This is a genomic window from Shewanella metallivivens (assembly GCF_028750675.1).
GTDB classification, from domain to species: Bacteria; Pseudomonadota; Gammaproteobacteria; order Enterobacterales; family Shewanellaceae; genus Shewanella; species Shewanella metallivivens.
The window spans coordinates 634,387-677,747 of record NZ_JAQQPZ010000001.1; the positions used below are offsets into that span (position 1 = coordinate 634,387).

The following is a 43,361-nucleotide window of genomic DNA, read 5'->3' on the forward strand; positions in this document are numbered from 1 at the left end:
CACATCGCAATTAATCAACTTACGCAAACGCTTTCCTATGTTATGCCATCAGGCGTTTATTCATAAACCTGAAGCGCTCTTTGACAACGGCTTAGCTTGGTTTAATCGCCAAGGTGAAGTGATGACTAAATCTCACTGGTGCGAACATCATACTCGCACACTCAGTGTCATTATTACTGGTAATTTAGGCCATGCTGATATCGGCGCAGGGCCTGAAAGCACTGAAGCATTATTGTTACTCATCAATGTAGATTATCAATCCCATACATTCACCTTACCGCAACTCGCTCACCTTAAGCATTGGCACTGTTTAATACACACCCAATCCTCTGAGCCAGCCGTTGATAACAATCAACAAGTGAAGCTAATCGATCGCAGTTTAATGTTATTTCATACCGAATTTACCAAGGAGTGATGGATGACCACAGCTAAAGAAAGTGCCAATGAAAAGAAAGCCTCTACGCCACACAAAAAACCAGTTAAAAAGACCAAGGTAAAAGCCGATCCTATTGTGGAGCCTGTGGTCCCAGCAGACACTTGTGAACCCTGTGATACCTTAGGTGCATCACTTGCGCGGCATATTCGTTACGGTTTATGCCGTGATGATCATGAACCTGAAGAACTATTCACCGCCGTGGGTGAAAGTGTAAAAGAACAAATGTTAGATGACTGGCGGCAAACGCGGATTAAAGACAACCAATACCAGCAAAAGCAAGTGGCTTACTTATCGCTTGAGTTTTTAATGGGCCGAGCGTTAGGCAATGCCTTATTGAGTTTAAATTTAACCGACGAAGCTAAAGCAGTATTAACCGATTACGCAACAAACCTAGAAGATATTGAGCAAGTCGAACATGATGCAGGTCTAGGTAATGGTGGCTTAGGGCGTTTGGCCGCTTGCTTTTTAGACAGTTGTGCCAGCCTGGATTTATCGGTAACAGGTTATGGTATTCGCTATCAATATGGCATGTTTATGCAAAAAATTGTCGACGGTTATCAAATTGAACAACCCGATCGTTGGTTACGTCATGGTAATCCATGGGAAGTCAGGATTGCTCATAAAATTGTCACTGTGCCTTTTTTTGGTCATACCGAAAACTATGTGGATAAACACGGACGCCGGCACCATGTATGGACAGACACCCAAAATGTATTAGCCGTACCTTATGACGTGCCCATTCCTGGCTTTAATAATGGCAGGATCAATACGTTACGGTTATGGAAAGCAGAAGCAAACGATGAGTTTGACTTAGCTGAATTTAATGACGGCGATTACGCTGAAGCGGTTGCCACCAAAAATTTAGCCGAACAGATCACCATGGTGCTGTATCCAAACGATGCAAGCGTAAATGGTAAAGAGCTAAGATTAAGACAGCAGTATTTTTTATCATCGGCCAGTTTACAAGATTTGTTAGCCCGTTATGTTGCCAAGTTTGGCAAAGATTTCAGCCAATTTAGCCAACATAATGTATTACAGCTCAATGATACACACCCCAGCATTGCGGTACCTGAACTCATGCGACTATTGCTTGATCAATATGAACTCACATGGGATGAAGCTTGGGCGGTGACCAGTCAGTCTATGGCTTATACTAACCACACATTGTTACCTGAAGCGTTAGAGCGTTGGTCGGTACCAATGATGAAATACATGTTGCCACGTATTGTTGAAATCATTTTCGAAATCAACTCACGCTATCTTGAAGTTGTAGCACATCATTGGCCAGGAAACATTGAAAAATTGACTAATATGTCAATTATTGAAGAAGGCCCAGAACAGCATATCAGAATGGCATACCTTGCCATCGTAGCGAGCTTCTCGGTTAATGGCGTTGCTGGTTTGCATACTCAATTATTAAAAGACGGGCTCTTTAGTGATTTTTATCAATTATGGCCAGAAAAATTTAATAATAAAACCAATGGTGTTACGCCTCGACGTTGGCTTGCTTATTGTAATCCAAAGCTAGCAAGCTTAATTACTCGCCGTTTAGGTAAAGAGTGGATCACCGACTTATCACGCCTTGCTGCATTAAATGCTTTCACCAGTGATAAAGCGTTTGTGAAGGAATGGGCTGAAGTTAAGCTCGCCAATAAACAAGTGTTAAGTGAGTTTGTTGAACAAGAATGCGGGGTTAATTTCGACCCAAGCATGATGTTTGATGTGCAGGTAAAACGCATACACGAATACAAGCGCCAACTGCTGAATATTTTGCATGTGATTTATTTGTACCGTCGTATTTTAAATGGTGACACCGAAGGCATGGTACCACGCTGTGTATTAATCGGTGGTAAAGCGGCCCCTGGTTATGCCATGGCAAAACAAATCATCAAATTAGCCAATAATGTTGCCCATATGGTCAACTCAGATCCATTAGTCACCCCCTATCTTCGCATGGCATTTTTACCAAACTATAATGTCAGTGCAATGGAGAAAATTTGCCCTGGTACTGATTTGTCTGAGCAAATCTCTACAGCAGGTAAAGAAGCCTCGGGCACAGGTAATATGAAATTTATGATGAATGGTGCATTGACCATTGGTACGTTAGATGGTGCAAATATTGAGATGCTAGAAGAGGTTGGCAATGAAAACTTCTTCCTGTTTGGTTTAAATGCTGATCAGGTTGCACAAACCAAGGTTAATTATCAACCACAACAAATAATAGCCCAATCAGAAGCACTAAGCGGGGTATTGAGCATGCTTAAAAGTGGTCACTTTAATTTGGTTGAGCCGGGTATCTTTGATCATATTATTGCCTCAATTACCGACCCGTATGATCAATGGATGACGGCAGCAGATTTTGAGAGTTATCGCATTGCACAAGAAAAAGTCGCGCAAACTTATTTAGACCAGGACACCTGGCAAAAAATCAGTATCAGAAACAGTGCCGCCAGTGGCCGTTTCTCTAGTGATAACACCATAGCGGGCTACCGCGACGATATCTGGATGAAAAAGTAACTGCAAACCTGCGGTGTTCGCACCGCAAAATATGCACAGTAAACGTGGATATATGCTTAATAATCGTGGCTTTGATTAAAGCCGAATGGAGTCTGTTTATGAGTAATGTTCGTTATATTAGTAATTTAACCCGTGATACCTATGCAATTATTCTTGCTGGTGGCCGTGGTTCGCGTTTGTATGAGTTAACCGATTGGCGTGCAAAACCTGCATTGTACTTTGGGGGTAAATTTCGAATTATCGATTTCCCGCTTTCAAACTGTATCAATTCAGGTATTCGACGTGTGGGTGTGGTCACACAATACAAATCTCACTCACTAATACGGCATATCACTCGTGGTTGGGGCCACTTTAAAAAAGAACTGGGTGAATCAGTAGAGATATTACCGGCTTCACAACAAACATCAGGTAATTGGTATCAAGGAACAGCCGATGCCGTGTTTCAGAATATTGATATTATTCGTCATGAAATACCTAAGTATGTGATGATTTTATCAGGGGATCACGTTTATCGAATGGACTACGCTGGTTTACTGGCTGCACATGCTGAGTCAGGTGCTGACATGACTGTTTGCTGTTTAGAAACGCCCATTTCTGAAGCTGCTGGGGCTTTTGGGGTGATGGAAGTAGACGAAAATATGCGGGTGATTGGTTTTCAAGAAAAACCTGAACACCCCAAACCAACGCCTAATGATCCTGAAAAGTGCTTAGCATCGATGGGGAATTATGTCTTCAATACTAAGTTTCTGTTTGATCAATTAAAAAAAGATGCCGACAACGTCGCCTCCGATCGCGATTTTGGTAAAGACATTATTCCGTCCATTATTGAGCAGTTTAATGTATTTGCTTTTCCCTTTACCAGTGCCGTACCAGACCAACCTGCATACTGGCGAGATGTGGGTACCCTTGACTCATTTTTCCAGGCGAATATGGAGTTATTGTCACCTACGCCACAGCTGAACTTATATGATGCTAAATGGCCTATTTGGACTTATCAGGAACAATTGCCACCGGCAAAATTTGTATTTGATGATGACGATCGCCGTGGTATGGCTGTTGACTCAATTGTGTCAGGCGGTTGTATTATTTCTGGTGCAAAAGTGAAACGCAGCGTATTGTTTGACGAAGTGCGAGTATGTTCTTACTCATCCGTTAAAGATTCAGTACTGCTTCCTGACGTTGTGGTATTAAAGAATTGCAACATTCAAAATGCGATTATTGACCGAGGCTGTATCATTCCTGAGGGCACCTTCATTGGGCATAGTAGAGAGCACGATATCGCTCGGGGATTTAGAGTGTCAGAGAAAGGTATCACCTTGGTCACTCGTAAAATGTTAGGTTTACCTGAAGGTTACTAATAAGGACCCCTGAATGACCCAAGAAAATGTCAACCGCGTTTTGCTGGTGGCAGCAGAAAACGACGCATTGTATGGGGCGAAAGTTGGCGGTATGGCGGATGTTATCCGCGATCTACCGCCTGCATTAGCACAATGCGGTGTCACTGCTGATGTCGCAATGCCAAATTATGGTTTTTTAGCTGCTCACTATCATGCAAAACATTTTGCTAATATTTCATTAGACTTTGCTGGTTCAAAACACATCGTTAAAGTGTTTTGCATGCCAAGACCCACACATAAATCAGATATTTCTGCCATTTACAGTATGACAGATGCCGATTTACAGCCACAGCAGCTGCAAACTAATCCGCCGATGGTGTATTTATTTGACCATCCATACTTTAACCATAATGGCCAAGTCTACTGTAATGGAAGTCATGATCGTCCATTTGCCGAAGATGCAACCAAATTTGCCTTGTTTTCGCTCAGTGTTGCTACGTGTCTAGTCGACAATATTTTACCGCGTTACGCAGTGCTTCATTTACATGATTGGCATGCAGCTATGGTGGCTATGTTAAGGAAATGTGTCGATTATTTTGACAGCCTTAATCGCATGGTGTGTATTTACACCATTCATAATCTAGCCTTACAAGGTGTTCGGCCTTTTAGTGGCGATCATTCATCGTTTCAAGCTTGGTTTCCGCAATATGCTCATCAGCTTAAACCGGTTGCTAACCAAAGTATCTACGATCCGCGTTATTCTAATTGCATTAACCCGATGCGAATGGGGATTGTGCTTAGTGATAAGGTGCATTTGGTGTCACCGACATATGCCCAAGAAGTGTTATCTGCGTCCGATCATCAAAAGGGCTTTTTTGGCGGAGAAGGTTTAGAGGCTGATTTGGCGGTTAAAGCTGAGCATCAGCAATTAATCGGTATTATTAATGGCTGTGTGTATGATGACAATCAACATGGGGTGACGGAAGAGCTTGATAATAGCGTGATGGGTTTACTGACGCTGGCTGAAAATGCCGTATTATCATGGCAAGCAAAAGTCGACCATATGACGGCGTTAGATAGCATTGCACTAGCACGCATTGCACAATTAAAAATGGTCAATAGTCTGACCATAAAGGATACACTAGCACCTTTTTTAATCACGTCAGTCGGGCGATTAACAGAGCAAAAAGTGTTGTTATTACTCCAGCCTTATGACAGTCCAAATGGCCAATCTGATATCACCGTACTTGAAGCATTGCTGCAAGCGTTAAAACAACAACATCCTAATGGTGTATTATTGTTGTTAGGCAGTGGTGATGAACAGATTGCTAAGGATTTGCAAACGGTCGCAGCCCGATTTGATAATCTAGTATTTATGCACGGTTACGACGAATTATTGTCTGATCGTTTATATCAACAAGGGGACTTGTTTTTAATGCCAAGTTCATTTGAGCCTTGTGGTATTAGCCAAATGCTAGCGATGAGAGAAGGGCAGCCATGTTTAGTGCACGCGGTCGGTGGGCTTAAAGACACGATTGAAGATAACATCAGTGGTTGGGCATTCACTGGTGCATCATTGCCAGAACAAAGTGAAGCATTGGTTGAGCGCTTCAAGCAAGTAATAGCATTGCACGGCAGCCCAGCATGGCGCAAAGTGGCAAACAACGCGGCAAAACAGCGTTTCACTTGGGACAGTGTGGCTAAAGACTATATTGAAAAACTCTATCAGTTCTAACGCTTGTTGTTATCACTAAGATGGCGAGTGAGAGAACTGAAACTTAACCCACTCATCCGTTAAATAAAAGCACCGACTTATCGGTGCTTTTTTGTTTGCTTACTAAATCCGTAATGCGGGTTTAGTAAGTATAACGAAGATCTAAGTAGTAATATCCGCCATTAAAACCAAAAGGTGTATTAGTTAACGGATAAATGAAAATACCATTGAAGTTATTATCCTCAGGGCGTTTTTCTGGATAAACATCAAACAGGTTTTGTACGCCTAGGGTAACAGCCAATGAATCAGTCGCTTGGTAACGCGTGCTAATGTCAGTGACCCACTTGTCATCGTACTCAACTTCACTTGATGAATAACCCACGGTGTATTTACCGAAATAGCTGAAGCGCAAGTTAGTGGTAAAGTCATCATATCGATGAGTAAAACCAATATTACCTGTGTTTTTAGGTGTCGCTTCAGTCATACGGATAACTTCAATACGATCAAATAATTCATCTTCTAATCCATTAAGGATAGACGGGAGGTTTATTGATTCTATTTTGGTTTTTTTGTATGAATAAGCAAGGTTTGCGCTTACATCACCAAACTGACCTAGGTCAAACTCTTGGGTCATGACTAAATCAACGCCTTGAGTTTCAGTGTCTACCGCATTCATAAAGAAACGCGCTGAGTCTGCATTGGTACCGGCTAAGGCTTCAGCAATAACCGGTGAACTTTCTTGGTCTACCGAACCCGATAAAATGATACGGTCATCAACATTAATTTGATAGGCATCTAGGGTCGCAGTAAAGCCATTTTCTCCGTTATACACTAAACCTGCACTGAAGGAATTTGAGATCTCTGCTTTAAGATCTGGGATATTTAATGCATCCTTGATGGGGGATAACTGGTTAAATGTACCCGATTCACGAGGTACAAACTCACCCGTGACTGGATCAGGATCAAAGAAGGTTGATACGTTTGTAAAATAGAGTTGCTGTACGCTCGGTGCACGGAAACCCGTGTCGGTTGTTAAACGTAAAGCGACATTGTCAGTAATATTGTAACGACCCGACAGCTTCCAACTGGTGTTACTCCCGAAATCTGAATAATCTTCGTATCTTACTGCGGCAGCCCAATAAAACTCATTGGTTAGTTGGTTTTCAAGTTCGATGTAGATACCGGTATTAGTTCGGTCTTCATCGACTTCAGATTCTTTCGTAAAACCACCAAAGCCCTGGCTACCACCGGCTTTATCTTCATAATCACCTTGAATGTATGATTCTTCTTGGCCTGCTTCAATTTGATAGCCACTTTCGCGGAAAGTAAAACCGGTTGCGACCATGATTTCTGAGTCATTGTAAAAATCATAATAGGTAGAGGCATCAAGGTTGAGGTTCAATTCACTATTAGACAGCGTGCCGGCATAAAAATCTGTTGGGCTAGTCGGTCCTAAAGAAGCATTAATGGTATTTTCAACATGGTATTCAAAGCTATTGCTACCATAACCGGCAGAGGCATCTATGTTCCATTTACCAATTTCAGCGTCATAACCAACCACGAATGAATAATCGAGGATTTCAGGGCTAATTTGCGGTAAATAACCGTCAGGGTACACTTCAATAATGTTACGAGAGTCTAATGCTCGACGGTAAAAAGCTCCTGAGGTAGATTCACGTTGGCTTACACCACCAAAAGCATAGACTTTACTGGTGTCGTTAATGGCTTGTTCAGCATTAACAAATAAACCATAGTTTTCATAGTCGCTATCGCCAACGTGGTGGTTTTGGCGATCAAAGGTTTCTTCGCGTGGATCTAAACTACCATCTGCTAACGTTGGGTATTGTTGACGGCTATCAAGACCTGCACGGTTAGTTGCATTCTTTTGATGCGCTTCTAAAGAAAGATTCACAAAGCCATCGTCACTGAAGCTAAAACCTTGGTTTACACCGACACGCACTTGTTCGCCGTCGCCTTCATAAGTTTGGCCAATTTGGGTTGAAATACTGCCGCCTTCGTCGCTGTCTTTGAGTACAACGTTAATGACACCGGCAATAGCGTCTGAGCCATATAATGCAGAAGCACCGTCGCGTAAAATTTCAATACGTTTAATCGCAGTCATTGGAATGGCATTTAAGTCAACGTTTGACGAGCCTTTACCCACAGTACCTGATAAATGCACCAGTGCTGAACCATGGCGGCGCTTACCGTTCACTAACACTAGAGTATGGTCAGGTGACATACCACGAAGACTGGCAGGACGTACTGCATCGCTTCCATCAGTGATTGATGAAAACGGTACGCTGTAACTTGGCGCGGCAAACTGAAGGGCTTTTGCGGTTTCAGTAATGCCTGTCGCTTCAAGTTGCTCAGAGGTAATAATGTCCACTGGTGTAGGGCTGTCAGTTGCTGTGCGCAACGCAATACGTGAACCGATCACTTGAATACGCTCTACATTTTCACCTTCTTCAGCAGCATAAGCTGTCGGTGTGCTGATACTGGCTACAACGGCCAAACTGACGAGACTTTTATACATTTAGTCATCCTGCTTTAACGTTATGGTAATTTTTATAACATTATAGAGCATTTTTATCGCTCAATAGATCAGTTTAATCTATTGTCAATTAGTTTAAAGAGGCATAACTAATGACACACTGATATAGTGAAATTTACTCATACAAACAACATGTTAATAGATTGTTTAAAACAAATAGAAAACGCCCGTTTTATTAACGGGCGTTTAACATTGGCGCTTTGGCGATGGATTAAATGTGTTGAGGTTAGTTTGGCAAACTTGCTTGATGAGCGCTAATAAATAGAGTCATTGCTTGTTCTGCACGTTGTTGCGCACTTTCCCAGGTATCAGTCACATTCATCGTTTCTACTACTTCGTAATAGCACTTAATTTTAGGTTCTGTTCCCGAGGGTCTAACAATGACGCGAGCGCCATTTTCTAAGCAATAAATTAAAACATCGCTTTTAGGTAAATCGATAACTGCAGTCGCGCCATTAGCAAAGGTGCGTAGCGACTGGCTTAAATCATCACATGACAGCACAGCATAATCGGCAATGGTTGTTGGTGGGTATTGGCGTAAGTGTTCGCCTATATTAGGTGTATCTGGTTTTAGGGCTATACTCACTTGAGCATTAAGGTGAAAGCCATGTTGACGATATATTTGTTCTAATTTATCCCATACGGTTTGACCTTTTTCGGTTAATTCTGCGCAAAGTTGGGCAAATGCCACTAACGCTGACAAGCCGTCTTTGTCCCACACCATACTTCCTACGGTATAACCAAGCGCCTCTTCATAAGCGAACAAGAATTGATTGTCAGCTTCGCATTTGTTAATCCCAATATTCATTAACCATTTAAAGCCGGTAAGGGTGGTGTAACAGCTTGCATGTAACGACTGAGCCACTTTAGACAATAAGCTAGAAGACACAATCGTGGTACCCACCAACCGTTGATGTGCTGGCGCATGAGTTAATAAATATTCACCAAGTAATACTCCGACTTGATCGCCCGTGAGCATTTTATAGTTATTACCTGCCGTTCTAACCGCTACTGCAAAGCGATCAGCATCTGGATCATTGGCACAAGCTAGCATTGTTTGATGCTTTTTAGCTTCAGCAATGACTAAATCCATCGCACCTTTTTCTTCTGGGTTCGGGAAATTGACTGTAGGGAAGTCACCGTCGGGTTCGCGCTGCGCAGCAACAGAATACACCTGTTTAAAGCCTGCATCGTGTAATACTGCTTCAGCCATATTAGCCCCAACGCCATGCATGGCGGTATAGGCTAGACTGACGCCTTTGGGATCTGCATGTTGTTGTAACTCACTGGCACTTTGAACGCCTTGACGATAGGTTTGATAAAAATCATCTTTAAGCCATATGAGTTTGTCTTGTGCTTTGGCGGCACTGAGCTCCATAAATGGAATAGCTTGGGTTGCTGCCTGTGTAATTCTGGCTGCAATACCTGAGTCGTGCGGTGGAATAATCTGTGCGCCATTTTCCCAATACACTTTATAACCATTGTATTGTGGTGGGTTATGGCTTGCAGTAATCACTATACCTGCAGCAGCATTAAAGTGTTTTACACCAAATGCCACTAATGGGGTTGCTGCTACTTGTGTAGTTAAGCGGACGGTAATTCCCATTGCGGTGAGTACGCTGGCAGCATCATGAGCAAAAACGTAAGAATCATGACGGCCGTCATAGCCAATGATGACACCTCGGGTGGCAGCATAACTAATTTGAGATATCAAATATGCACCTAACCCGGCAGTGGTTTGCCTTACAACCAAGCGATTCATGGCCATTGGCCCCGGGCCAACGATACCACGTAGTCCAGCGGTACCAAACGACAAGCGGCCAGAAAACATGGTCGTTAACGCTGTTTCGTCTTGGTTGTCGAGTAATGTTTGTAATTGAGCTTGAGTGCTAGGATCTGGGTCTTGTTGTAACCATTGGTTAACTTGATGTTGTAAGTGAATATTCATGATCAACCTCATTGATAATCATATGCAAACGCTATATTAACAGTAGAAAAATTACCGCATAAGAACAAGTTAAATTGTGTAATACCTGCAGTAAATAGCCCTAATCTGACAAATTGCTCCCCAAGCGTTGAGTGCTGTGGTTTTGGTTATACATTGGCCAAATAAAAACGCGCAGTGCAGGGCATTACGCGTTTTTAATGATTTGAGTGAGTTAAACTCAATATAGGTTTAGTTAATCTTTTGGAAAATTCTGCGGGAAGAAAGCCCGTTTAGCTTCATCATCAAACTCACCTTTAAAGGCGATATCTTTACCAATATTGCGTGCCACTTCGACAGCCGGGCGGGCGCTTATACGATTAAACCAACCTTGTAGATGAGGGTACGGTGCTAAACCTTCTTCGCCTAATACTACCGCTGCTTTATCAATCCAGCCCCATGCCGATACGTCTGCAATGGTATATTCGTCACCTACTAGGTATTCACGCCCAGCTAAGTGATTGTTTAGCAGCTCATAATGGCGTTGTGCTTCACGTAAATAACGGTTGGTTGCATAGGCGATTTTTTCAGGTGCATGATGTCTAAAATGAACAGATTGACCAGAAAAAGGACCTAATCCTGTGGCGATAAACATTAACCAAGACAATAACTCACCACGGTCCTGCACTTTGCCTTGTAACTTACCCGATTTTTCTGCCAAGTATAATAAAATGGCATTCGAGTCGAACACTCTAACACCATTATCATCAATGGCAGGCGTCTTTGCATTCGGGTTAATCGCTTTAAACTCAGCAGTATGTTGCTCACCTTTAAGGGTATCTACAGGCACGAGTTCAAATGGTAAATCGGTTTCAGCGAGGAACAACGCGACTTTCATTGGATTAGGGCCAGGGTGAAAATAAAACTTAAGCATGGATAACTCCTTTTTTGTTTAGGGGCTATTAAAACAGGTTTTGAGCGATCACTCAATATGTATCTAAACAAATGGTCATTTTGTGATTAAGGTGTCGTTTTCCTGTTATTCGTTATAACATTGTTTGTTTATAAGTGATGACTCAGCAAGCGTTTAACTGGGCTTAAACAAGGCGGATAACTGAATGAAGAGTGGCTCACTTTGACGTTATGCTTGCCTGCTCCAACCGTTTTCACTAAATAGATTCACCAAGAGGATGTAAATGGTTCAAGCGTTCGAAACTCAATTCATTGCGTTCATTAAAGCTGAAATGCATCAAGATTTAGCCCATGATCTTAATCATGTGCTTAGAGTGGTTAACACCGCTAAATCGTTATGTTTGAGTGAAGGAGCTGTGATAGAAGTGGTATTGCCAGCTGCTTATTTACACGATTGCTTCTCATTTGCTAAACATCATCCAGACAGGCCGAAAAGCTCACAGATTGCAGCAGATAAAGCAATTGAGTTTTTGCGCAGTATTCACTATCCCACTGAGTTTTTATCGGCTATTCACCATGCGATAGTTGCCCACAGTTATAGTGCCAATATTGATGCTAAAAGTGTCGAAGCCCAAATAGTGCAAGATGCCGACAGGCTTGATTCATTAGGCGCTATCGGTATTGCAAGATGTCTTCAAGTCAGCACCAGCCTTGGGGTGAGTTTATATAGCCTAGATGACCCATTTTGTATAAATAGACAAGCTAATGATCGCAGATACGCCATTGATCACTTCTACACTAAGCTATTAACACTCGAAGAGACGATGCATACCCCATCAGCAAAGATTGAAGCTAAAAAAAGAACCGAGTTCATGAGAACCTTTTTAGCCCAGTTAAACACTGAGCTATAGGTTTTTATTGATCAATGACGCTATTTAACTTGTTAATATCAAGAGGATCAATGATTTATTGCTTGTTTAGGCTAGCCAGCAAGGGCAGGATTTTACTGACTTTATCAAAGCTTTCTTGATATTCTGCTTTTGCATCAGAATCAGCCACAATACCACCGCCGGCCCAACAATAAATGCGGTTTTGCTCGGTCACTAAGGTGCGAATGGTAATGCTGGTGTCCATATTGCCGTCCTGGCTAATGTAACCAATACTGCCACAATAAAGATTACGTCTTGAAGGTTCTAACTCTTCAATAATTTGCATGGCGCGTATTTTTGGTGCACCAGTAATTGAACCACCCGGAAAGGCGGCTTGCAGTAAATCAAAGGCATTATGATCGGCCGCCAGTGTGGCCGTTATCGTGCTCACTAAATGGTGCACCGCAGGAAAACTCTCAATGGCAAATAACGTCGGTACTTTAACACTGCCGGGGGCGGCAACTTTACCGATGTCATTACGCAATAAATCCACAATCATGACATTTTCAGCGCGATCTTTTTCCGATGTGCTTAATGTTTTGGCTGCAAGTTTATCCAGTATGGGATCTGCACTTCGCGGTATAGTGCCTTTAATGGGTTTGGTTTCGATGTCATGATGTTGTAACCGTATAAAACGCTCTGGCGATATCGATAACACACAATGCTCAGGTAAACGCATAAATGCTGAAAAGGGCGCTTGGTTAGCATGCGACAATGCACAATAAGCTTGCCATTCGTCGCCTTGATATTGTGCTTCAAAACGCTGCGTTAAGTTGATTTGATAGCAATCTCCGCTAAGTAAATACTGCTGTACCTGAGCAAACTTTTGCTGGTATAGCTGCTCAGTGAGTTGGTTTTGCCATGCAGAGGTTAAGCTAAAGTCCTGGATGGCAATTTGAGACAATTTATTGATGTTAGACTGAGATTCGATTTTTGATTGAATTAAATTCACTTCATATTCGAGTGCGACCTTCCCGTTATAATGATAAGCATACCAAGACTTGTCTGCATAATTGTAAAGTAAGCAGAAATCATAAAACCCGATAACCATTTCTTGTAGATGAATATCTTTGTTGGCTGCTTTTGGCAATTTTTCTATGCTTCGACCTAAATCATAACCCCATGCACCGATGGCACCTACACTAAAAGGGGGCTCACACACTTGCTTAATTGGATAAAGCAAAGTGTGAATGCGGGCTAAATTTTCAAGGGGCGACAGCGAAGTCGACGGCGTGATATTGAGTGGCACAATATCTTGATGAATCGGTTTAAATTGGCACAAACCCTCATCGCTCGTTAATGTCGCAATAGGGTTAAAGGCAATAATATCGAATTTTGCATCTGGATGAATGGCATTGGCTGAGTCGAGTAATATGGCCCAGGGTTTATCACTAAATAGTGCAAACAGTTGTTTAGTATCAATTTCCCAGTCTAATTTTTGCCCGTAGAGTGCGTTTTTTGCCCGCGCAAACATCGATAACCCTTATCTAAAAATGTGATGTAGCCCAAAAAGGATGGAAAGAGTATCATATTGGTCTAAATAGTTAACCTCGTTTGGTTGTCGTTTAATGACGCGTGATTGAGTCAGTTAATAATAACGAGATGATGACCCAAACGTTTCTGTTGATAAAGATAATAATGTTAGGCCGCAATGGCTGCTGGAGCGCCCCATATGTCGAGCAATACCCCTACAACTATTTCCAATACTCCTGTTGTAATTAAACAGGCCGACTTTATTGAAAGTATCGCTGATTCACTGCAATACATTTCTTACTATCATCCTAAAGATTTTGTTGATGCGATGTACAATGCCTATAAGCGTGAACAAAGTGCAGCGGCTAAAGATGCAATAGCGCAAATCTTAATTAACTCGCGCATGTCAGCAGAAGGGAAGCGTCCACTGTGTCAAGATACGGGTATTGTGACCACATTTGTTAAAATTGGTATGTCGGTTCAATGGGACAAAACCGATATGACAGTTCAAGAAATGGTCGATGAAGGTGTTCGTCGCGCTTACACTAATCCAGATAACCCGCTTCGTGCGTCAATTGTGGCGGACCCTGCTGGCACGCGTAAAAATACCAAAGACAACACCCCATCGGTTGTACACATTGACATGGTTGCGGGTAATCAAGTTGAAGTGATGATCGCAGCTAAAGGCGGCGGATCAGAAAACAAATCTAAAATGGCAATGTTAAACCCATCAGATGATATTGCAGCATGGGTAGAAAAAACCTTACCAACAATGGGCGCGGGCTGGTGTCCACCGGGTATGCTTGGTATAGGCATTGGCGGCACGGCGGAAAAAGCCGCGGTAATGGCCAAAGAGTCGTTAATGGACCCGGTTGATATTCACGAATTAATGGCCCGCGGAGCAGAAACAACTGAAGAGAAGTTACGTGTAGATATTTTTGAGCGCGCTAACAACCTCGGTATCGGTGCGCAAGGTTTAGGTGGTTTAACAACCGTATTAGACATTAAAATCAAATCAGCGCCAACTCATGCAGCCTCTAAGCCTGTCGTGATGATCCCAAATTGCGCGGCAACTCGCCATGTGCATTTTCATTTAGACGGTACAGGCCCAGTTGATTTAGCGCCACCATCATTATCTGATTGGCCTGAAATCACGCGCGAAGCAGGCGAGAACACTCACCGTGTAAATCTAGATAACATCACTCAAGCTGAAATCGAAACTTGGAAGAGCGGTGATACCTTATTACTTAACGGTAAAATGTTAACCGGTCGTGATGCGGCGCATAAACGTATTCAATCGCTATTAGATTCTGGTGAAGGTTTGCCTGAAGGCGTCGACTTTACCGGTAAGTTCATTTACTACGTCGGCCCTGTTGATCCGGTTCGCGATGAAGTGGTTGGCCCTGCAGGCCCAACAACAGCAACCCGTATGGATAAATTCACCGACATGATGTTAGACAAAACCGGTCTAATGGGCATGATTGGTAAATCTGAGCGTGGTCCTGAAACCGTAGCCTCAATCAAAAAGCACAAAGCTGTTTATTTGATGGCAGTGGGCGGCGCGGCTTATTTAGTGTCTAAAGCCATTAAAAAAGCCCGTGTAGTGGCATTTGAAGACTTGGGAATGGAAGCCATTTACGAGTTTGAAGTTCAAGATATGCCGGTTACCGTTGCTGTAGATTCTAATGGCGTTAACGCTCACGAGACTGGCCCTGCAATATGGAAAGTCAATATTGCTAATAGTAAAGCCAAGTAATACCTAATATTTGACTGTTAAAACATCGACAAACTTGTTAAACAGCAAGATGTCAATGTGATAAGACGCTCAGGTTTACAGCTTTTTACAAAAGGCCTGTTGCCTGAGCGTTTTGCTTTCGCTAGTCTGCAATACATCTTTATCGTAAGCCATGCACAACACGGCTCACAATCACTACTAAAACAACTGAGACTCTATAACAATGAAAAAGTCCTCTGTATTATTTGCACTGGTTGCCGCCGGAATGGCAACGTCAGTGATAGCGGCTGAGCCCACACCTTTTAATGTGCAGCAATTAGTTAATTTGAATAAAGTGCATTCAGCCGCCGTGTCAAACGATGGCAAAAGCCTTGTTTATGGCGTCAAAGTGATTGATGACCAAGGTGAAGCCAGTTCTGATCTGTATTTACTCGATTTAACTAATAAAAATGCTCAGCCTAAGCAGTTAACCGCTGTGGCAGGAACTGAGCATGATGTGAGTTTTTCTGCCGACAATAAATCGATTTATTTCCTTGCAAGCCGCACAGGTAGCAGTCAGTTATATCAGTTAGCCCTCAATGGTGGCGAAGCCATCGCGGTCACTGATTTACCATTAGACATAAATGGCTATAAATTGTCGCAAGATGGCAAACAAGTTGTCATGACCATGCGCGTGTTCCCTGAATGCAAGGACTTAGCCTGTTCTAAAGACAAGTTCACTGCCATTGATGAAAGCAAAACCTCAGGTCGTGAATACAAGCAGTTAATGGTTCGTCACTGGGATACCTGGGAAGACCATGCCCGTAACCATTTATTTGTTGCACAATTAAACGGTAAAAAAATCACTGAGCCTACTAACGTTACCGCTAATCGTGATACTGAAACGCCACCAAAGCCATTTTCGGGTATGGAAGAAGTCACTTTTACGCCGGACGGTAAATACGTAGTGTATAGCGCTAAAGCACCAAGTCGCGATCAAGCTTGGACCACTAACTACGATTTATGGCAAGTGCCTGTTACCGGTGGCGAAACGCTTAACTTAACTGAAGCGAACACTGCATGGGATTCACAACCAACGTTTTCTGCTGATGGTCGCTATTTAGCGTATTTAGCCATGACCAAGCCAGGTTATGAAGCAGACCGTTACCGTATCATGTTACGAGACAATGTAACCGGCCAAGAAAAAGAAGTCGCGCCGCTGTGGGATCGCAGCCCTAATTCACTGACATTCAGTGCCGATGGCCGTACTCTGTACGTTACCGCACAAGATGTTGGGCAAGTGTCAATTTTTGAAGTTAACACCCAATTTGGTGATGTGCGTCCTATATATAATCAAGGCAGCAACAGTTTAATTGCTGTGACAAACAACCAATTAATTTTCAAAAAATCATCGTTAGTCGAGCCTGGTGACTTATTTAGCGTAACTTCAGAGGGCGAGCAACTTACACAGTTAACTGACGTCAACAAAGACAAACTGGCTAACATTAAATTTGGTGAGTATGAGCAGTTCAACTTTAAAGGGTGGAATGACGAAACCGTCCATGGCTACTGGATAAAACCAGCTAATTATGAAGAAGGGAAACAATACCCGATAGCCTATTTAGTGCATGGCGGCCCACAGGGGTCATTTGGTAATGGATTCAGTGGACGTTGGAATGCCCAGCTTTGGGCTGGTGCTGGCTATGGTGTAGTGATGGTCGACTTCCACGGTTCCACTGGGTATGGCCAAGCGTTTACTGATTCCATTGGTAAAGACTGGGGCGGAAAACCACTAGAAGATCTTAAAAAGGGCATGGCGGCAGTCACAGCGCAACAACCTTGGTTAGATGCTAATAATGCATGTGCATTAGGTGGTTCATACGGCGGTTACATGATGAACTGGTTCCAAGGCCAATGGAACGATGGTTTCAAGTGTCTTGTTAACCATGCGGGTCTTTTTGACATGCGCTCAATGTACTATGTAACAGAAGAGCTGTGGTTCCCTGAATATGAATTTGGCGGCTCATATGACAAAAACAAAGCATTATTTGAGAAGTTCAACCCAGTAAACTATGTTGAAAACTGGCAAACGCCAATGTTAGTCATCCACGGTGAAAAAGATTACCGCGTACCCTATGGTCAAGGCTTAGCGGCATACACTTATATGCAGCGTAATGGTATACCATCTGAATTGTTAGTGTTCCCTGATGAAAACCACTGGATTTTAAATCAAGATAACCTACAACAATGGTACAAAAATGTACTTGGTTGGATGGATCGCTGGACAGCAAAATAGCGAATACCATGAGGTAAATGGTTAACGTTAATACCACTAAAAATGGTATGACTCATTTAATAAGAGATGTCACTTTAGGTGGCATCTTTTTTTATGTCTAAGTTTACCTTAACGTTAGTATTTTTCATCATGGTTGTTTTGTGTTCAACATTGTGCTGTATGGCAAAGGTACAGATTTAAAATGAGATTTAATTCAACCATGCTGATTTGATTAATTAATCAACACTCCTTGCGCTTTAAAGCCATAAAAACACAGCAGACAGGCTAATTATGTAATAAAATTACGCACCACATCATCATGTCGATCCTGTGCGAATTGTCATTAAGATATTTCGGAGTAAATCGCATTAGCTTTTCTAAGGGAAAGTGGCATTGAAACAACAAAAAATCTCATTATGTAAATCGATATGTTTCAGCTACATTATCGCGCTCAGAATCGAGCGTTACAACAGGTAATATCAAGAGGGTTCAGTTAGTGGATTTTATGCTTTATATCAAGTTCTTCTTAGGACTGTTAGCGATTATCAATCCGGTAGGGTTATTACCTGTATTTGTCAGCTTGACGAGCCATCAAACTGAAGTAGAACGTCAGCATACCAATCGGGTGGCCAACTTTGCTGTGGTGGTCATTCTATTAGTGACCATGATTGCTGGCCAGCATATTTTAAGTATGTTCAGTATTTCACTGTCTGCATTTCGAATTGCCGGTGGCAGCTTGATTTGTATTATTGCGATGTCGATGTTGCAAGGTAAAATCAGTGAAGTTAAACGAAACCAAGAAGAAGACCGTGAGTCTTCTGGTATGGAATCAGTCGCGGTTGTACCTTTAGCGCTGCCTTTAATGGCAGGCCCGGGGGCCATTAGTTCGGTTATCGTATTTGCGGCAGAGCATAACCAAATGGTTAACTTCATCGGGATGTTTTTAACCATTGCCACTTTAGGTGTCGTGAGTTGGGGATTATTCCGCATGGCGCCTGTGTTATTTAAATTCTTAGGTAAAACGGGCATTAACGTGATTACTCGTCTGATGGGATTATTAATGCTGTCGTTAGGTATTGAAGTGATTTCAGCAGGTGTGAAAGGATTGTTTCCAACCTTGATTGGCTAGATTTTGCCTAAGTTGTCGAGCATTTGTGCAAACGTTTGATCGTCGGGTGATTTAGCTTGACCCGCTATCGGCATTTGCGTAAAGTACGCGACGATTAACATCACCGTTGTCTGTATCGTTATTCATACAAACGGTAATGATGGTTTACTGAATATTGTGCAAACGTGATTTTTTAACGGGTATTCAAGACGGTAAACTAAACAATATTTGGAATTAGGTACCTGTCGTATTTAACTCCGCAAAATTGGTGAGCTGGCTGAGTGGCTGAAGGCGCACGCCTGGAAAGTGTGTTTAGGTTAATCCCTAACGAGAGTTCGAATCTCTCGCTCACCGCCAAATATGAAAAAAGACGTCTTCGGACGTCTTTTTTCATTTCCGAACGGTTATTTATAAGCGTTTTTCACTTGAGCCTTGAGTGAATGCTATACTGATGCCACGCGATTATTTGTTCTATTATTGAGTACTCATTTCATGCCATTTTCGACACTTGGATTACGCGACACTATTGTCAAAGCCTTAGCTGAAGTGGGTTACAGTAACCCAACGCCAATTCAACAACAAACCATTCCGGTGATTTTACAAGGTAAAAACTTGCTTGCCGCCGCGCAAACCGGTACCGGTAAAACCGCCAGTTTTGTGCTGCCAATTTTAGAGCGTTTAGCCGACACTCAAACTGAGCGCAAAAAACGTATTCGCGCCCTAATTTTAACGCCTACTCGTGAGCTTGCCGTGCAGGTGCAAAGTAATATTGTGGCGTATGCTAAACATGTGGGTGTGTCATCATTTGTGATTTACGGTGGTGTAGATGACAAACCACAAAAACAGGCGTTAATAGATGGTGTTGACATTTTAGTCGCCACGCCAGGACGTTTACTTGATTTATACACCCAGCGTGCAGTGCACTTTGACGAGCTTGAAGTATTAGTGCTTGATGAAGCTGACCGCATGTTAGACATGGGCTTTATTGAAGACATCAATAAAATCATCGATAAGCTCCCATCCGAGCGTCAAAGCTTGTTGTTTTCAGCAACGTTATCTAATCAAGTCCGTGCTTTGGCTAAAACCGCCATTCACCGCCCGGTTGAAATTTCGGTGATTGCCGATAAAAGTTCAGCGCCAAAGATTTCTCAATGGTTGACCACAGTCGATAAAGATAAAAAATCGGCGTTATTAAGCCATTTGATCAACACCCAAGCTTGGGATCAAGCGCTTATTTTTATTGAAACCAAACAAGGCGCTGCCAAGTTAGTCAGTCAGCTCGAAAAACGCGACATTGAGGCAGAATGCATTCACAGTGGCCGCAGCCAGCCAGTACGTGAACAAATTTTAGCGGATTTTAAATCGGGGAAGATTAAGTATCTTGTGGCAACAGGCATAGCGTCTCGTGGTATCGATATTGACGATTTATCACGCGTCATAAACTACGATTTACCTTATCCTGCAGATGATTACATTCATCGCATTGGTCGTACTGGGCGGGCAGGTGCTGTGGGTGAGGCGATATCGTTTGTTTCTAAAGACGACTTTAAAAACCTGTGCATGATTGAAAGTCGATTAGGCCATTTGCTCGAACGTAAAGTGATTGAAGGCTTTGAGCCGAAAAAGCCGGTACCTGAGTCAATACTCAATCATGTCCCGAAAAGCCGTCAAAATAAACCCAAAACTCAAGATGAAAGACCGACTTTAAGTTTGGGTAAGTCTAAAGACGACAACACTGATTTTAGAAAAGCCAAAACGCAAAAGGCGCCTGTCAAAAAAGGCCCTAAGCCTAATCCTTGGAATCTGTAACGCTTTGATGATGACTTAAGCGCTGTCATGCGCTTAAGTCATGTCGGTTTTCTTGTCAATCACAGTCTTTAGCACGCTTGTTGCAATGTTACTCTCGCTCTTGTCTGTAAGAGTAGTCGTTTAATTTAGATTAACGCAAATGATACCAATTAGCACAAAAACGAAATCATGCTTATTGGTTATGTCGTTAGAAATATTGAAGATATAACAACGTCCTCGCTGCAATTTCTGCCTTATTCTAATCTATTTGTCCTGCGCAATCTTTGATCACTTGTTTATCCTGATTGGTATGACTTTCAGCATTTGGTTCTGCCTTTTGTTGTAAAATTTACCCCTTGGCCAATTACATTCCTCCGTTACTCACCAATTGTTGGCGTTATTCGTATTAATTTGTGTCACAAAAGGTGTCTAGTGGCTGCAAAAAATCAGCGGACATGCTTAACTATGTGGATAATCAGACCAATCAAAAATACAAAAACGATAAATTTAGGGACATAATATGAACAAAGCATTATTGCCTATGGCCATCTCTTTAGCGCTAGCAAGTTTGCTAGGCTGTAGTGATAATCAAACGAGTGTCGCAACCGAACAAACCGCAGCGGCAAAAGCGGTGACCACACCACTAGCCGCCGAAAAAGTAAACTTTGGCGAATATTCACAGCAATTTATTGATGAATTATGGCAGTTGTCGCCCACCTGGGCGCTTTACAGTGGCAAACACGTTAACGACGGCTATCTAGAGATCCCAAACAAACAAAGCCGTGATAACACGTTGGCTTTTGTCGATAAACAGCAAACGGCATTAGCGCAATTTGACCCGTTGACACTCAGCCCTAATCAACAGATTGACTATAAACTCTTGGTTAACCTCGTAGAGTCAATGAAGTGGGATGTACAACGATTTAAAAGTTGGCAATGGGATCCGTCTAACTACAATGTGTCTGGTGGCTTTGCGCAAATCATCAACGAAGACTTTGCCCCACTTGATGAACGCCTAGCGTCAGTGATTGCCCGCCTTGAAAATGTACCTGCCTATTATGAGGCTGCCAGAGCAAACATCAGTGACCCAACCTTAGAGCACACCCAATTAGCCATCATGCAAAACAAAGGGGCGTTCTCGGTATTATCTGATGCGTTAGTCAAGCAAATTGCAGACTCAGGGTTAACCGCAGAGCAAAAAGCATTATTTACCACGCGCTTTGAGGCCGCAACCGCTGCAATAACTCAACATATTGAGTGGTTAACCGAACTGGAAGCAAAACTGACTAAAGACGGTGCGCGTGATTTCCGTATTGGTGAAACCTTGTATGAGGAAAAATTTGCCTTTGATATTCAGTCGGGCATGACGGCTAAACAGCTCTATGACAAAGCGGTAGCAGATAAAAATCAAATTCAGCAAGAAATGGCTAAAATCACCACAAAAATTTGGTCCACTTACATCGATACACCAAAACCTGCAGATGACAAGGTAGCGATTCGACAGTTAATCGATGTGTTATCAGCAAAGCATGTTAAGCGAGAGAACTTTGTTGAAGAAGTCCGTAAACAGATCCCTGAGTTGATTAAGTTTGTTAACGACAAGCAGCTAGTGACGCTTGACCCGAATAAACCGTTAATTGTGCGTGAAACCCCTGAATACATGCGCGGGTTTGCTGGAGCCTCCATCAGCGCACCAGGGCCGTATGATCAAGGCGGTAATACTTATTACAACGTGTCGCCATTAGATGGCATGAGCGAAGAGTCAGCCGAAAGCTATTTACGTGAGTACAATCACTGGATATTACAAGTGCTGAACATTCACGAAGCCATTCCTGGTCATTACACACAGCTTGTGTACTCAAATCAATCACCCAGTTTAGTGAAAAGCTTATTTGGTAATGGTGCCATGATTGAAGGTTGGGCCGTTTACACTGAACGCATGATGTTAGAAGAGGGGTATGGCGCCTTTGAACCCGAAATGTGGCTAATGTATTACAAGTGGAACCTACGGGTTATTTGTAACACAATCTTAGATTACAGCATTCAGGTCAAAGGTATGGGTGAGCAAGAGGTGATAAACCTTCTTGAAAATGAAGCCTTCCAACAACGTGCTGAGGCTGAAGGTAAATGGCGCCGTGCAACATTAAGTCAGGTGCAGCTGACCAGCTATTATGCGGGCTATCGTGAAATTTATGATTTCCGTGAGCAGCAAAAAGCCAAACTAGGCGATGATTTTGACTTAAAGCAGTTCCATGAACAGTTTTTAAGCTACGGCAGTGCGCCGGTGAAGTTCATTAAGCAGTTAATGATCGAGAAATAATCATCACAGTCAGTATTGTAAAAATGGCCTGATATTTCAGGCCATTTTTTTACCTAAGCCAAAAATATGCTGATAATGTGATGTTGCTACATGGTTAGTTGTTAATTCTTGTGATAATCTAAATAGAAATCGTTATCATTAAGTGGTTTGCAATGAAACATATTCTTTTAATTGATCTACATTCTGCGTCTCATGAGTTATTTGAACAACTTAACGCGCAAGGGTACTACGTCCATCAAGTGAATAATGCCTTTGATGCGTTGATCAAAATGGAAACCTTAACCTTAGAAGCCATTTTATTGGACTTTGCCGTACCGAAAATGGATTCATTTTGGTTGTTAGTCGCAAGACAAGCGCCGACGCCAATAATCGTTATTGCCGATGCCAATAATGAGTTAGAGCGAATTAATGCGCTCGAGTTGGGTGCTGATGACTACCTAAGTCAACCTGTTAACGTACGTGAATTACAATTACGACTTAATATCCTCAAACGCCGAACTCAAATGCCACTCAATGATATTACCGAGCAAAAAATACATTTCGATGATGTTAATTACACTGTCTATCTTGAAGACAAGCCATTAATTCTGACTCAAACTGAGTACCGTCTGTTTAAATATTTATATGAACGTCAAGGTGCTGTAGTGACAAAAGCTGAATTACAACAACGTGTTTTACATAAAGAACTTGGACGATTTGATCGTAATTTAGACATGCACATCAGTAATACTCGACGTAAATTAGCTAAAGGCAATTTACCGCGTGATTTAATCAATACCGTCAGAGGACAAGGCTACAGCTTTAGCTTTTAAAGGTTCACACTATTAGCCGCATTTGATAAGCTATGGCGCATAAATCGGGCATTAACGACCCAATAAAAAGCGTAAGCAAATTAAAGGAATTCCCAATGCGGATCAGTGCAAACTTTGACGGTGGCAATATTAATGTCATCAATATCGACAAACACGATGACATTCAACTCGCTATTCGTCCTGATTTTGGTGATGAATTTTATCAGTGGTTCAATTTCCGTTTAGAAGGTGAGGTCGGTCAGACTTATACCTTGAATATCCTTAATGCAGGCAGCGCGTCTTACCCAAAAGGTTGGGAAGACTATCAAGCCGTTGCCAGTTACGACCGCGCGACATGGTTCAGACTACCCACTCAATATGAAAATGGTGTCTTAACGATTCAAGCTGAATTAGATTGTGAAGCTATTCAAATTGCTTACTTTGCCCCATACAGTTACGAACGTCATTTAGATCTTATCAGCGAAGTACAGCTTCACCCAGCAGTCAGCTTGGAGCATTTAGGTTTAACCTTAGATGGCCGAGACATGAGCTTGCTGAAAATCGGTGACGGCAATCCAGACAAGAAAAACATTTGGATCACTGCACGCCAACATCCGGGCGAAACCATGGCTGAATGGTTAGTTGAAGGTCTACTTAATCGTTTACTCGATGGTGATTGCCCAACATCTAAAGCGCTGTTAGACAAAGCTAATTTTTATGTTGTACCTAACATGAACCCAGATGGAAGCGCACGTGGCCACCTACGTACCAATGCTGTTGGCACAAACTTAAACCGTGAATGGCAAACACCCAGCTTGGAAAAAAGCCCAGAAGTTTACTACGTAGTGAACAAAATGCACCAAACCGGCGTAGATTTATTTTACGATGTGCATGGTGATGAAGGTTTGCCTTATGTGTTTTTAGCCGGTTGTGAAGGCGTGCCTAATTACAATGATAAAATGGCTGCATTACAACAACAATTTGTGAGTGCATTAACCATTGCGAGTGCAGATTTCCAAACAGAATTTGGTTACGACAAAGACGAGCCAGGTAAAGCAAATTTAACGGTGGGTTCTAACTGGGTCGCAAACACTTTCTCTTGCCTATCAAACACATTAGAAATGCCATTTAAAGATAACGCCAACTTGGCAGACCCATTTGTTGGTTGGTCTCCTGAGCGCAGCATATATTTAGGCGAAGCGTCGCTAGTGGCCATGTTGGCCGTTGTCGACAGCTTATAATCATTCATTTGATATAGCAGGTACAGTAATCATGGCGTTAGTTGCGTGTCCTAAATGTCAAAAACGTATTTCTAGTCAGGCTAAACAATGTCAACATTGCAAAACAAACTTGACCGGAAACACCGAGTCATTGTCTGTTATTAGTCACATAGAGCGCTCAAACAGCTTAATGAATCAGAGTTTTATATTTTTAACCTTGTTTATTGCGGGTGTTGTGGTGTGGTTCTGGGGCGGCGAACCCGCTCAAGGCTTAACATCATATATTGCCATAGCAAGCTTTGTGATTGGCTTTACAGGTTACTTGTTTACCCGAGTCAGAATTGTGTTACATAAACGGAAGTCAGTATGAACGATATCAATAAAGTCATCGATGAAATGCCACAAGAAGTGTATCAGCGTTTACTGTCTGCCACAGAACTGGGTAAATGGGATGATGGCACTGTGTTGACTGAGCAGCAGCGTGAATCGACCTTGCAAGTGGTCATGCTGTATCAAGCGAGAAAGCTAAATCAAACAGAGCATTTTACCATTGCCGCGGGTGGAAACATTAACGAATTGTCTAAATCTGAACTAAAAAAGCAGTTTAAAGGCGAAGCGATTGCCGAGTTTAAAGAAGCTGATTTATAGTTTTGGATGAAATTATTTAATTAAAAAACGCGAGCCNTWWKGGTYCGCGTTTTTATTTTTAAAATCAATAAAATCAGGTGTTTATTTTGTTAACCTTCGGTTAGTTCACCTTGCAGGTTTTGCTGCATACGTTGTTTAATTTGATTTGGTGTCAAACCAATTGACAGTAAGTAATGCAATTTAGCCAATGCCGCTTCAATGGTCATGTCTGAACCGCTGATCACCCCAGCTTGTGCTAACGCATTGCCAGTAGCATAACCGCCCATATTCACCTTACCCTGAAAACATTGTGTTAAGTTTACCAACACAATTCCACGCTCATCAGCTTGTTTTAGCGTCTCTAACAAGTTTTTATCTTGTGGGGCATTACCTACCCCAAAAGTCAGCATGATTAGGGCTTTCACTGGCTGTTGCAAAATGTTCATAAAAATTTCAGTCGAAATACCAGGGTATAACGTCACCACGCCAACAGGTTGTGGGCTAATGGTGACCACTTCCAAAGGGTGTTCTGTTGGCGCACTTATTTTGCCCGCTTTTACATTTATCTTGATACCTGCTTCTAACAAAATAGGGAAGTTAGGCGAAGCGAATGCATCGAAACCATCGGCATGTGCTTTGGTTGAGCGATTACCACGGAATAATTTATTATTAAAAAACAAACATACTTCAGCTACAGGATAGTTAGCGGCAATGTATAACGAATTCAATAAATTGGTTTGCCCGTCAGAGCGTAATTGCGCGAGTGGAATTTGTGACCCTGTGACAATAACCGGTTTAGATAAGCCTTGTAGCATAAATGATAACGCTGATGCGGTATAAGCCATAGTGTCAGTACCATGCAAAATCACAAAGCCATCGTATTTGTCATAATTGGCATGTATATCATTAGCTATCATTTGCCAATCGGTTGGGGCCATGTTGGACGAGTCTATCAACGGGCTATATTCATGGATGACAAAAGAAGGCATTTCGTCATGGTAAAATTCAGGCATCGATTGAACACAATCAGTTAAAAAGCCGGCGACAGGCACAAAGCCATTAGCCGTTTTTTGCATACCGATAGTACCGCCAGTATAAGCAACGTAAATTGAACGTTTTGTCATGAAGTGTGTACTCGAAAGAGACTGTAAGTGAAGATAATGCAAATTATACGAGTTTATTTGCAGATCCCCAATAAAAAAGCCTGCATAGCAGGCCTTTTTTGAATAATCTTCATATTCTTACTAATATGAATCAATCACATTGAGTCATTTATTGCGTAAACACAACGATTAATAACTGCAGCCTTCACAATATAGGTAGGCATTGTTTGGGTCATCAAACTTTGAAAACTCTTCATAAACGCTTGCCCATTGCTTAACCATTTTCTCAACCACAGTGTTGTGGCTAAAGCTGCTTGGCATATAAGACGCCGTTGCATTGAAAATTTCTTGCATCAGTTTTTGCTCTGCGCTGAGTTCCTGCTCAATCAACTTAACATCATATTTGTCCATGTTTGCTAACTCGGCAGCTTTACTCAGTGCAACGTCCATATCACCGAGTTCATCAACTAAACCTAAGGTGAGGGCGCGTTTGCCTGTCCATACACGACCTTGAGCAATATTATCAACTTGTTCAAGGGTCATATGACGCTCTTGTGCAACTAACGAAATAAACTCATGATATCCGCGCTCAATATGACGCTGAATAACAGCCGCCACCTGAGGGCTGAGTTCACGTGCAGGTGATAAGCCTGCCCAATCTGAAGTCGCTACGCCATCAGATGTCACACCAATATGTGTCAATGCTTGTTCAAACGTGGCAAACATTCCAAAAATACCAATAGAGCCTGTTAGCGTTGTTGGCGTTGCGACAATGTAATCAGCACTTGCTGAGATCCAATAGCCACCTGACGCCGCTAAGCTGCCCATGCTCACAACAACCGGTTTACCAGCCGCTTTTAATGCCAATACTTCTTGGCGAATTTGTTCTGATGCAAATGCGCTTCCGCCAGGGCTGTCAACGCGCAATACTACCGCTTTTACGACAGGGTCAAAGCGTGCTTTCATCAATAACTCAGAGGTACTTTCACCACCAATCTGTCCTGCAGGTTGGCTACCGTTTAAAATATTACCCTTGGCGACAATGACAGCAACTGAGTCACTTTCAACAAACTTAGGTAACGGCGCGGTGACACTGAGATAGTCATTAAAGCTGATTTGTCTGAACGTTTTGCCTTCTTTGTCACTCCCGACACGCTCCATCATCGCTAAACGAAATGCATCAGCAGTAACTAACTCATCAACCCATTTCATATTAACGGCCATTTGCGCACTGTCACCATCAGCTTGTTCAAGTTGCTCCAAATAAGCATCAGTGCTCAATACTAATTGATCGGGTGATATCTGGCGGTTACTGGCCACTATGGTTGAATAACTCTGCCAAATGTCGCTTAGCAGCACTTTACTGGCTTCTTTGTCTGCTTGAGACATATCATCACGGATAAAAGGCTCTACGGCCGATTTAAAGGTACCGACACGGAAAACATGGGTAGTGATTTTGAGCTTTTCTAATGCAGCCTTGTAATAAAGGCGATAGCGACTTAAGCCATCTAGTGACACCATTCCTTTATTGTTAAGGTAAATTTTGTCAGCAAAACTAGCTAAAAAGTATTGGTTTTGATCATAACCATTGGCCATGGCAATGACTGATTTGTTGGCGGCTTTAAATTGCGTTAACGCGTCACCAATGGCAGTCATTTTACTGATCCCAGCACTTTGCAGATTGGCTAAATCCAATACGATGGTATTGATGCGCTTATCTTCAGTGGCATTATTAATGCTGTAAAGCACATCAGATAATAAGATTTCACCATTTGGATCGTTTTCTTGGCCTTGGGTTAATGCCGCTTCGAAAGGGTCCACATAATGTTTTTGATCAACAATGCTACCAGAGAGGTTTAGTACTAATGCTGATTGGTCTTCGACGATGATTTCGTCACCACTGCTCAGTAATGCCACACAAATGATGGCTAAAATACCAAAAAAAATGAAGTTAATAATAAGCTTGCGAATAGTGTTTACCGTGTTCCACAACAGTAAAAACATCCTTTTTAAAAACGAGGGTTTAGCGGACATTAGCCACTCCTTTATCAGTCTAATATAGCCATCCTAACTGAAAATCAAACCAAATGTGAAACTGAATTGTAAAGGTTTTTAACAAACGACCGTTTAAATGATTGAGCAAATAGTAATGTCGTTGTATGCTGGTTTAAATCACTTGTTTAAAAAGGATGTTTGAATGTCGTTTCCACACTTATTAGAACCTTTAGATCTAGGCTTTACACAGCTGAAAAATCGCGTGTTAATGGGCTCAATGCACACAGGCTTAGAAGAAGAAAAAGGCGGATTTGAGAAACTGGCAGCGTTTTATAAAGAACGTGCTCAAGGCGGGGTAGGCTTAATTGTCACCGGTGGTATCGCGCCTAATTTGCGCGGACGCTTAGCGCCTAATGCTTGCCAGTTGAGTTTCTCTTGGCAGGTTAGTAAGCATAAAATCGTTACCGATGCCGTGCATGAAGCCGGCGGTAAAATCTGTATGCAAATTTTACATGCGGGCCGTTACAGCTATCATCCTTTTAGCTTAGCACCGAGTAAAATAAAATCTCCCATTACGCCTTTCACACCTTCGGCAATGTCTGGTCGTCAAGTGCGCAGCACTATTAAAGATTATGCAACTAGCGCAGCCTTAGCGAAAAAAGCTGGCTATGACGGCGTAGAAGTGATGGGATCTGAAGGTTACTTAATTAACCAATTTATTAGCTCTCGCACTAACAAACGCACCGATGAATGGGGCGGTAATTTTGATAATCGTGCCAAATTTCCGGTGAAAATTGTTGAAGCCATTCGTGAAAAGGTCGGTAAAGACTTTATCATTGTGTTCCGTTTGTCGATGCTCGATTTAGTCGATAATGGCTCAACATGGGATGAAGTCGTTAAGTTAGCTAAATGGTTAGAGCAAGCAGGTGTCAGTATTATTAATACAGGTATTGGCTGGCATGAGGCCCGTGTACCCACCATTGCGACTAGCGTGCCGCGTGGCGCATTTGCATGGGTGACTGAAAAACTCAAAAAAGAAGTTAAGGTCCCATTAATTGCCACAAACCGGATTAACACACCTGAAATTGGCGAATCGATTATCGCCTCAGGCCAAGCAGATATGGTATCAATGGCGCGGCCTTTTTTAGCCGATGCAGATTTTGTTAATAAAGCTGCGGCCAATACGCCAGAGCTGATTAACACCTGTATAGGCTGTAACCAAGCCTGTTTAGACCATACGTTTTCAATGAAGCGGGCAACCTGTCTAGTTAATCCTAGAGCCTGTTATGAAACTGAAATTAACTTTACTCCTACTACGCATAAAAAACGCATAGCAGTGATGGGCGCAGGTCCTGCTGGCATGGCATTTTCAATGTATGCGGCAAGTCGAGGTCATGAGGTGGTATTGTTTGAAGCCAAATCTGAAGTGGGCGGACAATTTAATTTGGCCCGTAAAATCCCGGGTAAAGAAGAATTTAACGAAACTATTCGTTACTTTATCAATCAGATTAAGCTCCATAACATCGATTTACGCTTAAATACTAAACTCGATGCTTCAGTGCTTGCTACTGAAAAATTTGATGAAGTGGTGATTTCATCGGGCGTGGTCCCGCGTGAACTTAAACTTCCAGGTTTCGATAATCCTAAAGTGGTTGATTATCAACAAGTGCTTAATGGACAGGTCGAGATTGGTCAAAGCGTCGCACTTATTGGTGCTGGCGGTATTGGTTTTGATATGGCGCATTTCTTGTGTGAGCGTGAGTCGACAAGTTTACAAACTGACAAATGGTTAGCCCAATGGGGCATTGATAAAACATATCAACATGCGGGTGGGTTAACTGAAGAAGCTGAACATCACCCAGGTCGTGACGTGTATTTATTACAACGTAAAACCAGCAAAATGGGTAAAGGTTTGGGGAAAACCACTGGTTGGATCCATCGCAGCGTGCTTAAACAGCATGAAGTGAAAATGAAAACTGGAGTCAGTTACGAGAAGTTTGATGAGCAAGGTTTGCACATCAAAGTGGGTGAGCAAGCTGAAGTGCTCGCTGTTGATAACGTTGTCTTATGTGCCGGACAAGAGTCTAACACCGCACTGGTTGACGAAATGAAAGCTACAGGGTTACCCGTACACCTTATTGGTGGTGTAGATGTTGCCGCTGAACTTGATGCTAAACGAGCGATTCGTCAAGGTGCTGAGTTGGCCATGGTGATTTAAGCCTAGTTAAGCCGTTAACCAACAAAAAAACCTAGCAATTATTGCTAGGTTTTTTATTGGTTTGAAAATACCAGTCTTAATATTGTCTATTTTTCACTGTTAAGTGCAGTATCAATGTCTGCAGCGCTGTGACGCTCAGCTAAGCTCACATCACCCCATGATGTATTGACAATTTTGCCACGTTGAACGCCAGGGCGTTGTAAAACGAGATTTGCCCAACGCACAACATTTTTATAACTGGCAACATCCAAAAACTCAGCCGCGCTGTATAAGTTGCCTAATACCAAGTTGCCATACCAAGGCCAAATGGCCATGTCGGCGATGGTGAAGTCTTCACCGGTGATAAAGGTGTTATTCGCCAACTGCTTGTCTAACACATCAAGCTGACGTTTAGCTTCCATCGCAAAGCGATTGATTGGATATTCTTGCTTTTCATCGGCATAAGCATAAAAGTGTCCAAATCCACCACCAAGAAACGGCGCAGAACCTTGTGCCCAAAATAACCAATTAAAGGTTTGAGTGCGTGCAGGACCTGATTTGGGTAGGAAGTGGCCAAATTTTTCAGCCAAATGCACTAAAATAGACGCTGATTCGAATACATTAACGGCTTGATCACCCGAGTTATCGACTAGGGCAGGGATTTTTGAATTAGGATTAACAGCAACAAAACCCGATGAAAATTGGTCAAGCTCACTAATATTAATCAAATACGCATCATATTCAGCTTCTTTGATCCCAAGTGCTAATAACTCTTCAAGCATAATCGTCACTTTTTGGCCATTAGGTGTGCCAAGTGAATACAACTGTAAAGCATGCTCACCAACTGGCAATGTTTTTTCGAACCGTGCGCCAGAAACGGGGCTATTAATATTGGCCCATTTGTTAGCACTGCTTGGCTCATTAACCCACACTTTAGGTGGAACATATTGGTTACTCATAAAAACTCCTAATACTTGTTCAGCAATTGTCGCAAGTCATTGCTGCTTATTTGCAGATAAGTTCTCGCGTTTAATTAAAATATTATTATCACAGTGGTTAGCTAAGCTGCTAACGTTTAAGTGCGGCGGCTAATTCACATAAATCACTCACGATTAAATCTGGTTGTATTTCCCATGGGTCAAATATTTTACTTTGGCTTCGTTTTACCCATACGGCTTGTAAGCCTGCTGATTTAGCTCCAATCACATCCCAGGGATTACTCGACACCATCATGCATGAGTTCATGTCGGCGTGCATTCGTCTCATTAAATACTGATACACATCAGGATTGGGTTTGTATGTGTGTAAATCATCAACGCTAATGACATGATGTAAGTGCTGTAATACTTGCGCGTTGTTCATCAGTTTACGTACTGAGCCTTCAGGGCCATTAGAAAAGGCTGCGAGTTGATGACCTTGTGTAGACAATGCCATTAGTCCTGGTATCACATCATCAAACGCACTTAACTCGGCAAACCTTGCCATTAATTGCTGCTGCTCTGTAGACGACAACGACAGCTGATATACATTTAAACAATATTGTAACGCCTGGTGAGTGCAAACGGTAAAATCAACATATTGCTGCATTAACCCGCGTCTAAAGGCATATTCTACTTTTTTATCGTGCCATAACTGGCCAAATTCTGAGGCTTTGTCGCCAATAAGATTTTCAAGATGCTGCCCCATATCAACAGGGTCAACTAACGTGCCATACACATCAAAACCAATAGAATAATTCATATGCCTGCCATTTCTGCATGACCCAAAGTGTGTAACAACTGTAGACATTCTTTTTGTGTCTGTATATCAATGGCAGACTATAAACCAACTATATCAAGTGTTCAATATAAATCTTGAATGAGCATTCAAGTTATTGGAGCCAATTTGATTGATAATATGACGTATTTAACGGCATTGTAACTTTATCAGACAGTTAGGCCGCGTTATCATATTGGCAAAGCGTGAATAAAGGTGAATATGAATGGAATGTCCAAGCTGCAATAGCCAACTAGCAAGGCGATCACTAAAAGTGGTTCGTAAAGGTCAACATGGCGTCGAAGCCCAGTGTCCTAAATGCGAATCATGGCTGATGTTTGAGCCCAAAATGATGCAAGTAAAAAATATCGGCATGTTGATATTGCTTGTGTTCAGTGTCACTAACTTTTTTATTGATAACAGTGATTATCGATTAATGTGTTCTTTTGCTGCATTTGCTGGTGCCTGTATTGCACTCTTTGGTGCATTTAAAGGCAAAATGATCGTTGCTGACACTATAGATAATAAGGATGCAACATGAAAAAAATTGTCATTACTGGGGCAAACCGAGGCATAGGTCTCGCATTGACGACATTATATGCACAGCAAAACCATGTTGTTTATGCGCTATGTCGACAATCGTCAGTTGAATTAGCAGCATTAGGCAATAATGTTAAGGTTATTGAAGGGGTTGACGTGACCGAAGCCTCTGGTATTGAAACCATGCAACACAGTTTACATGGGGTACAGATTGACTTGTTAATTTGTAATGCCGGAATTTTACGTGACGAAAGACTAGGGCACCTTAATCTCGATACCATACGCCAACAGTTTGAGGTTAACGCTTTAGCCCCTTTGCATGTTGTGGCTAGCTTACAAGCTAATTTAGTTAACGGGGCTAAAGTGGCGATGATTACCTCACGCATGGGGTCAATCAGTGACAATACTTCTGGTGGCCGTTATGGTTACCGCATGTCAAAAGCAGCATTAAATGCTGCGTCAATGTCATTAGCCCATGATTTAGCCCCTAGAGAGATTGCTGTGGGCATTTATCATCCAGGTTATGTGCAAACTGAAATGGTGAACCATGGCGGTGATATTTCTGCCACTGATTCAGCGTCTCGTTTGATTGGTTTAATTGATGGTTTAAGCATGGCAACCACTGGTGTATTTAAACACGCCAATGGGCAAGTACTGCCTTGGTAACATGGATATAAGCCAGACATGAAAAACGCGAACTAAGGCTCGCGTTTGTGTGTCTAGGTGAGATACTGCGGATTAATTCAGCGGAGTTTATTGCGGAACTTCAGGTTGAATTTGGCCCACCAATAATACTGGTGCGGCGTCGATTTCATCGGCGTCCATCATTGAGGCGATGCGTTCAACTGCTGACAAAAGTTGGCTTTGTTCCCATTCTTCAAGATTTTGATAATGCTTAATAAAATGTTCTTGAAGTGGTTTTGGTGAGCCACTGAGTAATTCTTTTCCTGCGTCACTTAATGATAAATGTACTTTTCGTTTATCGGTTTCGCTCCGGGTACGGATCACCAAATTACGGCTTTCTAAGCGATCGATAATGGTGGTGACAGTGGCGGCGCTTAAATTAATCTCTTGAGCAATCTGCTTGGCTAAAGGTGCTTCTAATTCATTGACTTTTTTCATCACCATAAGCTGAGGCCCAGTGAGGCCTGACAGTTTGTTTAATTGACGAGAATGAATATCGATAGCTCTAATCACTCTGCGCAATGAAATTAATAATTGTTCGTACTTTTCCATCATGTCCTCTTACCAATCACTTGGTTAGTTTGAGAATAATTAAGCCTGCACCTTAACAGAAAACGCCCAATTACTCATGCGCAAAATCAAAAAAGCAGAATAACTGCATGCAGCTATTCTGCTTTTGACGTTGAGATCAAATTACAGTGAGAATGTACGTGATACTGATAGCACTGCACGAGTGTCACTTAAGTCAGTGTCCATGCTGGTGTCTTCAACGGCAACGTTAAAATCAAAGCCTTCCCAACTTGTCATATACTCTGCGCGGTAATGGTTGTAAGACTTATCACCATCCCATGACCACTTGTTTTTATCATTTGATGTTGAACGGTCAAAACTCACACGGATGTCATGCCCTTCAGCAATGCTAAAAGTATGGGCTACCATTGCAATGTAATGGCCAGCATCTAGGCCAAAGTAATCCCATGAATACCAAAAGTTTAACTCACTTTGACCTAACGAAGAGGTATAGCCAAATTTACTGTAAACTTCTGGATAGTAATATTCATCAGACGCATCATCACCGTGGTAAGTGTAATAAGCGATACCGGCATCGAGTGACACTCGGTCAGTAAGCTCCATGTACTTACCCACATAGAAATCTAGCTCAAGCCAAGTATCTTCACCGTCACCAAAATCAACATTCGATGCCCATGCGCCCATGTACCAACCACTGTCTAATGCATAATCAAGGCTAGCTTGTAATGCAGGGTCGTTATCGGTTTGGCTAACACCGTTAAAGGTGTAGTCAGATGTCGCATTAATAGTGGTACTTAATTCATCTGCCATTAATGTATTTGGCAGTGCGAATAAGCTTAATAGCGCAAGTGTTTTTATTTTAGTGTTCATTTTCAATCCTTGTTTTCTTTATTGTATTAATCAAGTAGTTCGATTTTAGTAAAATCAATTTTATTGGCTTTCGGTGAGCGTTCAATGTCGGCCACTTTCGATAGATGACCTTTCAGAATATAAACAAAACATCCTAAAATGAGCGTGATAGCTAATGCGCCAACCCATTGAATGGCTAGAAAGTCTAATTTAAATAACAAGGTTAGGCCGCTCAAGACTACGATATTGCCAATGATGTAAGGCACTTTACCTAAACGTTCAACTGTCATGTTTAAGTTGTCTGTATATAAGCGCACCAGTGAGTCTAATGAATTAATCACAAAGGTGATGCCGACAATCACCATCGCAAGGTTGTAGAACCCTGTGGTATCAATGCCATTTGCGCTGTAGTAATAAAGTACAGTAAACCAAATCGCAATCGGAATTGACGGGAATATCATCATCGCCAATAACACTTGATAGGTTTTCATGCCGCCGACAAAACGTGAGGTAAATTGGCCTATCATGATACTCCAGGCAAACCACCAGAATAGGTAAAATTCATGGTAATCATTCATCGGTAATACAAATTCGTGCATGTTGGCAAAGTAGCCGCCAATTAATGCAAATGTACTAAAGAATTCACCAACACTTGATTCGTCAGACAAAAACGCCCCTGACCACATAATGGCGATTAAGCCAAAAAATAACCAAGTACTGCCCAAACTTAAGTAGCGCACATATTTTATGCTGGTGCTGGAGTAGACCGCTGCCGCAATCACCATAAACACAATTAAGTAGAATGAGCTGACAATCGTTTCACCGTCGCCAAGATTAGGTAAATACCAAGGCAAGTTTGACAATAATAAGTATGCGGTAAATGCACAGGTACCAATAATAACGAGGTTATTGATAAATTTTATTAATGGAATTTCAAAGAACTTTACTCTGGGTTCTATGACACAAAAATAGAAACAGGTTAAAAAGTAGAATGCCCAAATTAAACAAGCCCAAAAGCCAAATTCGATGGCCAGTGGATTGGTAAATCCATATTCTGGACTGGCGGCTAAATCCGCATATCCAGCAAACTCGGTCAGTGGGAACATAATCAGTCCCACATCTAATCCAGAGGTAAATAAAATCGCGATAAAGGTAAATTTTCGCACCGGTGTAACCCCGATACATTGCATATTACCCCAACGATAAATCACAAATGCGATGGCGGAAAAAGTAAATAAAATGCCTATTGATAACCAGGTAGTCATTACTTAGCTCCTGCTTTTATTGTGTTTGCAAACATAGTGTTAGCTCCTTGTTTTATGTTTTTAATTAACCATAGAACAATGTTTAAAGGCAAAAATGCCCTCAAGCCTTAAATATCGCTGTCGATAGTTAAACCCTGATAGATTGAACCTGGTTTAAGTTGGCCATTGACAAATATGTAGGTTGACCATTAACCCTTAAAACAAATGTCGTTAATTAACTCCACGCTCTCTTTGGCGCTTGTTGGCGTTGTTGCTGTTGCCAATCATTGGCGATAGTCACTTTGGCCAAACTCGGTGCTAATAGCTTGTTCCCTAAAATGATGTCGGCGGCGCGTTCGGCAACCATAATAGTGGGTGAATTTAAGTTACCATTTGGGATGGTAGGAAATATGGATGAATCAACAACACGCAAGCCTTTAATGCCATGTACGCTAGTTTCAGAGTCCACCACGGCCATATCATCTTCGCCCATTTTGCATGAGCAAGAAGGGTGGTAAGCGCTCTCAACTGAGCTGCGAACAAATGCATCGATTTGCTCGTCAGTTTGTATGGCTAAGCCTGGCTGAATTTCTTCACCACGGTATTCATCTAATGCTGGCTGATTAATAATTTCACGGGTGAGTCGAACACATGCTCTAAAGCCTTCAATGTCTTCTTGATGAGATAAATAATTAAACTGAATTTGTGGTGCCACCTTCGCGTCATTTGACACCACAGTGACAGCGCCACGACTTTTTGGCTTGTTGTGACCAATGTGAACCTGGAAACCGTGGCCAGCAAAGGCTTCTTTACCGTCATAACGCATTGCGGCAGGTAAAAAATGGTATTGCAGATCTGGCCATTCCAACCCAGGTTTTGAACGAATAAAGCCACAAGACTCAAAGTGATTTGTTGCGCCTAAACCTGATTTATTTAAAATCCAACGAGTACCAATGAATAATTTATTCAATGGGTCTAATTTGCCGTTGAGCGAGATCGGTTTTAAGCACTTAAATTGAAAATAAAACTCTAAGTGGTCCTGCAGGTTTTGACCCACGCCGGGTAAGTGATGAACAGGTTCAATGCCCGCGTCAATAAGGGTTTGTTTGTCACCAATGCCTGACAGCTGCAAAATGTGCGGCGAACCAATAGAGCCAGCCGACAACACTACCTCTTTATTGCAATGCACATCAATCATTTGGCCTTTACGTTCGTAACGCACACCCATTGCCGTTTTGCCTTGCATAATCACCTTGTGCACTAATGCATGTGTTACAACAGTTAAATTGTCACGTTTCATTGCTGGACGAAGATACGCATTAGCTGTCGACCAACGCACACCGTTTTTAACTGTCATGTGCATTGGGCCAAAGCCTTCTTGCTGAGTGGCGTTGTAGTCTTCGGTCGCTAAATATCCTGCATCAACACCTGCATCAACAAAGGCCTGATATAACGGGTTTTTCATCTCGTTACCGTTATTAACCGCTAATGGGCCGTTATCTCCACGGTATACATTACCGCCAAACGACCATGTTTCTGCCTTTTTGAAGTACGGTAAACAATGGGCGTAGTCCCAATCTTGAGCACCGTGTTGTTGCCATTCGTCAAAATCACGAGCATGACCACGCACATACACCATGCCGTTAATTGACGATGAACCGCCCAATACTTTACCGCGGGGGCAGTGCATACGGCGATTATCAAGATGTGGCTCAGCTTGGGTTTCAAACTGCCAAGCGTACTTTTTAGTATTCATCGGGATGGAAAGGGCGGTTGGCATTTGAATAAAAATACTTTTATCGCTACCACCGGTTTCTAAAATTAAGACTTTATTGTCTGGGTTTTCCGTTAAGCGGTTGGCTAATACACAACCCGCACTACCGGCGCCGACAATAATATAATCGTATTGATGAGATTGGGGTTTAGACATTAATTGAGTCACTCCTAAAATGGGCTTTCAAGTGGCTGCATGCCAACATAAACGGCTTTGATTTGAGTGTAGGCTTTTAATGTTTCGCTGCCGTTTTCGCGGCCGATCCCCGACATTTTATAACCACCAACGGGCATTTCAGCTGGGGATGCACCATAGGCATTAATCCAGCAAATACCCGCCTCTAGTTGATGTATCACTCGGTGAGCTCGGGTAATGTCTTGGGTAAATACCCCAGCAGCAAGGCCTAAGTGTGTGTTGTTCGCTCGTTGAATCACTTCTTGTTCATCTTCAAACGTAAATACAGACATCACAGGTCCAAAAATCTCTTCTTTGGCGATGGTCATATCATCGGTGCAATCGGTGAAAATGGTCGGCGCAACAAAAAATCCATGAGGTGCATTATCGGGCTGTAATGCTGTGCCACCAGTCAGTAAGGTCGCCCCTTCTTTTTGGCCTATCGCAATGTACTCAAGCACTTTTTGTTGATGCCCACGTGAAATCAATGCACCAAAGTTGGTTGCTGCGTCCATAGGGTCGCCGCACACAATATTATTTTCAGTACGCTGCTTTAAACGTTCAATAAAGTGGGGGTACATGCTTTTTTGTACAAAAACGCGGGTGCCATTGGTGCACACTTCACCTTGGGTATAAAAGTTGGCCAACATGGCTGCAGACACTGCGTTTTCGACATCGGCATCATCGAAGATGATTAAGGGAGATTTACCGCCAAGTTCCATTGTCACTTCTTTTAAACTGTTAGACGCTGCGGCCATGACTTTGGTACCGGTGCCGACTTCGCCAGTAAACGATACTTTGGCGATGTCATCGTGGGTAGTTAACCATGCACCCACACGGCCATCACCCTGTACTACGTTAAACACACCGTCAGGTACCCCTGCCTGGGTGAATATTTCTGCTAATCGCATGGCACCGCGTGGCGTTTCTTCAGACGGTTTAAAAATCATGACATTGCCACAAGCGAGTGCTGGCGCCGCTTTCCAACATGCAATTTGTAATGGGTAGTTCCATGCACCTATACCGGCACAAATGCCAAGTGGCTCACGGCGTGTGTAGTAAAAGTCATCGCCCACAGGTTGCTGATTTCCTTCAATGCTGGGGGCAAGGCCGGCAAAAAATTCAATTGAATCAGCACCCGTCACCACATCAACAACAGAAGCTTCTTGCCATGGCTTACCTGTGTCGAGCACCTCGCCAGCGGCAAGCTCATCATTGTGCTCACGTAATAATGCGACGGCTTTTAATAAAATTCGGCTGCGCTGCATTGGGGTCATTTTTGACCAAACCGCAAAGCCTGCTTTTGCACTGTCGATGGCAGCTTGCTTCACTGCATCTGTTGCAACTTCAACTAAATAACTGACACTGCCAGTAGCAGGGTTAATGACTTCGAAGGTTTCTCCGCTACCATTTGAAATGTATTTACCATGGACATAATTTTGATATGTGACTAACGCTGACATTCATTTTCTCCGTGTTGCACTAGTACTGCTTCTATAAAGGCTTTCGATAGCGTCTGGGCTTGCTTAAAATCTTCAGACGGGTTGTTGCTTAAGGCACTGCGCAACCAAAAACCGTCAATGATCGCCGCAGTTTGCTTGGCGGCATTGACCGCTTCAGCCTTAGGTAATAATTGTTTAAATGAGTAAAGCAAGTTGCTGTAAAGGCGGTGGTTGTTAATGTTTTGCAGTCTTGCCAATCCAGGGTCGTGCATGGCTTGAGACCAAAAGCTTAGCCAGGTTTTGGTGGCGGCATTCGAGCGCTGTAGTTCGGTAAAGTTGGCTTCAACGATGATCGACAAGCGTTGAGCTGCAGTTAATGTTTTGCCTGACGTTTTCGCCAGTAAGGCTTGCTTTAATTCTTCTAATAAGAATTTTAGCGTGGCTTCGATTAACCCTTGTTTCCCGCCAAAGTAATGACTGATGATCCCTGATGACATTCCCGCTAAACCACTGATCGTGTTGATGGTGGTGTGCTGTAATCCATGACGCTCGACAGACATTAATGTGGCATCGATGAGCTGTTGTTGTCGGACATTTTTCATAGCAGGTCTTGGCATAAATAACTCCCTTTTGATCACTCGAACGTTATTAATTGAACGTTCAATTAATAACGATCCTAATGATTAGGGCTCTAAGTATCAAGTGTTTATTTGATCTAGATCATAAAAAATGGCGAATTCAAGTATGCGAAAATCATAGAAATAGTTATTAAGTTATTATAATTAAAGTATTTTATTTTTAATTAATTAACTAGAAACTAATGTTGCTAGTTTTGTATTTGTTTTAGCTGTAATCATTATGGTCAATGCTGATTAAAGCGCTGTGATTGAGTGAGAGACGTTCAGGCTTCAATCGATTTTCTGTTGCAGTCAAGCTATGTGTAATAGGAGGTTGATGACATTAGCAGATTTTATAGCGGGTATATGAGATTACATTATTGGACAACGATCACACTAAATGAAATATTGTTAGCATATGCCATTAATAAGTGCTTAAATAGCATATGCCAGAAACTTAGAGTTTGTTAACAATCATGACAATGAGCCTAGGATGACAGGTAACTTGAATAACACTCACTGAATAAAGCAGCTCCAATACTGCAAGAGAGAATAAAATGATTACAGCCATACCAATAAAAGATGACCATATTGCCAACCATTTTAGCCGTGCAGATAGCATGATAATCATTAATGAAAATGCAGAAGTGATAGCGAGTTTTGCTAACCCAGCGCTAACTGAAGGTTGTGATGGTAAAAAACAATTACTGAGTTTAATCGTGGCTCATGGGGCCGAGCGGGTTATTGTGCGTAATATCGGTCAGCAATTACTCACTAAAATGCTCAATCATCAACTGAAAGTGTTTCATGTAAAAAATGGCCGTACAGCCATTAATGATTTAGCACATGATCATTTACCACAATGCGAGCAATTTAGCGATGCGATACAAGGCAGACCTTCCATAAAGCATTTAGCTAAACAAGCTAACGGTGGCTGTTGTGGTCATGAACATGGTGACGGTGGATGTCAGGGTGGACATTGTGGTGGCCATGATCATGATGCAAGCGAAATGGAAGTTGCAGAGGGAATGCATTTCAAACGTTGCTGCCAAAAAAAGCATTCTTTTTTGGGTCACAATGAATAGCTTATTAACATTAGTTTACTACGGTCAGCTTTAAGCCATAACGTTGTAATTTACGATATAAGGTTCGCACACTCACATTAAGCATGATGGCTAATTCAGCGGGCGAACCTTGAAATTGTTGACATACTTTAGACAAATATTCCGCTTCAAGATTATCTAAACTGATCACTTTTGTGTCGCTAGTTTGTGGTTGATTGACAGTTGCCGGTTTAGAATGCGTAATGCTCTCGGGCAAATCACTACCGTGAATAATATCTTCATTTGCTATTAATGCGGATTGTTCAATCACATTTTTAAGTTCACGTATATTGCCCGGAAACGGATACTGACTTAATAATGTTAATGCATTGGCTGAAAACTTTTTATGTTTGTATTCAGACAGTTTAACAAAATGATTAGCTAATACCGGAATATCCTCTTTACGTTCACGGAGTGAGGGAAGATAAATAGGAAAACCCGCGATACGGTAATAAAGGTCGCGTCTAAATTCACCTTTTTCAACTAAATCGAGTAAGTTTTTATGGCTGGCACTGACTAATCTAAAATCGGATCGTTTTTGTTTTAATCCACCGACTGCACGATAACATTGTGTTTCTAGTAATCTTAGCAACTTAACTTGCATATTCATTGGAATATCACCAATTTCATCGAAAAACACTGTGCCGCCATGTGCGATTTCAATTAAGCCTTTTTTTGTGGTTGTCGCGCCAGTAAAAGCACCTTTTTCATAACCAAATAGTTCGCTTTCAAATAGACTTTCGCTCAGCCCCGTACATTCAATGACTACAAAAGGTTTGTCTTTTCTGTTGCTTGAAGCGTGTACAGCTTTTGCCACAAGCTCTTTACCTGCACCCGTTTCACCCTGTAATAACACCGCTATATTTGACTGAGATGCGCGATTAATTTTATTGAGCATTTGTTTAAAAGGGGCTGACTCACCAATCATTGAGTCTTTTTTAGACTCTGTAGATGCATAATCTATTGCATCCAAAATTTCGAGGAATCCCATTATGATACCGTTATCATCTTTAATAGGTTTCATCAAAATATCGCAATAGGATCGACCTTCGGTTGTATTGTGAATATGCACAGCATTGGCTGCTCGTGCGGTACTTTGACACTGTTGTAGCGGGCATTGTTCACCGTGTTTATCGCAAGGTTCATTGCTGTGGTGTGAAATTTGATGGCAACGACTTTGTCCCAATAGCACTTCAGTATCATAAGTTTCTAGATAAGCTTCATTCACCGCATGAATAACATAATCTGGCGTGATAAATATGGCTGGCTTATCAATCGCATTGATCATTGACTGAACGACGGTAGTGCTTTTCATAAGAATAGAGTCTTTATTGTGTAAGAAGTGACATATTTATCATCAAAAATGGCATTGAGTGTCATTTTTGTCAATTGCTTTTCCTATCAGATCTCGATTGTTTTTTGCAATAGTTTTTAACCGACTGTAAATAATAGTATTTATTTTATTATGTGACGTGGCACAAGCTTTGTATAGCAATACCTTACATACCTCTGCTGACAATAGCGTTTACAGAGAAGGTAAAGGGAGTGTTGGTGCAATGGCAAAAATTGTAGTGCTAGGTGCTGGTACAGGTGGTATGCCTGCAGCTTACGAAATTAAACACCTGCTTGGTGAGGAACACCAAGTCGTGATGGTTAACGAACGAGAATATTTTCGCTTTATACCCTCTAACCCGTGGGTTGCTGTTGGCTGGCG

General features: G+C 42.1%; 33 protein-coding genes and 1 tRNA gene (1 of these 34 running past the window's edge). 19 read left to right on the top strand and 15 right to left on the bottom strand.

The genetic code is table 11. From position 1 onward, the window contains the following. From glgX to PQR79_RS02730, 4 genes are all read left to right on the top strand, one after another. Positions 1-415, top strand: the 3' end of a protein-coding gene (glgX, locus tag PQR79_RS02715) for a glycogen debranching protein GlgX (RefSeq protein ID WP_238103626.1). The gene continues 1,685 nt to the left of window position 1, outside the view; the window shows 415 of its 2,100 coding nt (coding positions 1,686-2,100); the start codon falls outside the window, past its left edge; its stop codon occupies positions 413-415. A 3-nt stretch (positions 416-418) separates the two neighbouring features. After that, entirely contained in the window at positions 419-2,953 is a 2,535-nt protein-coding gene (locus tag PQR79_RS02720) for a glycogen/starch/alpha-glucan phosphorylase (RefSeq protein WP_238103627.1), read from the top strand. 98 nt (positions 2,954-3,051) lie between these two features. Beyond that, the gene (gene glgC / locus PQR79_RS02725) at positions 3,052-4,311 is read left to right on the top strand and encodes a glucose-1-phosphate adenylyltransferase (RefSeq protein ID WP_238103628.1); all 1,260 of its coding nucleotides are present in this window, start codon (positions 3,052-3,054) and stop codon (positions 4,309-4,311) included. 13 nt (positions 4,312-4,324) lie between these two features. After that, the gene (locus PQR79_RS02730; RefSeq protein ID WP_238103629.1) at positions 4,325-6,025 is read left to right on the top strand and encodes a glycogen synthase; all 1,701 of its coding nucleotides are present in this window, start codon (positions 4,325-4,327) and stop codon (positions 6,023-6,025) included. A gap of 121 nt (positions 6,026-6,146) precedes the next feature. On the opposite strand, the gene PQR79_RS02735 is transcribed toward PQR79_RS02730, so the two are convergent. The 3 genes from PQR79_RS02735 to PQR79_RS02745 all read right to left on the bottom strand — a co-directional run bounded on the left by PQR79_RS02735 (position 6,147) and on the right by PQR79_RS02745 (position 11,416). Then, the gene (locus PQR79_RS02735) at positions 6,147-8,540 is read right to left on the bottom strand and encodes a TonB-dependent receptor plug domain-containing protein (protein ID WP_238103630.1); all 2,394 of its coding nucleotides are present in this window, start codon (positions 8,538-8,540) and stop codon (positions 6,147-6,149) included. 244 nt (positions 8,541-8,784) lie between these two features. Further along, the gene (locus tag PQR79_RS02740; protein ID WP_238103631.1) at positions 8,785-10,506 is read right to left on the bottom strand and encodes a phospho-sugar mutase; all 1,722 of its coding nucleotides are present in this window, start codon (positions 10,504-10,506) and stop codon (positions 8,785-8,787) included. Between the two features lie 232 nt (positions 10,507-10,738). Next, on the bottom strand, positions 10,739-11,416 hold the full coding sequence (locus tag PQR79_RS02745; protein ID WP_238103632.1) for a glutathione S-transferase family protein: 678 nt from the start codon (positions 11,414-11,416) through the stop codon (positions 10,739-10,741). Positions 11,417-11,678: 262 nt separating this feature from the next. Here PQR79_RS02745 and PQR79_RS02750 point away from each other — a divergent pair, with 262 nt between their 5' ends. Then, the gene (locus tag PQR79_RS02750; RefSeq protein ID WP_238103634.1) at positions 11,679-12,305 is read left to right on the top strand and encodes an HD domain-containing protein; all 627 of its coding nucleotides are present in this window, start codon (positions 11,679-11,681) and stop codon (positions 12,303-12,305) included. Between the two features lie 55 nt (positions 12,306-12,360). Here the strand turns inward: PQR79_RS02750 and pabB are convergent, their stop codons facing one another. Continuing rightward, the gene (pabB, locus tag PQR79_RS02755; protein WP_238103635.1) at positions 12,361-13,797 is read right to left on the bottom strand and encodes an aminodeoxychorismate synthase component I; all 1,437 of its coding nucleotides are present in this window, start codon (positions 13,795-13,797) and stop codon (positions 12,361-12,363) included. A 198-nt stretch (positions 13,798-13,995) separates the two neighbouring features. Between pabB and PQR79_RS02760 the strand changes: the two genes are divergently transcribed. The 10 genes from PQR79_RS02760 (at position 13,996) to PQR79_RS02805 (ending at position 25,660) form a co-directional block, all read left to right on the top strand. Further along, the gene (locus PQR79_RS02760) at positions 13,996-15,552 is read left to right on the top strand and encodes a fumarate hydratase (protein WP_238103636.1); all 1,557 of its coding nucleotides are present in this window, start codon (positions 13,996-13,998) and stop codon (positions 15,550-15,552) included. 202 nt (positions 15,553-15,754) lie between these two features. After that, the gene (locus PQR79_RS02765; protein WP_238103637.1) at positions 15,755-17,806 is read left to right on the top strand and encodes a dipeptidyl-peptidase 5; all 2,052 of its coding nucleotides are present in this window, start codon (positions 15,755-15,757) and stop codon (positions 17,804-17,806) included. Between the two features lie 475 nt (positions 17,807-18,281). After that, positions 18,282-18,914: a YchE family NAAT transporter gene (locus PQR79_RS02770; RefSeq protein ID WP_238103638.1), complete on the top strand. Its 633-nt coding sequence runs from the start codon at positions 18,282-18,284 to the stop codon at positions 18,912-18,914. Positions 18,915-19,160: 246 nt separating this feature from the next. Further along, positions 19,161-19,250, top strand: a tRNA-Ser gene (locus tag PQR79_RS02775). Positions 19,251-19,385: 135 nt separating this feature from the next. Then, complete coding sequence (locus tag PQR79_RS02780; protein WP_238103639.1) at positions 19,386-20,702, top strand: DEAD/DEAH box helicase; 1,317 nt, start codon at positions 19,386-19,388, stop codon at positions 20,700-20,702. Positions 20,703-21,201: 499 nt separating this feature from the next. Then, positions 21,202-23,001, top strand: a complete 1,800-nt coding sequence (locus PQR79_RS02785) for a DUF885 domain-containing protein (protein ID WP_238103640.1) — start codon at positions 21,202-21,204, stop codon at positions 22,999-23,001. A gap of 152 nt (positions 23,002-23,153) precedes the next feature. Next, positions 23,154-23,813 carry a response regulator transcription factor gene (locus PQR79_RS02790; RefSeq protein WP_238103641.1) on the top strand — a complete coding sequence of 220 codons (660 nt, stop codon included), beginning with the start codon at positions 23,154-23,156 and terminating at the stop codon, positions 23,811-23,813. A gap of 95 nt (positions 23,814-23,908) precedes the next feature. After that, a complete protein-coding gene (locus PQR79_RS02795) occupies positions 23,909-25,033 on the top strand; it encodes a M14 family metallopeptidase (RefSeq protein ID WP_238103642.1) in 1,125 nt (374 codons plus the stop codon). 31 nt (positions 25,034-25,064) lie between these two features. Then, positions 25,065-25,382, top strand: a complete 318-nt coding sequence (locus tag PQR79_RS02800; RefSeq protein WP_238104176.1) for a zinc ribbon domain-containing protein — start codon at positions 25,065-25,067, stop codon at positions 25,380-25,382. After that, the gene (locus PQR79_RS02805; protein ID WP_238103643.1) at positions 25,379-25,660 is read left to right on the top strand and encodes a YeaC family protein; all 282 of its coding nucleotides are present in this window, start codon (positions 25,379-25,381) and stop codon (positions 25,658-25,660) included. The genes PQR79_RS02800 and PQR79_RS02805 overlap by 4 nt, the downstream gene beginning before the upstream one ends. An 89-nt stretch (positions 25,661-25,749) precedes the next feature. Here the strand turns inward: PQR79_RS02805 and ansA are convergent, their stop codons facing one another. Beyond that, the gene (ansA, locus tag PQR79_RS02810; RefSeq protein WP_238103644.1) at positions 25,750-26,763 is read right to left on the bottom strand and encodes an asparaginase; all 1,014 of its coding nucleotides are present in this window, start codon (positions 26,761-26,763) and stop codon (positions 25,750-25,752) included. A 168-nt stretch (positions 26,764-26,931) separates the two neighbouring features. Then, entirely contained in the window at positions 26,932-28,776 is a 1,845-nt protein-coding gene (gene sppA / locus PQR79_RS02815) for a signal peptide peptidase SppA (RefSeq protein ID WP_238103645.1), read from the bottom strand. Positions 28,777-28,939: 163 nt separating this feature from the next. Here sppA and PQR79_RS02820 point away from each other — a divergent pair, with 163 nt between their 5' ends. Further along, positions 28,940-30,955 carry an oxidoreductase gene (locus PQR79_RS02820; RefSeq protein ID WP_238103646.1) on the top strand — a complete coding sequence of 672 codons (2,016 nt, stop codon included), beginning with the start codon at positions 28,940-28,942 and terminating at the stop codon, positions 30,953-30,955. Between the two features lie 86 nt (positions 30,956-31,041). Here PQR79_RS02820 and yghU read toward each other — a convergent pair whose 3' ends face one another. Together yghU and PQR79_RS02830 are read right to left on the bottom strand one after the other, a co-directional pair. After that, positions 31,042-31,893, bottom strand: coding sequence for a glutathione-dependent disulfide-bond oxidoreductase (gene yghU / locus PQR79_RS02825; protein ID WP_238103647.1), 852 nt, complete (start codon positions 31,891-31,893; stop codon positions 31,042-31,044). A 109-nt stretch (positions 31,894-32,002) separates the two neighbouring features. Then, a complete protein-coding gene (locus PQR79_RS02830; protein ID WP_238103648.1) occupies positions 32,003-32,674 on the bottom strand; it encodes a haloacid dehalogenase type II in 672 nt (223 codons plus the stop codon). A gap of 241 nt (positions 32,675-32,915) precedes the next feature. Here PQR79_RS02830 and PQR79_RS02835 point away from each other — a divergent pair, with 241 nt between their 5' ends. Together PQR79_RS02835 and PQR79_RS02840 are read left to right on the top strand one after the other, a co-directional pair. Next, on the top strand, positions 32,916-33,230 hold the full coding sequence (locus tag PQR79_RS02835) for a hypothetical protein (protein ID WP_274408371.1): 315 nt from the start codon (positions 32,916-32,918) through the stop codon (positions 33,228-33,230). Next, positions 33,227-33,895 carry an SDR family oxidoreductase gene (locus PQR79_RS02840; RefSeq protein ID WP_238103650.1) on the top strand — a complete coding sequence of 223 codons (669 nt, stop codon included), beginning with the start codon at positions 33,227-33,229 and terminating at the stop codon, positions 33,893-33,895. The genes PQR79_RS02835 and PQR79_RS02840 overlap by 4 nt, the downstream gene beginning before the upstream one ends. A gap of 87 nt (positions 33,896-33,982) precedes the next feature. Here the strand turns inward: PQR79_RS02840 and PQR79_RS02845 are convergent, their stop codons facing one another. The 6 genes from PQR79_RS02845 to betI form a co-directional block, all read right to left on the bottom strand. Next, positions 33,983-34,465, bottom strand: coding sequence for a MarR family winged helix-turn-helix transcriptional regulator (locus tag PQR79_RS02845; protein WP_238104177.1), 483 nt, complete (start codon positions 34,463-34,465; stop codon positions 33,983-33,985). A gap of 141 nt (positions 34,466-34,606) precedes the next feature. After that, the gene (locus PQR79_RS02850) at positions 34,607-35,314 is read right to left on the bottom strand and encodes a TorF family putative porin (RefSeq protein WP_274408372.1); all 708 of its coding nucleotides are present in this window, start codon (positions 35,312-35,314) and stop codon (positions 34,607-34,609) included. A gap of 26 nt (positions 35,315-35,340) precedes the next feature. Continuing rightward, positions 35,341-36,558 (bottom strand): BCCT family transporter, encoded by a 1,218-nt coding sequence (locus tag PQR79_RS02855; protein ID WP_238103652.1) that lies wholly within the window; start codon positions 36,556-36,558, stop codon positions 35,341-35,343. A gap of 214 nt (positions 36,559-36,772) precedes the next feature. Further along, positions 36,773-38,467, bottom strand: coding sequence for a choline dehydrogenase (betA, locus tag PQR79_RS02860; protein ID WP_238103653.1), 1,695 nt, complete (start codon positions 38,465-38,467; stop codon positions 36,773-36,775). A 14-nt stretch (positions 38,468-38,481) separates the two neighbouring features. Further along, a complete protein-coding gene (gene betB / locus PQR79_RS02865) occupies positions 38,482-39,948 on the bottom strand; it encodes a betaine-aldehyde dehydrogenase (protein WP_238103654.1) in 1,467 nt (488 codons plus the stop codon). Next, positions 39,936-40,544 carry a transcriptional regulator BetI gene (gene betI, locus PQR79_RS02870; protein ID WP_238103655.1) on the bottom strand — a complete coding sequence of 203 codons (609 nt, stop codon included), beginning with the start codon at positions 40,542-40,544 and terminating at the stop codon, positions 39,936-39,938. Before betI ends, betB begins: the two co-directional genes overlap by 13 nt. Positions 40,545-41,101: 557 nt before the next feature. On the opposite strand from betI, the gene PQR79_RS02875 reads away from it, so the two are divergent. Beyond that, positions 41,102-41,629 (top strand): NifB/NifX family molybdenum-iron cluster-binding protein, encoded by a 528-nt coding sequence (locus PQR79_RS02875; RefSeq protein ID WP_238103656.1) that lies wholly within the window; start codon positions 41,102-41,104, stop codon positions 41,627-41,629. A 10-nt stretch (positions 41,630-41,639) separates the two neighbouring features. Here PQR79_RS02875 and PQR79_RS02880 read toward each other — a convergent pair whose 3' ends face one another. Then, entirely contained in the window at positions 41,640-42,962 is a 1,323-nt protein-coding gene (locus PQR79_RS02880) for a sigma-54 interaction domain-containing protein (protein WP_238103657.1), read from the bottom strand. Positions 42,963-43,361: the final 399 nt, after the last annotated feature.

Excerpts from the sequence above, each read along its gene's own strand:
- PQR79_RS02720 (WP_238103627.1), top strand. The coding sequence starts at position 419 with ATGACCACAGCTAAAGAAAGTGCCAATGAAAAGAAAGCCTCTACGCCA.
- glgC (WP_238103628.1), top strand. The coding sequence starts at position 3,052 with ATGAGTAATGTTCGTTATATTAGTAATTTAACCCGTGATACCTATGCA.
- PQR79_RS02730 (WP_238103629.1), top strand. The coding sequence starts at position 4,325 with ATGACCCAAGAAAATGTCAACCGCGTTTTGCTGGTGGCAGCAGAAAAC.
- PQR79_RS02735 (WP_238103630.1), bottom strand. The coding sequence starts at position 8,540 with ATGTATAAAAGTCTCGTCAGTTTGGCCGTTGTAGCCAGTATCAGCACA.
- PQR79_RS02740 (WP_238103631.1), bottom strand. The coding sequence starts at position 10,506 with ATGAATATTCACTTACAACATCAAGTTAACCAATGGTTACAACAAGAC.
- PQR79_RS02745 (WP_238103632.1), bottom strand. The coding sequence starts at position 11,416 with ATGCTTAAGTTTTATTTTCACCCTGGCCCTAATCCAATGAAAGTCGCG.
- PQR79_RS02750 (WP_238103634.1), top strand. The coding sequence starts at position 11,679 with ATGGTTCAAGCGTTCGAAACTCAATTCATTGCGTTCATTAAAGCTGAA.
- pabB (WP_238103635.1), bottom strand. The coding sequence starts at position 13,797 with ATGTTTGCGCGGGCAAAAAACGCACTCTACGGGCAAAAATTAGACTGG.
- PQR79_RS02760 (WP_238103636.1), top strand. The coding sequence starts at position 13,996 with ATGTCGAGCAATACCCCTACAACTATTTCCAATACTCCTGTTGTAATT.
- PQR79_RS02765 (WP_238103637.1), top strand. The coding sequence starts at position 15,755 with ATGAAAAAGTCCTCTGTATTATTTGCACTGGTTGCCGCCGGAATGGCA.
- PQR79_RS02780 (WP_238103639.1), top strand. The coding sequence starts at position 19,386 with ATGCCATTTTCGACACTTGGATTACGCGACACTATTGTCAAAGCCTTA.
- PQR79_RS02785 (WP_238103640.1), top strand. The coding sequence starts at position 21,202 with ATGAACAAAGCATTATTGCCTATGGCCATCTCTTTAGCGCTAGCAAGT.
- PQR79_RS02790 (WP_238103641.1), top strand. The coding sequence starts at position 23,154 with ATGAAACATATTCTTTTAATTGATCTACATTCTGCGTCTCATGAGTTA.
- PQR79_RS02795 (WP_238103642.1), top strand. The coding sequence starts at position 23,909 with ATGCGGATCAGTGCAAACTTTGACGGTGGCAATATTAATGTCATCAAT.
- PQR79_RS02800 (WP_238104176.1), top strand. The coding sequence starts at position 25,065 with ATGGCGTTAGTTGCGTGTCCTAAATGTCAAAAACGTATTTCTAGTCAG.
- PQR79_RS02805 (WP_238103643.1), top strand. The coding sequence starts at position 25,379 with ATGAACGATATCAATAAAGTCATCGATGAAATGCCACAAGAAGTGTAT.
- ansA (WP_238103644.1), bottom strand. The coding sequence starts at position 26,763 with ATGACAAAACGTTCAATTTACGTTGCTTATACTGGCGGTACTATCGGT.
- sppA (WP_238103645.1), bottom strand. The coding sequence starts at position 28,776 with ATGTCCGCTAAACCCTCGTTTTTAAAAAGGATGTTTTTACTGTTGTGG.
- PQR79_RS02820 (WP_238103646.1), top strand. The coding sequence starts at position 28,940 with ATGTCGTTTCCACACTTATTAGAACCTTTAGATCTAGGCTTTACACAG.
- yghU (WP_238103647.1), bottom strand. The coding sequence starts at position 31,893 with ATGAGTAACCAATATGTTCCACCTAAAGTGTGGGTTAATGAGCCAAGC.
- PQR79_RS02830 (WP_238103648.1), bottom strand. The coding sequence starts at position 32,674 with ATGAATTATTCTATTGGTTTTGATGTGTATGGCACGTTAGTTGACCCT.
- PQR79_RS02835 (WP_274408371.1), top strand. The coding sequence starts at position 32,916 with ATGGAATGTCCAAGCTGCAATAGCCAACTAGCAAGGCGATCACTAAAA.
- PQR79_RS02840 (WP_238103650.1), top strand. The coding sequence starts at position 33,227 with ATGAAAAAAATTGTCATTACTGGGGCAAACCGAGGCATAGGTCTCGCA.
- PQR79_RS02845 (WP_238104177.1), bottom strand. The coding sequence starts at position 34,465 with ATGGAAAAGTACGAACAATTATTAATTTCATTGCGCAGAGTGATTAGA.
- PQR79_RS02850 (WP_274408372.1), bottom strand. The coding sequence starts at position 35,314 with ATGAACACTAAAATAAAAACACTTGCGCTATTAAGCTTATTCGCACTG.
- PQR79_RS02855 (WP_238103652.1), bottom strand. The coding sequence starts at position 36,558 with ATGACTACCTGGTTATCAATAGGCATTTTATTTACTTTTTCCGCCATC.
- betA (WP_238103653.1), bottom strand. The coding sequence starts at position 38,467 with ATGTCTAAACCCCAATCTCATCAATACGATTATATTATTGTCGGCGCC.
- betB (WP_238103654.1), bottom strand. The coding sequence starts at position 39,948 with ATGTCAGCGTTAGTCACATATCAAAATTATGTCCATGGTAAATACATT.
- betI (WP_238103655.1), bottom strand. The coding sequence starts at position 40,544 with ATGCCAAGACCTGCTATGAAAAATGTCCGACAACAACAGCTCATCGAT.
- PQR79_RS02875 (WP_238103656.1), top strand. The coding sequence starts at position 41,102 with ATGATTACAGCCATACCAATAAAAGATGACCATATTGCCAACCATTTT.
- PQR79_RS02880 (WP_238103657.1), bottom strand. The coding sequence starts at position 42,962 with ATGAAAAGCACTACCGTCGTTCAGTCAATGATCAATGCGATTGATAAG.